The 57,671-nt window shown below is 45.4% G+C and carries 46 protein-coding genes (1 of these 46 cut by a window edge); 13 read left to right on the forward strand and 33 right to left on the reverse strand.

What is annotated here, in order from left to right:
- From NSS82_RS28670 to NSS82_RS28710, 9 genes are all read right to left on the reverse strand, one after another.
- On the reverse strand, positions 1-957 hold the 5' portion of the coding sequence (locus NSS82_RS28670; RefSeq protein ID WP_076272913.1) for an ABC1 kinase family protein. The gene continues 711 nt to the left of window position 1, outside the view; only the first 957 of its 1,668 coding nucleotides appear in the window; it begins with the start codon at positions 955-957; the stop codon falls past the left edge of the window.
- Positions 958-1,305: a phasin family protein gene (locus NSS82_RS28675; protein WP_036681962.1), complete on the reverse strand. Its 348-nt coding sequence runs from the start codon at positions 1,303-1,305 to the stop codon at positions 958-960. It lies immediately after the preceding gene.
- Between the two features lie 98 nt (positions 1,306-1,403).
- Positions 1,404-2,042 (reverse strand): ThuA domain-containing protein, encoded by a 639-nt coding sequence (locus NSS82_RS28680; RefSeq protein ID WP_036681964.1) that lies wholly within the window; start codon positions 2,040-2,042, stop codon positions 1,404-1,406.
- 206 nt (positions 2,043-2,248) lie between these two features.
- Positions 2,249-3,061 carry a uroporphyrinogen-III synthase gene (locus tag NSS82_RS28685; RefSeq protein WP_036681965.1) on the reverse strand — a complete coding sequence of 271 codons (813 nt, stop codon included), beginning with the start codon at positions 3,059-3,061 and terminating at the stop codon, positions 2,249-2,251.
- 102 nt (positions 3,062-3,163) lie between these two features.
- Entirely contained in the window at positions 3,164-5,167 is a 2,004-nt protein-coding gene (locus tag NSS82_RS28690) for a methyl-accepting chemotaxis protein (RefSeq protein WP_326047794.1), read from the reverse strand.
- A gap of 230 nt (positions 5,168-5,397) precedes the next feature.
- Positions 5,398-5,793 (reverse strand): Fur family transcriptional regulator, encoded by a 396-nt coding sequence (locus NSS82_RS28695; RefSeq protein ID WP_036681969.1) that lies wholly within the window; start codon positions 5,791-5,793, stop codon positions 5,398-5,400.
- Positions 5,794-5,883: 90 nt separating this feature from the next.
- Positions 5,884-6,981: a Ger(x)C family spore germination protein gene (locus NSS82_RS28700; protein WP_036681972.1), complete on the reverse strand. Its 1,098-nt coding sequence runs from the start codon at positions 6,979-6,981 to the stop codon at positions 5,884-5,886.
- The gene (locus NSS82_RS28705) at positions 6,978-8,078 is read right to left on the reverse strand and encodes a GerAB/ArcD/ProY family transporter (RefSeq protein WP_036681975.1); all 1,101 of its coding nucleotides are present in this window, start codon (positions 8,076-8,078) and stop codon (positions 6,978-6,980) included. Before NSS82_RS28705 ends, NSS82_RS28700 begins: the two co-directional genes overlap by 4 nt.
- The gene (locus NSS82_RS28710) at positions 8,078-9,436 is read right to left on the reverse strand and encodes a spore germination protein (RefSeq protein WP_036681977.1); all 1,359 of its coding nucleotides are present in this window, start codon (positions 9,434-9,436) and stop codon (positions 8,078-8,080) included. The genes NSS82_RS28705 and NSS82_RS28710 overlap by 1 nt, the downstream gene beginning before the upstream one ends.
- A gap of 159 nt (positions 9,437-9,595) precedes the next feature.
- Here NSS82_RS28710 and NSS82_RS28715 point away from each other — a divergent pair, with 159 nt between their 5' ends.
- The 3 genes from NSS82_RS28715 (at position 9,596) to NSS82_RS28725 (ending at position 13,281) form a co-directional block, all read left to right on the forward strand.
- Positions 9,596-11,143, forward strand: coding sequence for an FAD-dependent oxidoreductase (locus tag NSS82_RS28715; RefSeq protein WP_076272915.1), 1,548 nt, complete (start codon positions 9,596-9,598; stop codon positions 11,141-11,143).
- A gap of 147 nt (positions 11,144-11,290) precedes the next feature.
- Positions 11,291-12,010 (forward strand): 3-ketoacyl-ACP reductase, encoded by a 720-nt coding sequence (locus tag NSS82_RS28720; protein WP_036681981.1) that lies wholly within the window; start codon positions 11,291-11,293, stop codon positions 12,008-12,010.
- A 959-nt stretch (positions 12,011-12,969) separates the two neighbouring features.
- Positions 12,970-13,281, forward strand: a complete 312-nt coding sequence (locus tag NSS82_RS28725) for an antibiotic biosynthesis monooxygenase (RefSeq protein ID WP_036681985.1) — start codon at positions 12,970-12,972, stop codon at positions 13,279-13,281.
- A gap of 610 nt (positions 13,282-13,891) precedes the next feature.
- Here NSS82_RS28725 and NSS82_RS28730 read toward each other — a convergent pair.
- From NSS82_RS28730 to cidR, 7 genes are all read right to left on the reverse strand, one after another.
- Complete coding sequence (locus tag NSS82_RS28730; protein ID WP_076272916.1) at positions 13,892-16,117, reverse strand: MMPL family transporter; 2,226 nt, start codon at positions 16,115-16,117, stop codon at positions 13,892-13,894.
- A gap of 210 nt (positions 16,118-16,327) precedes the next feature.
- Positions 16,328-18,226 carry an ABC transporter ATP-binding protein gene (locus NSS82_RS28735; protein ID WP_076099696.1) on the reverse strand — a complete coding sequence of 633 codons (1,899 nt, stop codon included), beginning with the start codon at positions 18,224-18,226 and terminating at the stop codon, positions 16,328-16,330.
- The gene (locus NSS82_RS28740; protein WP_076272917.1) at positions 18,223-19,983 is read right to left on the reverse strand and encodes an ABC transporter ATP-binding protein; all 1,761 of its coding nucleotides are present in this window, start codon (positions 19,981-19,983) and stop codon (positions 18,223-18,225) included. The genes NSS82_RS28735 and NSS82_RS28740 overlap by 4 nt, the downstream gene beginning before the upstream one ends.
- Positions 19,976-20,497, reverse strand: a complete 522-nt coding sequence (locus NSS82_RS28745) for a MarR family winged helix-turn-helix transcriptional regulator (protein ID WP_051491214.1) — start codon at positions 20,495-20,497, stop codon at positions 19,976-19,978. The genes NSS82_RS28740 and NSS82_RS28745 overlap by 8 nt, the downstream gene beginning before the upstream one ends.
- A gap of 279 nt (positions 20,498-20,776) precedes the next feature.
- A complete protein-coding gene (locus tag NSS82_RS28750) occupies positions 20,777-22,177 on the reverse strand; it encodes a DNA-binding protein (RefSeq protein ID WP_076099697.1) in 1,401 nt (466 codons plus the stop codon).
- A 164-nt stretch (positions 22,178-22,341) separates the two neighbouring features.
- Positions 22,342-22,611, reverse strand: coding sequence for an aspartyl-phosphate phosphatase Spo0E family protein (locus NSS82_RS28755; RefSeq protein WP_076099698.1), 270 nt, complete (start codon positions 22,609-22,611; stop codon positions 22,342-22,344).
- Between the two features lie 114 nt (positions 22,612-22,725).
- Positions 22,726-23,655 (reverse strand): cidABC operon transcriptional activator CidR, encoded by a 930-nt coding sequence (gene cidR, locus NSS82_RS28760; RefSeq protein ID WP_076272918.1) that lies wholly within the window; start codon positions 23,653-23,655, stop codon positions 22,726-22,728.
- Positions 23,656-23,766: 111 nt separating this feature from the next.
- On the opposite strand from cidR, the gene NSS82_RS28765 reads away from it, so the two are divergent.
- Positions 23,767-24,141 carry a CidA/LrgA family protein gene (locus tag NSS82_RS28765; protein WP_036682017.1) on the forward strand — a complete coding sequence of 125 codons (375 nt, stop codon included), beginning with the start codon at positions 23,767-23,769 and terminating at the stop codon, positions 24,139-24,141.
- A complete protein-coding gene (locus NSS82_RS28770; RefSeq protein WP_036682019.1) occupies positions 24,135-24,818 on the forward strand; it encodes a CidB/LrgB family autolysis modulator in 684 nt (227 codons plus the stop codon). Before NSS82_RS28765 ends, NSS82_RS28770 begins: the two co-directional genes overlap by 7 nt.
- Positions 24,819-24,895: 77 nt before the next feature.
- Here NSS82_RS28770 and NSS82_RS28775 read toward each other — a convergent pair whose 3' ends face one another.
- Entirely contained in the window at positions 24,896-25,864 is a 969-nt protein-coding gene (locus tag NSS82_RS28775) for a Gfo/Idh/MocA family protein (protein ID WP_038573694.1), read from the reverse strand.
- 53 nt (positions 25,865-25,917) lie between these two features.
- Positions 25,918-28,230 (reverse strand): helicase C-terminal domain-containing protein, encoded by a 2,313-nt coding sequence (locus tag NSS82_RS28780; protein WP_076272919.1) that lies wholly within the window; start codon positions 28,228-28,230, stop codon positions 25,918-25,920.
- A 283-nt stretch (positions 28,231-28,513) separates the two neighbouring features.
- Here NSS82_RS28780 and NSS82_RS28785 point away from each other — a divergent pair, with 283 nt between their 5' ends.
- Positions 28,514-30,379 (forward strand): LTA synthase family protein, encoded by a 1,866-nt coding sequence (locus NSS82_RS28785; RefSeq protein WP_038573700.1) that lies wholly within the window; start codon positions 28,514-28,516, stop codon positions 30,377-30,379.
- A gap of 114 nt (positions 30,380-30,493) precedes the next feature.
- On the opposite strand, the gene NSS82_RS28790 is transcribed toward NSS82_RS28785, so the two are convergent.
- Complete coding sequence (locus NSS82_RS28790) at positions 30,494-30,925, reverse strand: MarR family winged helix-turn-helix transcriptional regulator (RefSeq protein WP_051491215.1); 432 nt, start codon at positions 30,923-30,925, stop codon at positions 30,494-30,496.
- 243 nt (positions 30,926-31,168) lie between these two features.
- On the opposite strand from NSS82_RS28790, the gene NSS82_RS28795 reads away from it, so the two are divergent.
- On the forward strand, positions 31,169-32,866 hold the full coding sequence (locus NSS82_RS28795; RefSeq protein ID WP_038573703.1) for a methyl-accepting chemotaxis protein: 1,698 nt from the start codon (positions 31,169-31,171) through the stop codon (positions 32,864-32,866).
- Positions 32,867-32,943: 77 nt separating this feature from the next.
- Here NSS82_RS28795 and NSS82_RS28800 read toward each other — a convergent pair whose 3' ends face one another.
- From NSS82_RS28800 to NSS82_RS28820, 5 genes are all read right to left on the reverse strand, one after another.
- Positions 32,944-34,959: a bifunctional diguanylate cyclase/phosphodiesterase gene (locus tag NSS82_RS28800; RefSeq protein WP_038573706.1), complete on the reverse strand. Its 2,016-nt coding sequence runs from the start codon at positions 34,957-34,959 to the stop codon at positions 32,944-32,946.
- Positions 34,960-35,192: 233 nt separating this feature from the next.
- The gene (locus NSS82_RS28805) at positions 35,193-36,851 is read right to left on the reverse strand and encodes a hypothetical protein (RefSeq protein ID WP_076105046.1); all 1,659 of its coding nucleotides are present in this window, start codon (positions 36,849-36,851) and stop codon (positions 35,193-35,195) included.
- Entirely contained in the window at positions 36,844-37,650 is an 807-nt protein-coding gene (locus tag NSS82_RS28810) for an ABC transporter ATP-binding protein (RefSeq protein WP_036682032.1), read from the reverse strand. The genes NSS82_RS28805 and NSS82_RS28810 overlap by 8 nt, the downstream gene beginning before the upstream one ends.
- 697 nt (positions 37,651-38,347) lie before the next feature.
- Positions 38,348-42,076, reverse strand: a complete 3,729-nt coding sequence (locus NSS82_RS28815; protein WP_076272920.1) for an S-layer homology domain-containing protein — start codon at positions 42,074-42,076, stop codon at positions 38,348-38,350.
- Positions 42,077-42,149: 73 nt separating this feature from the next.
- Positions 42,150-42,905 (reverse strand): hypothetical protein, encoded by a 756-nt coding sequence (locus NSS82_RS28820; protein ID WP_076272921.1) that lies wholly within the window; start codon positions 42,903-42,905, stop codon positions 42,150-42,152.
- A gap of 356 nt (positions 42,906-43,261) precedes the next feature.
- On the opposite strand from NSS82_RS28820, the gene NSS82_RS28825 reads away from it, so the two are divergent.
- On the forward strand, positions 43,262-44,617 hold the full coding sequence (locus NSS82_RS28825) for a dicarboxylate/amino acid:cation symporter (RefSeq protein WP_036682429.1): 1,356 nt from the start codon (positions 43,262-43,264) through the stop codon (positions 44,615-44,617).
- An 87-nt stretch (positions 44,618-44,704) separates the two neighbouring features.
- Here the strand turns inward: NSS82_RS28825 and NSS82_RS28830 are convergent, their stop codons facing one another.
- The 4 genes from NSS82_RS28830 to NSS82_RS28845 form a co-directional block, all read right to left on the reverse strand.
- Positions 44,705-45,700 carry a Gfo/Idh/MocA family protein gene (locus NSS82_RS28830; protein ID WP_076099703.1) on the reverse strand — a complete coding sequence of 332 codons (996 nt, stop codon included), beginning with the start codon at positions 45,698-45,700 and terminating at the stop codon, positions 44,705-44,707.
- 163 nt (positions 45,701-45,863) lie between these two features.
- A complete protein-coding gene (menA, locus tag NSS82_RS28835) occupies positions 45,864-46,817 on the reverse strand; it encodes a 1,4-dihydroxy-2-naphthoate polyprenyltransferase (protein WP_036682041.1) in 954 nt (317 codons plus the stop codon).
- Between the two features lie 38 nt (positions 46,818-46,855).
- Positions 46,856-47,632: a DUF6081 family protein gene (locus NSS82_RS28840; RefSeq protein WP_249267652.1), complete on the reverse strand. Its 777-nt coding sequence runs from the start codon at positions 47,630-47,632 to the stop codon at positions 46,856-46,858.
- Positions 47,633-47,667: 35 nt separating this feature from the next.
- Positions 47,668-48,585 carry a prenyltransferase gene (locus NSS82_RS28845; RefSeq protein WP_036682043.1) on the reverse strand — a complete coding sequence of 306 codons (918 nt, stop codon included), beginning with the start codon at positions 48,583-48,585 and terminating at the stop codon, positions 47,668-47,670.
- A gap of 335 nt (positions 48,586-48,920) precedes the next feature.
- Here NSS82_RS28845 and NSS82_RS28850 point away from each other — a divergent pair, with 335 nt between their 5' ends.
- The 4 genes from NSS82_RS28850 (at position 48,921) to NSS82_RS28865 (ending at position 52,151) form a co-directional block, all read left to right on the forward strand.
- Positions 48,921-49,544, forward strand: a complete 624-nt coding sequence (locus NSS82_RS28850; protein WP_036682044.1) for an acetate uptake transporter — start codon at positions 48,921-48,923, stop codon at positions 49,542-49,544.
- Between the two features lie 54 nt (positions 49,545-49,598).
- The gene (locus NSS82_RS28855; protein ID WP_051491217.1) at positions 49,599-49,916 is read left to right on the forward strand and encodes a hypothetical protein; all 318 of its coding nucleotides are present in this window, start codon (positions 49,599-49,601) and stop codon (positions 49,914-49,916) included.
- A gap of 121 nt (positions 49,917-50,037) precedes the next feature.
- A complete protein-coding gene (locus NSS82_RS28860; RefSeq protein ID WP_036682046.1) occupies positions 50,038-50,514 on the forward strand; it encodes a DsrE/DsrF/DrsH-like family protein in 477 nt (158 codons plus the stop codon).
- Between the two features lie 125 nt (positions 50,515-50,639).
- Positions 50,640-52,151 carry an aminotransferase class V-fold PLP-dependent enzyme gene (locus tag NSS82_RS28865; RefSeq protein WP_036682047.1) on the forward strand — a complete coding sequence of 504 codons (1,512 nt, stop codon included), beginning with the start codon at positions 50,640-50,642 and terminating at the stop codon, positions 52,149-52,151.
- A 12-nt stretch (positions 52,152-52,163) separates the two neighbouring features.
- Here the strand turns inward: NSS82_RS28865 and NSS82_RS28870 are convergent, their stop codons facing one another.
- On the reverse strand, positions 52,164-53,075 hold the full coding sequence (locus NSS82_RS28870) for an aldo/keto reductase (protein WP_076272922.1): 912 nt from the start codon (positions 53,073-53,075) through the stop codon (positions 52,164-52,166).
- A 59-nt stretch (positions 53,076-53,134) separates the two neighbouring features.
- A complete protein-coding gene (locus tag NSS82_RS28875; RefSeq protein ID WP_036682051.1) occupies positions 53,135-53,752 on the reverse strand; it encodes a TVP38/TMEM64 family protein in 618 nt (205 codons plus the stop codon).
- Between the two features lie 225 nt (positions 53,753-53,977).
- On the opposite strand from NSS82_RS28875, the gene NSS82_RS28880 reads away from it, so the two are divergent.
- Positions 53,978-54,364: a GNAT family N-acetyltransferase gene (locus NSS82_RS28880; RefSeq protein ID WP_340961267.1), complete on the forward strand. Its 387-nt coding sequence runs from the start codon at positions 53,978-53,980 to the stop codon at positions 54,362-54,364.
- A gap of 322 nt (positions 54,365-54,686) precedes the next feature.
- Here NSS82_RS28880 and NSS82_RS28885 read toward each other — a convergent pair whose 3' ends face one another.
- The 3 genes from NSS82_RS28885 to preA are packed head-to-tail and all read right to left on the reverse strand — an operon-like array spanning position 54,687 to position 57,657.
- Complete coding sequence (locus NSS82_RS28885; RefSeq protein WP_051491218.1) at positions 54,687-54,938, reverse strand: hypothetical protein; 252 nt, start codon at positions 54,936-54,938, stop codon at positions 54,687-54,689.
- Positions 54,938-56,365, reverse strand: a complete 1,428-nt coding sequence (hydA, locus tag NSS82_RS28890; protein WP_076272923.1) for a dihydropyrimidinase — start codon at positions 56,363-56,365, stop codon at positions 54,938-54,940. The genes NSS82_RS28885 and hydA overlap by 1 nt, the downstream gene beginning before the upstream one ends.
- 2 nt (positions 56,366-56,367) lie before the next feature.
- Positions 56,368-57,657: an NAD-dependent dihydropyrimidine dehydrogenase subunit PreA gene (gene preA, locus NSS82_RS28895; RefSeq protein WP_076099706.1), complete on the reverse strand. Its 1,290-nt coding sequence runs from the start codon at positions 57,655-57,657 to the stop codon at positions 56,368-56,370.
- Between the last annotated feature and the right edge of the window lie 14 nt (positions 57,658-57,671).

Consider the following 57,671-nt stretch of genomic DNA (forward strand, 5'->3'; position numbering starts at 1 on the left):
AGACAGCTGCTCCTTCATCTCCTCATTCAACCGACCCATCATGCCAAAATCAATCAAGGCCAGCTTTCCATCACCCATCCGTATAACATTGCCCGGATGAGGATCAGCATGGAAAAAACCATGAATGAAGATTTGTCTAAGCATCATCTCCACAAGTTGCTGTGCAATGGCTTTAAGCTTAACGCCTTTACTCAGCAACTCATCGCGACGACTCAGCGTTGTCCCTACCACATATTCCATCGTCAGCACTCGTGCTGACGTATAGTCCCAATAGATATCCGGGATGTACACTCCCTCATAATCCATCTGCTGATCGATTTTCTCTGCATTACGCCCCTCTTGGCTATAATCCAGCTCGCCAAGCAGCGATTTAGAGAACTCCTCTACCATACGGCACAGCTGATATTGCCTCGCCCAGCTGAGCCGCTTTTCAGCAAGCGTGCTTAAATCTTTGAGAATTTCCAAATCCCTGCTCATCGTTCGCAGAATACCAGGACGTTGAACTTTAACAGCTACGACTTGTCCACTGTGAAGTACAGCCCTATGCACCTGACCAATGGATGCCGCAGCAAGTGGCGTATCCTCAAAAGAGTTAAAGATTTCATCCATATGCTGATCCAGTTCCTGCTCAATGATCGCGCGCACGCGGTCGACAGGAAAAGGAGGCACATTATCCTGTAGTTTTACCAATTCCTGAATAATAGAATCAGGCAGCAGATCTGAACGGGTACTGGCGAGTTGTCCCAGCTTAATAAAGGTTGGACCCAAATCCTCCAGCACCAGCCGAATCCGCTCCCCGAGCGTAAGGCTTGTGTGTGCTTCCTGCGTTACAAGACGACGTGGAAGGGATAGTAAGTGATAGAGCCCCAGCTCTTCCACCATATAGCCAAAACCATGGCGCATAAGCGCCATGGCGATTGCCCGGTAACGTCCGGCATGTCTAATGCGTACTGCCATTTAGTCCGAACGCGTTTCCGCCGATGTTCCCTCTAGATGGGAAATTCCCTCTAGCTCGGCCAACCGGCGCTCCAATACTGCAATTCGCCCTTCCAGCTCGGCAATATCGTTTTGTACAGGCACATTCATTTCCTTTAGCACGCGTTGTACTTGCTCTTGTACAGCAGACTTGAACATGCCTCGTTCTTCCTCACCACGTTCAATCAACCGATCGACGAGAGCCCTAGATTCCGAAGGAGCAAGCTCCCCGCGTTTCACTAGTTCTTCAACAACCTTCTCTACTTTTTCCTTACTGACAATGGTGAGGCCCACTCCTAAAGAGATCGCTTTTTTAAACAAATCACTCATGGCACTTTCCTCCCAAAGATTCCGTTTCATTACATAACGGAGTTTATGATTAAAGTATACCCCACTGTGTACGTATTTCAAAAAAAACACAACATTCCTTAGTTAGTGACCGGAATACGGGCAGCCCAAGTAGCCGCCTGTAGAATTAGTTTACGTAGTGCCGGATGACGGAAGGAGGGTTCATGATGACCAGGCATTAGGAATACTACTCGTCCTAAACCGTAGCTATGGCACCATGCAGCTGGAATCCATTGACCCTCCGATTCATATTGAAGCAGAATAGTCCGCTCTGTGAACGGGTCAAATTCAAAATGATATGGCTCCTCATCCAATTGGAAATCTTCCACACCTTCGGTGATGTCATGCTCCAGCACCTTGAAGTTCATCGGTTCGTAAGCCGTGTGTCCGTTAAAACGACCCCCGATTAGCTGAGCAAGCTCGTTACGTTTCGTCAACGAAGCTCCCGTATGAAGAACAATGAGTCCTCCTCCTCCACTTACATAGCTGAGCAAACCAGCCGTTTGTTGAGGGGAGACTGTTTCGTTCCACAATTCATTGTAAGCGATACATAGGTCATAACTTGCTAAATGCTCAATGCGCATTAATTTTTTATTTTCTGAACATTGCACGGTTAATAAATCATTTAAGATCTCGCTAATTTGTTGGTCCACTCCTTGAAGTGGATGAAACCGGGGATGGGTGTAATCACCAAGTAATAGACATTTTCTCTTGTCCATGGGATCCTCCTCCTTATTCGTTGTTATTATTCGTCACATGTTGCCTATATTCTAAGGAAAACTGCCGCGAATGTCCATGCAGATGGCAGGTATATTGCTCTTTGGACTTATTTTTCCCGGGTAAAAAAGCATCCCCGGCCATGATAACAGGCGGGAATGCTTCTGTGTGATAACGTCATTCGTGTAAAGCTGACGCAACTTGTGACTTAGCGATTCGCCGCCACATATTTGCCTAGCTCTACAATCATGCTTCCCATCCGTTCATGCTCAGGCATAATGATACGCTGTACGCCCTCTTCTTTAAGAGCCTCAGAGGTAATCCGCCCTACAGAAACAGCAAGCACTTTATCCTCGAAAGACTTCAGCATTTCGTCCAGCTTTCCCTGTTCCCGGGCAAATTGACAGAGGAAACGAAACTGTGGTGCACTCGTAAAAGCCACGGCATCAATTTTGCCTGATATGATTTCTAGAAGCAATCTTTCCAGTTCGCCCGGCTCAGGTGGGGTATGGCGATAAGGCAACACTTGGCGGGTAGTAGCCCCAGCCTCCTGCAGCCATGCAAGCATATGAGGAGCTGGATCTCCGTGCAGCTGAAGAACGACTTCTTTCCCCTGCAAATTCAGGGATTGAAGCCCACGAATCAATCCGATTGTACTTCCGTCGTCGTCACGAACCTCCGGCGTAAGTCCTCTTTTTTTCAAAGCATTCACTGTCTTATAACCCCGTGCGGCAATAATAGAACCAGAAAGTACTTCTAAGAAACGTTCTTCGATCCCCATTCGCTCAGCCATATCGAAGAGAGCATCAAGTCCCATCCCTGTAGTCAGGATCGCCAAGTAGGGAGGCTGATTGATCCATGCATTCAAACCTTCCAGCAATGCCTCATCATCAAGAAATACAGTCCCTTGAGCAGGTCGGCATACTGCCGTCCCCCCCATATTCTGAACCAACTTGGCCATTTCTTCCGATTTGCGTGGACCCGCCAAGGCGACAGTGAACCCTTTTAATTGCTCTGCCATTTCCTATTATCTCTCCTCTCTCCATTGCCTAACCCAACATTATTGTTTATCAGTATACTTGCAAAGGAGTTGAAAAGGGAAGATAAAAAGCCGGTTCTCCTATCAGAAATCATTCTTATTGCCAGAAGCGTGTATCTTAAAGCGGCTCGCCAGCTTTTGCAGTTCTTCTGCAAGACGGCTAAGGTCGGTAGACGAAGATGCCATCTCCTCTACAGAAGCAAGCTGCTCTTGTGCGGCAGTTGCGATAGTTTCCGTATTCACAGCCGCCTCTTCCGATATGCCGCGAATTTCCCCAATAGCCTTCTCCATATGATTAGACTCCACCAATAAGGTCTGCACAACCCCGCCCATGGCTTCAATCTTCTCCGCGGCACTCTTTACTGCTCTTCGGATACGGGAGAAAGAACGGCCGGAAGTATCCACAGCCTCAATGCCTTCGGATACGCGCTGTCTGGTGTCTTCCATCGTATGAGTTACCAGCAGCATTTCACTATTAATAGCGGTAATCTGCTCGGCAATCAAATGTGCGGATCTCTCTGATTCCTCTGCCAGCTTACGTACCTCGGCAGCAACCACCGCAAATCCACGCCCTTGTTCCCCGGCTCTGGCTGCCTCAATGGAAGCATTGAGGGCCAGCAGATTGGTCTGGCGGGCAATCCCTGTGATAACGCCAACAATACCCTCTATTTGACTGGTTCTCTCATTCAGTTTGTCAATTACACTGCCAAGCTCTCCGACCGTTTCATGGATACCATTGATTTTGTCCACTACGCTGATAACCGAATCATTGCCTTCTGATGCTGAGAGTGAGGTCTTGTCCATCATTGTAGATACTTGCTCCATATATGTGGAAATCTGCTCGACCTCGCTGGCTGTAGCAGCAGTGCTCTCCATTCCTTTTCGTACACTAACCACCTGTCGCTCCGTCCCTGCTGCTACGTCCTGAATCGCTATGGTTACCTGCTCAATCGTTTGGGCAGTCTGATCCGCACTAGCCGTCAGTTCTTCCGCTGAGGAGGATACATTGCTTGTCATCTCCTGCACGCCAATAATCATCTCGCGCAAGCTAATCACCATTAATTGAAAATTCTCTGCCAGCAGCCCTATTTCATCTTTACGGAAAACACCCATGTCTTCCGACAGATCACCTTTGGCTATCACTGCAGTTGCTTTCCGCAGCCGGAAAAGCGGTCTCAAAATCGATTGAATATTAAAATAGATCACAACCAGCGCAAGCAGAACGGAAACTACAATAACAAGCAGAGCTGTATCGCGGATTCCACTAGTTGCTGAGTTAACCTCATCAATGCTGATCGTACCTCCGATTCTCCAACCCGTCAGTTCATTGACCATAAAGGTCATCTTTTTGGACGTATCCTTGAAAACATAATCGAAGACCCCTTGTTCTTTCTCGAACATTTTCTTTACAAAATCATCGGACGATTCCTGCCCGATAGCCTCTGTAGGGTGAACTAGAAACTTCTTGCTGTTATCAACGATGAGGATATAACCTTCCTTCCCTACCTTAATTGAGGTCAGCTCCCCTAAAGTAGACAGGTTGAGATTCATTGTGATCACCCCATCACCGCCCTTAAGAACCGTTGATATCGCAACCGCGGTTTCCTTATTTACGGTTTGAAAAGCAGGAGAAATCACAGCCCCTTTCCCTTGCTTCAGAGAATTAATATAGGCGCTTTCCTGCCTTGGATCATAACCCTCCGGCAGCTTAGCATCTAAAGCATGAATAGCCTTGCCATTGCTTGTACCCACATAAATGTCCAGTACATCCGGATGCAGCGCCACATATTCCTTCAGTCTGGCTTTTACAGCAGAGGAAGTCCCCCCAGATCCCTCACTGTTGATCCCCTCAGATGAAAATTCCGCGGCAAAATAAGAAATCGCATCTATTTTGGATTGAATATTAGAGTTAATGATTTCATTTACGGCCAGCACACTTTCGGTAGCATTGTTCACCAGTTGATCTTCCACTTCCTGGCTGGCAGCTTGATAGGTTCGCCAGCCTATTATAATACTGGGCAGCAGCAGTATTATTAGATATGTAAGAATTAACTTGGTACGGATAGTCATACCCGCATTTTTTTTCATAGATGTCATCATCTCTCTCTCATCTGAGTCTTAGGCAAGGATACATTTACCAGACTTAATATATAATTTTATATCTGTTTTAGGAACCGATTTTCCTCCTATCTTTCTTCGTTTTTCTCATTTTTTTTGAGAATTGTCATATAAATGCAACAAAAAAGGCCGCCTCAATGAAAGCGGTCTCTTCCGATATACTTATTATTGCCGCGGCACAGGGCTCCGGCACCTCTATCCTAATTATTCTTTTTGTTCTTACAGTTCGGGCAGACGCCCCCAAATACTACATGGGCATGACCAATGGTATAACCGGTATCCTTGGCCACTGTATCCATCCATTCACGCGGAACTTGATTCATAACCTCATCTACTGCTCCACAAACCTCACAAATGATATGCTGGTGATCATCCATACGTGCGTCATATCTGCTGGCAGCTTCACCAAGCTTAAGCTCACGAATCATTTGTTTATCTGAAAGATAACGCAGAGAGTTATATACAGTACCGTATGCTAAGCTATGTCCCTGCTCTACTAGCCGATTCATCACTTCCGCAGCAGTAGGATGGTCATGTGAATTAAGGACGATATCGTAAACGGCTTGACGTTGGGAGGTCAAATTTAGACTTTTCATTCCTATCATCCTCTAACTTATTTTTAGATCAAGTATAAATCTTGTGAATGGGGACGTCAATCCCATTTTTATCCACACATTCTTTCCCAGCTACTTGATCATCCCTGAATATTTAATATTCACGTCAGCTTTGATCTCAAATTTAAGATCTGAATAGAGCCCCTTCCACACTTTCATTTCCGTATCGTTATTAAAGTGTCTTGCTCCATAATGCAGCCCCCAACCAAAGGGATCTAGGCCACTTGCTTGAATTTTGGTCAGCAATGCTAAGATATCCTCTTCCAGTTCTTTTTCCCCGGCTTCCTGGATCTTCTTCAACATGTGATGTGTCACCAAATCCGGGCTACTGCTCTCTTCGAGAATACCTTTTATCTTAATACGATAACGAATAGTGGCTTTCCCATGCTCTGGTGTCAGGATTTTGTAGTCTGAAGATGATCTCTCTGTGTAGTATTGATACATAATACCTTCGGAATGAGCGGGTAAGTTGGTTCGCAGATTCGGGCGTGATAACAGATTATATAGCCGGGTTTCGTTGGGCGTAAGAACCATTTTGATTTTCTCGTTATTCAGCAGAGCAATTTTATCAATTAAAAACTCCTTATCCCCTTTGGCCTCGATAATCGGCAGGATCGGATCAATCCCCTCCTCAAAGATATTTCTCATCAGCTGAAAGGAATACACACTAGAAATAAATGGAGACTCCGTGCCTTGTCCACTCATAGCCAGAATAAGAGAATTCGATGGAATCCGCTCCGATTCAGGTCTTACCTTCAGCACTTGAAGTGCTTCCGGACGCCCTATTGCAAAGTTGACAATAAGTTGGATATCTCTACGTCGCACAGCCCAATCCATAACATGGAGAATATCTTTACGGGCAACCCCCTCCCCCAAAATAATTGATTTACAATGGGAATAATCAAGCTCCTTTTCCACTCTGGATTTCATTCTACGGAGGGCTTCCGAAATGCTTGGAGACTCCTCCGTCAAGATCTGCATCTTCTCATCAATCTTGGTAACATCCCCCTGAGGGATGGCAAGCTTTAAGCTAATCTTAAAATTCCCTTCTTCTGCACCTTGGTCAACGCCGATCGCTAACACGAAAATCCGCAAATCAATCTCCTTGAAGTCACAACCAGGAAGAAGAAGGAGTAATATAATCCCAATTCCAGCAAGTACTCTTCTCACAGCTTCCCCCTCCTAACTTTGCGATAACAATAAAACAGCAGAGCGATGATGAACATCTCACCAAACCAGCGAATTTGCAGAAACCAGGCACCAAACATATTAAGTTGATATTGATCCAGCCCCATTAAGGACAGAACCATCGCACTAAACAAGCCTAGAATGCCCCACTCTTTCCAGTGCTCTGCTTTTGGGGACTGTTTTTTTACAGATGAAAGGGCACCTTTAAAAAGCTCTAAACCTCCATGCCAATGAACAATTACACTCACCAGAGATAAACTTAAATAGGTAAAATAAAAAATAAACAGCATCCGTTCAATAATAAAGGATTCCATCCGAATACTGTCGGCCGTCGAGAACCATGTATACACATGCCTATCAATAGCAACGGTTCCGAAATATCCGATGGGAACTAAGAAAGTCAAGAGCAGTACGAAAAGACCCTCCACCCCTAAAATCCAGGCATGCTTCAGCTTCAGCCCATGAAATACCCGATTAAATATGGCCAGGTTTAAGTAACCGCTAAACGAAAAGGTAGCCGCCGCAAGGCTCATTAGGTCCGGCTTATGCCAGAAGTATGTAGTGACCTGCAAAACAGAATCCCAATTGAAGTCCGGATTGGTCAACGCTTTTACGAGGCCATAAATAATTAACGGTAAGGATACGCTGAGAATGATTTCAAGCCCATACAAGAGTGATAAAGAATCGAAGCGACAGCAGATGCAGACCAAGACTAAAAAACTGATCACAACCGTATAAGGACTCGAATCGGGACTGATAAACCGCAGCGTGATATCTACAAAAGAAAGCAATGTAACTCCCCCGGCCACACACCATAAGCCAGCAAAAAGGACCAATAAGATTCTGGCTAACTTCTTAGGAAGCAAGGAGTCAAATATTTCCGGAAACCCCTTGCCGGGGAATTTAGCAATCAGTACAGTAAATATATAGACAAACAAAGTGCCCAAGATCGTTCCGATTAGGATGGACATCAAAGCACCACCAAAACGTCTGTCTATTAGTTCCCTTGGAACAAAATTAATGATGTTGATCAGGCTGTTCATCAGAAAAAGACAGTAGAAATAACGGCTTTTGGCCATCAATGCTCTCCACCCTTCTTCTTGCCGAGATTATCGAGAAAAAACAATCTGAAATAAGGTCGTCCGAAGCTGCGCTGTTTGCATAAATACATGGCGAATCCCACAACACAGACCACTACCCCAACCAATCCTAAAAAAGCTGCGGCAATAAGAAAAATATACTTCAGCACTCGTATGGACAAGCTCATCATATTCAGCGGAATTAGAAAATTGGATATCGCAACAGCAGAAACCAATATGATCATGATATTCCCTACAAGTCCTGCTGCCGTCGCTGCCTGCCCCAAGATAAGCCCTCCTACCGTCGTTGCCGTTGGACCAATTGCCTTGGGGAGCCGTAAGCTCGCTTCAGTCAGAAACTCCATCATCATGAGCATTAAAAGCACTTCCACAAAAGATGGATAAGGCACAGTCGCACGACTGCCCGCAATAAGCAAGGCAATCTGCACACGAATAATCTCTGGGTTATACGAGGTGAGTGTTACGTAGAGCGCAGGCAGCCACAACGTCATGCACACACCGATAATCCGAAGCAGCTTTAGAAAACGCCCCACGATAGGAAACTGTATTTTATCATCCATGGATGTAAAGAAGTCATTAAAAATAGAAGGCAGCACTATCGCATAACCGGTTGTATCCAGCACTATCGCTACTTTACCTTCAGACAAATTAAACACCACTCTATCCGGTCTTTCGGTGATGATGGACTTAGGGAGTATTCTTAATTTGTCACTGCTTATAAACTTCTCAAGTTCTCCTGCAGCCTGCAAAATATCAACCTTTAGCGTCCCCATCTTCTCCCTTAATTCTTTTAAAACGTTATAGTCAACACGACTGTCATCGTATAAAATAGCTATCTTTGTTTTAGAGACATCGCCGATGACCATGGTCTCCATTTTGAGATTAGTGGATTGATAACGCCGCCGAATCATGTTCAAATTAATCGCTATATCCTCTGTCAGTGCATCTGACGGCCCCTGTGAAATACTTTCGGCAGACGTTTCACTAACACCGCTGCTCTCCGTACTCATAGCATCGAAGAAATAAATCACATCTTTTATACCCAGAAGCACATAACCACTGAGCAAAAGGTCGATCGCCTTCTCTCTCGTAGTCGCCTCTTCAGTGCCCGGATAAGTCATAATGTAATCCTGATAAGCGCTAATACTCTCCATTTCATAAAACGGCGCAATCACGTGGCGGCTGAGTGTCTGCGCATCTGTAACGCTTTTGATATAGAGCAGGTTGATTTGCCCAAAAGGGGCAACGCTCGTTTTATCGATTAAATCCGCGAACCCGTTCAGCTGGTCTTTGATCCATTCCAGAGAAATATTGTCCTTATCCTGTTGAACTGACATGGAACATCATCCCTCCTATTTGTCCTTTACGTCCCGGATCCCCCCTTATTTTGGCACTGTTTCTTTGAATTCATGCACTGCACAATTGAACGGGGAGTTTCTTTTCACAGGACTGTGGTAATAAATGAGATGAGGATTGTACAGATGGAGGGATAATAGATGGACCCAAACCGTAAGATAACGCAAAGTCTTCCACAATTTCCGGAATCATTATGGAGAGATACCACGGATTTACCGACTTTTCCAAAGCTGGCTGAAGATATTTCTACAGATGTGGCAGTGGTAGGCGGTGGAATTACAGGCATTACAACAGCCTATCTCCTCAGCAAAGCAGGCTACAAAGTCACGCTCTTGGAAGCAGGGGAAATTCTAAGTGGCACTACGGGTTTTACCAGTGCAAAAATCTCAGCACAGCACGGGTTAATCTATCATCATTTGATAAAGCATTTTGGGCATGAGCAAGCCCGGCTCTATTATCGTTCAAACAGCGAGGCTATGAATTGGATCCAGAATACGGCTGAGGAACTTGAAGTATCCTGCGGCATGAAACATGAGGCAGCTTTTCTGTACGCGGATGCTGAAGATCATAAGACGCTTAAACAACTGGAGGAAGAGTATAAAGCCTATGAACAATTGGGTCTGCCCGGAGAGTGGCTAGATAACGTCTCTATCCCTCTGATGGCCAGTGGTGCCATTAAATTACCAGGACAAGCCCGCTTTCACCCGCTGCAATATCTGAAGGGCCTGCTGAAGGTCATTCAGGATAAAGGTGGCGTAATCTATGAGCATACGATGATGGCAGATAAGGTGGAGAAGAACGATAAGCTTACGCTTTTTACTGAAAAGGACGGGTATCGGATCACCTGCCGCTACGCCGTTTCAGCTTCTCATTTCCCCTTCTACGATGGAGGAGCATTATATTTCTCGCGGCTGCATGCTGAACGTTCCTACTGTCTGGCGATCCAGCCTGAAACGGATTTTGAGGGTGGAATGTATCTAAGCGCAAGCGAACCCACCCGTTCTCTGCGTGCAGTAGAGTGGGAAGGCATGAATCTGGTCATTGTCGGGGGAGACAATCATAAGACAGGCCAGGGCATCTGTACGATAGGACATTATGAGAATTTGGAGCTATTCGCAGGAAATCTGCTCGGCATCAAAACAATCCCTTACCGCTGGGCAGCACAGGATTTAATCACCCTAGACAGGGTGCCCTACATCGGCAAGATTTCAGACGATGAAGAGATTTATATCGCCACAGGTTTTGGAAAATGGGGCATGACAAGCGGTACGCTGGCCGCACAGATCATCTCGGATCAGATTCAGCGCAAAGATAATCCGTATACCGAATTGTACGATCCGTCCCGCTTCAAAGCTGGCACCAGCCTAAAAAACTTCATCGTGCAAAATGCCAATGTGGCAAAAGAGCTCGTGGCGGGCAAAGTGGAAATCGTCCATAAAAAGACAACTGATTTAGAAGCTGACGAAGGGGCCGTTGTGTTCCATGATGGCAAACGTGTGGGAGCTTATAAGGATCCAGAAGGTAAACTTCATCTGGTGGATAGAACCTGTACCCATATGGGCTGTGAATGCGAATGGAACAACGGGGATCGCTCTTGGGATTGCCCTTGCCATGGTTCCCGCTTCTCCTACGATGGCGAGGTTTTAGAGGGCCCAGCTTCGGTACCGCTGACGAAACTCCATGAATAATACTTTTCATGAAAAAGGCGTTCGGTTTCATGAAATTCGCAACCCGTTTTCTTAGGGGCGATTGTAATTGCCCTATAGCATTCAGGTATAATAAGACTTGAATGAAGCAGCTGCTTCAAAAAAGTTTGAAGGAGAGTGACGATAGAGATGGATTTGAGAGGAAAGAGTGTTGTAATTACTGGTGCAGGCAAAGGGATCGGAAAAGCCTTGGCTATGGCACTGGCTAAGGAAGGTGCTAATTTAGGCCTGATCTCCAGAACTTCAGGTGATCTCGAAGCGTTAAAATCAGCCTTAACGGAAGTATATGATGTTAAAGTCAGCATTGCCGTGGCCGATATCGCCGTACGTGAAGAAGCTGAACGTGCTGTTGCTTCCCTGCAAAATGAGCTTGGAGCATTTGATGCATTAATCAACAATGCCGGGATTGCAAAATTCGGCACTTTAGTAGAAATGGACCCTGCAGACTGGGAGCGCCACATCCAAGTTAATCTTTACGGTACTTATTACGTAACCCGTGCTGCACTGCCTGCGATGATTGAGAAAAATGGCGGAAATATCATCAATATTTCATCCACAGCCGGAGAACGCGGCTTCGCGACAGGCTCTGCTTACTGCGCATCCAAGTTCGCTCTCATGGGCATGACCGAAGCCCTCGCACAAGAAGTGCGCAAACACAATATCCGCGTCGTAGCCTTGACTCCAAGCACCGTGAACACTGGCCTAGCTTCCAATGCTGGACTTAAAATCGGTGACGAAGACCGCATGATGCAACCTGAAGATGTTGCTGAATTGGCACTGACAGCTTTGAAGCTGCCGGATCGCGTCTTCCTAAAAACAGCAGGACTATGGACCACCAATCCGCAATAAAATTGCACTGGACGCGTAGGGAGCCGGATGATCTGGGGTGATTGCACTTTGTGCAATAGAATCGCTCTAGACGAGGATGAGGCCTTGGGTGATTGCACTTTGTGCAATCAATTTAGTGGCTCCCCTCCTTTTAGGCGATTGGGGCTTGATTCTATTGTACAGAATGCAACAGACTGCATTATTCAGACAACATTCAGGCTATTCTGTTGCACATTCTGCAATGTAACTTCATTTGTGGGCTATATTAGGTAACCGGGACTGCAATTAGGTGCTAGCTGGAATGGTGGTTTTGAGTAAACACTTTGGAGTTGAGTTGCACTTTGGCTTAGAGTAACGTTACGGTTGAGGTGGCACTTTACTTGCAGTAGTTACTTTCTCTTGCGATAGACACTTTACTTGCTGTAGCCACTTTACTTGCAGTAGACACTTTGATTTTTGGCAGGTACCTGAGTTTGCACAATACTTAACGTTTAAATAGATAATAGTTGCACTTTGTACATCTATTCAGCGCAATTAGAGGAGAAATCATACTTTAGTTGCACTCTATACAGTTAAAAGAAGGCTATTCTCGTCGATTCACCAGATTCGCACAAATTAGTTGCAGAGAATACACTTATTCGATCGTTTCTGGTGTGACGGATAATTTAAGTGTACAAAGTGCAATTAAGCGCCCGCGTTCTTGTGTCTTTTGGGGTGGTCTTTTATTTTGTTAGTTGGTTTGTGGTTTGTGTATTGTGTTCTGTGCCTTGTACCTTGTACCTTGTACCTTGCGCCTTGTCCTTGTGTCTTGTGCCTTGTGTCATATACCATTGCTCCGTACTTTCGGGTGTAATGTGCTTTTGAGAATCACGATGTTACCTTGAGGTCTTGATGTTAATTTCCAAGGTTCTCATGTTATATTATTTCGATTCACAATGTCCTGAGAATATACTAACTTTCTGATCGGAGGTTTATCTATCATGCTGGTAGTAACTAATACTATTAAAGTAAAAGAAGGTCATGGCGAAGCTATTGCTCAACGTTTCGGAGGAAATAATGGTGTACAGGATATGCCTGGGTTTGTACGTATGGAGGTATGGCGCGGAAATGCCAAAGAAGGTATCGAGGAATTAAAAATCTGCACCGTATGGGAGAATGAGGATGCGTTCAAAGGCTGGACCTCCAGCGAGTCCTTCCGTCAGTCGCACCGTGGTGCTGGTGGTAATGACGCAATCCTGGGTGCTTCCATCGATAAATATGAGCTAATGATCAGCCGCACGCCTGGTAACTAAGTATTAGGACTAACCAATCGGAGTTGTAGCTAGATTGGACCAGCAGTGTGTACGGGATTGTTGCCCGATAAGCACAGTAACTAATTAACTATTACTGCTAGGTTAACCGATGCAACGAGCTAATTGGCTTTACCTCCTGGCTAACCAATGCAGCGCGCTAGTTAACTCTTACCGCCGGGCTAGCCAATACAGCGCGCTAATTGGCTATTACCACTAGATTAACTGATGTAGCAGACGAATTGGCTTTACCTCTTGGTTAACCAATGCAGCGCGCTAGTTAACTCTTACCGCCGGGCTAACCAATGCAGCGCGCTAGTTAACTCTTACCGCCGGGCTAGCCAATACAGCGGGCTAATTATCTTTACCTCTTGGCTAACCAATGCAGCGGGCTAATTAACACAGTTATCGCTTCTAAATGCTAATTGCTACAGTAAAAACTTAGAGTGATTATCGTCCAGCAGACTTATTGATTAGCCTATTAGATACAGGTCAGTTAGTTGGTACAAGCAGCACTATTACCCAGCGATGTCCTGGACCTAAGACTAAACAAACAGGGATGTCCGGAGCCAATATGGCTCTGGGACATCCCTGTTTGTTGTTTATAAACTCATTATTCACTTACATCTGGCTGAGGAGTCTCCACCTCTTGATGTTTACCCGGCCAGAACGACCAACGACCAAAGAGCGTCGTAATAGCTGGTACAAGGAACGGACGCACCACGAAGGTATCCAACAGAACACCAAGAGCGGTGATGATACCGAACTGCACAAGCACCTGAATCGGCAAGCTTGCCAATACAGCAAATGTACCTGCCAGAATGAGGCCGGCAGAGGTAATTACCGAGCTGGTCTCATTCACACCTTCCGCGATAGCCTGCTTAAGCGGCATGGTTTTACGCTTTTTCCAGATATTCGAGATCATGAAGATGTTGTAGTCTTCTCCAAGTGCCACCAAGAAAACAAAGGAATACAGTGGGATCGCTCCCTGAATGGCATCAGCTCCCATCACATAGTGAATGATAATCCAGCCTAAGCCAAGCGCTGAGAAGAAGGAGAGAATAACGGTGCCGACCAGATAGATGGTGGCCACTATTGAACGCAGATATATCAACAACAGTAAGGTGATCATTCCGATGACCACGGGGATAATCAGATCGGTATCCCGATCTCCAATCTCTTTAGTGTCGTGCTGTGTTGCCGTCTGTCCGCTTACCCACACATGATCCGCAGGGTTCGCAACGTCTACATCGATTAATGCCTGCTCTGCGGTAGCAAGAAGGGTGGGAATATGCCCCATCGCTTCTAGTGAGTAAGGATTGCTTTTAAATTCAATATCAAAACCAACAATATCTTTGTTTACTGCCCCCTGCTGCGGATCGGAAACCGTGTCCACATAGGTGAGTCCGCCAAGAATGACCTTTAGATCCTCTCCGCTCGCTTTTCCTTGGGTATCAATAATCAGCTTCGCTGGAGCCAATTCTCCGGGGGAGAACTGTTTGCCAATAAGGTCGAACCCTTCGCGGGACTCCATATTTTTAGGAAAAGAGGATAGGATATCATACGTGAATTTGATGCCACTGGAGAATGAAGCCAGAATCCCCAGGCCGATAACGGTCACACCTACGATAGCCCAAGGCCGGGTTACTACCAAGCCGCCAATGCCCTTTTTACGGGAAACCTTGGGTTCAGGAACAGGTTTGCCTTTAGCCTTAGCCCGTTCTACCTCCATTTGCGGTGTGCGCGGAATGAATGGGAAGAACGAGGTCCGTCCGAAGATCGCCAGCAGTGCTGGTACGAGGGTTAGACTGGCAATTCCCATGATGAAGATCGACACGCTAAATGGAATGGCAAAACGATGATAAGCTCCATACTTAGCCAGCAATAATGCGAACAGCGCGAGCACGACGGTGAAGCCGCTCATAGCAATTGCACCTGAAGATTCGGTAATGGAGCGAAGAAGGGCACGACTCTTGCTCTCCTCTACCTTCAACAACTGCCGGAACCGTGAAATCAGGAACAGACAATAGTCCGTACCAGCTCCGAATAACAAAACGGTCATAATCGAGATCGCCTGTGAATCCACTGTGATCCAGCCTTCTTGCGCCATTTTTCCAAGAATCGGGCTAGTTACGCCATAAGCGAACCCAACCGCAATAAGCGGAATAAACGCCAATATCGGCGAACGATAGATCACCAATAAGAACACCAGCACAAGCATAACCGTAGCAATTAACAAGGAAACGTCTGCGTTTTTGAACAGCCCTGTAGCATCTATGGAGATGCCCACTGGACCCGTAACACGTAAACTCAGGTCTTTTCCATCTACCTTAGCAGCAGAGGGGTCTCCGCCCGTCTCCGTGTTTATGATCTTCTTCATTTCTGTCACAGCTTCGCCGAGCTGATCACTATCTGCCGTTTTATCAAAAAGCACTGGGGTTACCAGCGTACTAAGATCCTCAGATAACGAGGCTTGTAATGCTTGTGGCGGCAGTTGTCCTAATGGTGGAACAAAATTCTGATGGGGCAATGGTTGCTGCTCCAACTTCTTGTACACAGCAGTGATATGTACTAAATCATCTTGTGAAAGCCCGCCTTCTCTATGCCATACGAGCAGCGCAGGCACTCCACTTCCACTAGGGAATTCTTGCTCTGCAATAGCTGCTGCCTGTACCGATTGTGAATCATCTGGGAGGTTAGGCGCATTATTAGCAACCTGAGAATTCACTGCAGGCCATAACAGGGTAAGTGCACCTACAAGCACTATCCATACGAGAAGAGTAATCCACTTCGTCTTTTTTCCTGCCACCCATTTTCCGTAGCCTGACATTCCCTTCATCCTCTCCTTTACCTTGCAGCCTTAAAAATGAGCCGCGGGTCATTTTTTATTCTATCATATATATGCTTTAATTTTTAATCAAACTTTTTTTATTTTTCAGAAAAATTAAAGCACCTCATCACATATAAAATACCCCTCTCTTCACATAAAAATCAGCATCATGTGAAAAGAGGGGTTTATGATTAACTATACTTTTTTCTTCACTTCAATTTAGCCTACGTCCAAATCCCCTTCAGAGAACTGACTGTTATAGAGATCCGCATAGAATCCGCCTTGTGCCAGCAGTTCTTCGTGGTTGCCTTTCTCGATTACACTACCTTGGTTCATGACAAGGATGAGATCCGCATCACGAATCGTCGAGAGACGGTGGGCAATAACGAAGCTTGTTCTGTTTTGCATCAGCGCATTCATCGCTTTTTGAATCAGCAATTCAGTCCGTGTGTCGACACTGCTCGTTGCTTCATCAAGAATGAGGATCGATGGATCAGCAAGAATAGCGCGAGCAATAGTAATCAACTGCTTCTGTCCTTGTGAAATATTAGAAGCTTCTTCATTTAACACCGTATTGTAGCCAAGCGGAAGTGTGCGGATAAAGTGATCAGCATGCGCAGCCTTGGCCGCCCGCACCACATCAGCTTCTGATGCACCTTCACGACCGTAAGCAATGTTATCACGAATCGTACCGTTGAAGAGCCAGGTATCCTGAAGCACCATACCAAATTTACTGCGTAGGTCACTCCGTTTCATATCGGTAATGTTGACGCCATCAATGATAATTTCCCCGTCGTTAAGCTCGTAGAAGCGCATCAACAGGTTAATCAAAGTGGTTTTACCAGCACCAGTAGGACCGACAATAGCTATAGTCTGACCTGGACTAACCTCAATATTCATGTCCTCAATCAGAATAGCATCCTCTTTATAGCCGAATTTCACATGACGGAACTCAACGGAGCCTTCCGGAGCACCTTCATCAAGCTTCACAAGTGTAGTATTAACTTCTTTGACTTCCTCTTCTTCATCCAGAAGTTCAAATACACGTTCTGCGGAAGCAATGGTGGATTGAATAATGTTAGCAATATTAGCCGTTTGTGCAATCGGCTGGGTGAACTGACGTGAATATTGAATGAAGGCTTGGATATCCCCGACATCAATCATTTTTTTAGTAACAAAAATACCACCCACAACACAGATAAGCACATAACCCAAGTTACCGATAAACATCATAAGCGGCATAATCATACCCGACATAAATTGGGAGCGCCAGCCAGAATCATATAGCTTATCGTTTATTTCATCAAAATCTTTAAGCGACTGCGGTTCGCGGCCGAAAGCTTTAATAATCCGGTGCCCTGTATACATTTCCTCTACATGACCATTCAACTGACCAAGCGATTTCTGCTGTCTCACAAAATAAGTCTGCGAACGTTTGGAGATCGCCATAATCACAATAAAGCTGAGTGGCAACGTAGTAATCGTGATTAAAGTCAGCCATGGGCTGATGGTAAGCATCATCACAATAACACCAATAATAGTGACGATTGAGGTAATCAGCTGCGTTAAACTTTGCTGCAACGTGGTACTGATGTTATCCACGTCATTCGTAGCACGGCTGAGAATTTCCCCGTGTGTGCGGGAGTCAAAATATTTTAAAGGTAAACGCTCCAGCTTGCTGTTGATCTGCTCACGCATGTCATAAACTACCTTCTGCGCTACTCCAGCCATTACATATTGCTGAATGTAACTAAACAAAGCACTAAGCAGATACAATCCCGCGAGCAGGATCAGAATATCATTAATATATCCAAAATCAATGGAGGCACCCTCTACACCCATCAATTTGCCGTAAGCACCTTCGAACAGTTTGGTTGTAGCTTTACCCATAACCTTCGGACTGAAGATACTGAACACCGTACTGGCAATCGCCATAATTAGTACAATAATCAATTGAACCATACGTGGGCGTAAATATTTGATCAAGCGACGAAGTGTACCTTTAAAATCTTTAGCCTTTTCTGCCGGCATCCTCATTCCAGGACCGCCACCCGGTCCACCCGGACCTTTATGGCCGCGGGGAGCTGCAGGCTTATGTTCTCTGTTTTGTTCGCTCATGCTATTTCCTCCTCTGACAGCTGCGAGGATACGATCTCGCGGTACACATCACTGCTCTCGAGCAGTTCACGGTGAGTGCCCATTCCAGCAATTTCACCCTCATCAATTACAATAATCCGGTCCGCATCCATAACGGTGCTAACCCGCTGAGCTACGATCAATACGGTGGATTCCGTAGTTTCAGCTTTGAGAGCTGCGCGAAGTTTGGCATCTGTCTTGAAATCAAGAGCTGAGAAGCTATCGTCGAACAGATACACCTCAGGTTTTCTCACAAGCGCCCGAGCAATGGACAACCGCTGTTTCTGACCACCAGAGACGTTATTCCCGCCTTGGGCAATTTCCGAGTCAAACCCTTCCTTCATCGCGGATACGAAATCGTAGGCTTGAGCCACCTTGGATGCATGAATGATTTCTTCATCCGTAGCATCCTCTTTACCGTAGCGGATGTTCTCATTAATCGTACCCGAGAACAATACTGCTTTTTGAGGGATGTAACCGATTTTGCTCCGCAGCTCTTCCTGTGTCATCTCACGCACATCCACTCCGTCTACACGTACAGCACCTTCATTAACATCATAGAACCTTGGAATCAAGCTGAGCAGCGTAGATTTACCCGATCCGGTACCCCCGATAATTGCGGTAACTTCACCCGGACGAGCACTAAAGCTAATTTTCGAAAGTGCAGGCTGTTCTGCCCCTGGATAGGAAAAAGATACATTCTCAAACTCAACAAAACCACGTAAAGAATCGCGTCCGTCTTTTTTAGTAGCTTGAGCTGTTGTATGCAGTTCACTCTCAGTAGGATCTGTAAATTCAGGCTGCATATCCAGTACCTCATTGATACGCACGGCTGAAGCTGAAGCACGCGGAATTAACACGAACATCATCGATACCATAATCAGAGAGAACATAATTTGCATCGCATATTGGATAAATGCCATCAGGGACCCAACTTGCAGATCGCCGTCACCAATTCGAATTCCACCAAAATAAAGAATAGCAATCATAGAAAAGTTCATTACAATCATCATCAGCGGCATCAGGCCGGCCATGATTTTGTTGACCTTGATAGCTGTATCCGTAAGATCACGGTTAGCTTCGGTGAAACGTCTATTCTCATGATCAATCCGGTTAAAAGAACGAATAACACGAATACCTGTCAGATGCTCACGCAGCACCAGGTTTAATTTATCAAGCTTAATCTGAATGGCTTTAAACAGTGGCAGACCCTTCATCCCAATAAAGAAGATCGCCCCAACAAGTACAGGAATAACGACTACAAAAATCAATGATAATTTAGCATCTTCAGATACTGCCATGATGATACCACCAATCATCATCATCGGTGCCCCGATCATCATGCGCAACATCATAGTAAGTACGGTTTGAACTTGTGTAATATCATTTGTTGTACGTGTAATCAAAGACGCTGTACCTAACTTATCGAATTCATGCAGAGTGAAATTCTCTACATGATTAAAGACTCGAGCACGCGTGATTTTACCAAACCCAGCCGCCACTTTTGCCGATAAGTAACTGGCAATTACCGAACATAAAGCACCGCCACCTGCAACCATGAGCATGAAACTACCTATTTTCCAAATATAAGCGCGATCTCCTTGAACGATCCCTTTGTCGACGATGTCAGACATTAGAGTAGGAAGGTATAAATCACCCATGGACTGCAAAAATACAAGGATTAATACAGCACCAATAGCTACCCTAAAAGGCTTCAGTTGTTTAAATAATTTAATCAAGCTTCTCATCTCCGTTCATTTGTAGCCTATCCCAATCAGGTGGTGGATTATCCTCAACGTATTCATGTACCTTAAGCAATAGCTCAGTGAGCTGTTTAGTGTCTTTTTCGCCTAAGTGTTGTACAAGCTTATCAAGCATCACATCACGATAATGTTCCGCTTTTCGTGTGAGTTCTTTTCCACGTTCCGTCAATTTTACGCGTACAACTCTTCGGTCCGAAGGATCCGCGTGTCTTTCCACCATCTGTTTCGCTTCAAGACTGTTAATCAGCTGCGTGATGGTAGGAGGAGTGAATCCAAGTAGTCGGCTGATTTCAGACACCTTAAGACCCTCTTCATCAGAATGATTCCATTTTTCAATGCATATCATTAAAGTCATCTCACTTGGCTTGTGGCCCTCAACGCCCTTTTGCCATTGAGCTTTATGCAGGCGTTTCATCGCCGCAAAAAGCCCGTGTGCGACTGAATTTTCAGTATTTTCTGTATTTCCTCCGTTTATCCCAATTTCCTTCACCTCTATTTTAGTTAGGTCAACTAATTATTAAACACTATATTATTTAGGCTACCTAATTATATTTTCACCGGATTGCTTTGTCAAATTATGAATACGCTATCAATTATTACGAAAAAGAAAACTCCCCAGCACGAGTGCAAGGGAGTAGTTATCGGTTTATGTATTGCTCTGTATTTTAAGGATTGAATAGATGTTTTCATCCCTTAGAACCAAGCTCCGTGCTCATAGGTTGTAATGCCTCCATTACTTCCAGAGCCCACAGGTCCAATGATAATGAAGCTAAACAATGCTAACACGCTTACCATCATCAACAGTGATTTTTTCATTTTTTCTCACCCCCTTTACTAGTTCTCTATATTTATCCTGTTGAGAAGCAGTAGCGTAATCCCTGCTCGTCTCAAATAAAGTTATACAATTAATGAAATCTTTTCCGTTGTTTTGCTTTATAGATAACTCCAAAGATTTCAGAAGATAATCTACACCAGTGCTATAACATTGCTTATTTATTTCATAGATTGCTACTTGATAGTACAAACGAAATACACGATCTACATTATTAGGCTCCTGGAACCCTTCAAACCTCAACATTTCTCGTGAGAATCGTGTAAGTACACTGTCAGCAGAGAACCCGTAACGATTAGCAGCATCCATAATAGTTATAAGTCCAGCTAAGATTTCACCTGGGTGATCTGCTAAAAAGGCCGCGTAGGAAGATAGAACATCCACATTACCCATCAACAACTCAATTGTGAAACCATTGCCCATTGCGAATAACCGAAATTGTTCTACCGCCTGACGACCTTCTTCATTCATCATTTCAAACCAGCCAAGATCTGCGTAGCCTGCAGTATACTTTTTGGCTTCTTCATATTTACCTTGCTTGGTCAGCGAAATTGCTTTAAGCAAATACCCATGACCGTAATAAACCACTAGTGGACGTTCCGTATGAAGAACTTCCTTACGTTTATCCACATTACTTCGCAGTTGCTCGCGGTAAACAGCATTAGCCAGCGTTCTTAGCTCATCAGCGAACGACTCCATTTTATTCCACCGACGAAGATCGAAACATAACTGTGTCAAAGTTAAGAGACCATCCAATTGCATATTTTCTGGTAGACGATTCCTGAAAGGTTCAAAAGTAATAACTGCATGTAACTTCTCGTCTGAATCGACGATGGATAAAATTGCTCTAAAAATACGATAATGACTTATTGCGAGCCGCTCCGAGTAACTGTCGGACTCATTCTCAGCTACAATTTTATAAAAAAATATCGATTCATCTATTTTACCTTTTTTAAACAATTTATCAGCTACCGAATAAACGATATCCAGAGACTTCGGATATTCCAGTAATCTGCTTAAAGTGTCCTCAATACAAGGCTGTTTGCCCAATTCAGCACAACGAATCAAAAAAGGCTCCACTCTACGGCGTGAGACCTTCTCATCATTGAAGCATTCATCAACATATAGAGGATATAACCAACCTTCTGGAAAACCAAAGGCTTTTATAATTGCATCTACTTGTCCCAAGGACATAGGCTTCGGCGGATTTCCATGCAGAATTGCACTGAGGCTGCCTCGATTCAGGCCACAAATTTTTGAAAATGAGGCGAGATTATGGCCGGAGCGGGACAAATTTTTCTCAATTTCTGAGCGTATAGTTGTTAACTTTCCCTCCACTCGGCACCCCCAAAGTTTGACTTGAAAAGATTCTATTAATTGACATTATAGGTGAAAGTTATGGATTGTACAACAAATAGATTGTACGACAAATAGAGGAGCCTAATACGCTCCTCTAGATCAGTAACATCTTCATAGTATTATAATTCTATGTTGTTGGTAGTTTAGCTAACAGTGATGGCGGTTTTGGAACTTCTACTATAGGATGTAATGCCGGCTTTCCGGTTGCGCAAATTTTCCATCATCTTATTTTGTGCCAGCAAAATATAGCTGTCTAATCGCTCACTGAGCTCTAAAACAGCACGGTCACTAAGACTCCGTTGCTCTGCAACCTCCAGCAATTCACATCTAAGACTCTCTATAGTTACAAGTAGCTCATCTTCTTTATAATCTTTTCTATGATTATTCTTGGAGGAATTTGGATTTTGTGTCACATCTCTCTCCTTCTCTCTATCAACATCTTCTCCTATCATAAGTCATGATACCAAAAAACATATTTTCAAAAAAAAGAAAAATTGTAGAGCTTCTAACAAAAACGGAATTACTATTTATTCAGAGTCCTCCGCATGCGCGTCAGGGAGCTCATTGGGATACTGTTCTCGCAAAAGTCCCTTTGCAAAAGCAATCCATTCGCGTGCCGCAAAAGATAAATAACGATCTCTTCGCCACGCCATAGCAAGCTGCCACGGAATTACCGGATCTGTCAAAGGCACAACAACTAACCGTGATCGATCCATATCCCGGCATATGGTCTCTGGCAGCAATGCGATTCCCATACCGGCAGCCACCATGCGGCTAATTAAGTCCCATTGGGAGCTCTCATAGATTACCTTAGGCTGAAATCCCGCCTTCAGACATTCCGTAATAATCCGATCATGCAGCGTAAAATCCTCCCGGAACAGCACAAACTCCTCTTCGGCCAGTTCACTTAACGGAACAAGGTCTGCACCGGCCAGCCGATGTCCTACAGGTAAAATAAGATTCAGCTTCTCTTCAACAAAAGTGAAACAATGAAGTTTGGCTGTATTTACAGGCAGCACAACCATTCCGATATCCAGCAAGCCCGTTTCTACATCTTCCTCCACTTTTTTCGCGCCATCCTCATGCAGACGAATAGTAACCTGCGGATAACGTTTATGAAATTGACCAATCACCGAAGGGAAAAAGCTCGCCCCTACCATTGGAGGCAGACCGATGCGGATGTGGCCCTGCTCCAAATTTCGTAAGCTATCCAGCTCAGAAGACAAGCTGGCGAACGACTCCACGATATTTTGCGCTTTGGTGAACAGAATTTCCCCCGCATCTGTAAGCCGGACACTTTTCCCTTCACGGTAAAACAAATCCGCCTCCAGCTCGATCTCCATATTCCGGATCATTTTACTGATCGTTGGCTGAGAAATATATAAGGATTCGGCAGCCCGAGTAAAGCTTTTCATTCGTGCTGCTTGGACGAAATATTCTAATTGTCGGATATCCATCTTCCAACCTCCGATCCATAGATAAAAGGAATGTCATTTATTCAATCTATTCATTTTACCTATGAAAACAATTGATGTAAACTTTCATTATCATGAAAGGAGCGAAGCCTTATGAAAAAGATTGTTATAGGCTTGCTGCAGGTAGCGGGACTTACCCTATTCTCATTACTAATCAATGCTGTAACCCCATTATTGCATATCCCTATTCCCGGAAGCATACTCGGAATGATTATATTGTTTCTTTTGCTTGAGTTTGGTGTCATTCATCTGAATTGGGTTGAAGTTGGTGCTTCTTGGCTACTGGCTGAGCTCCTGCTGTTCTTTATTCCATCTGCTATTGGCGTAATGAAATACGCGAATATTCTGGAAACTGATGGTTTACGAATCCTCGCGGTGGTCATTTTGGGTACGATTGTTGTAATGGCCAGTTCCGGATTACTTACCAGTAGAATTTACAAAGCAAAGGAGCGGAAAGGATCATGTTAAACGCTCTGTTATTCTTCGGTCTTACGGTTGCTGTGTATCTACTGGCGAAACGCATTTATGCTTCTAGTGGCAAAGTGTACACCTCTCCATTGATCATTACACCAGTGCTTATGATTATCTTCTTACTCATCACAGGCATTACTTATGATTCTTACAATGCGGGAGGCAAATGGCTGACGGATTTGCTGCAACCGGCAACTATGGCCTTTGCAATCCCTTTGCATAAAAACTTCAAGGTGCTCAAAAAGCACGCCGCCGAAATTGCGGCAGGCGTGCTGTCAGGGACGATAACAGCGGTGATCTCTTCTATTCTGCTCGCCAAATGGCTGCATGTCAGCGGCGATCTGGCAGCCAGTCTGGTTCCACGTTCGGTGACTACGCCGATCGCTATGAGCATCTCGCAAAGTATCGGCGGTGTACCGAGTATTACTGCAGTCTTCGTCATCATTACCGGGATACTCGGTACAATGATGGGCCCTACAGTGCTCCGCATCTTCCGCATTGACAATGAAATCGCGCGTGGTGTATCGCTGGGAACCGCTGCGCATGGTACAGGAACATCCAAGGCCTTCGAGCTTAGTTCACTGACCGGAACCATCTCCAGTATTGCGATGATTCTGTCCGCGCTGTTATCCATAGGTGTGGCGCCAGCTTTACTCGCGGTATTCCTCCACTAGGCTAACCCAGCTTGAGCCAAGGACATGTCTCTTTAGCACATCTAAGGCGACATGTCCTTTTTTTAAGAGATCTAAACCTAGAATTTAACCGGAAGTCCACTTTGTGCTGAATCGTAAGCCGCGCAGGTTACTTTAAGCGTCTTGAATCCATCCTCATAGTCACTGAGAATACGTGAACGATCACCTGTCCGTACAGCATGCAGAAAAGCTTCACTTTCCACTAAATATGGATTTCCTGTGTTTTCAAATTCGGTGCTATTGCCACTTCGCACTTCCAAGAGACGATCCGGGTTCCAATCCAGCAATCCCCGATCATTATAGAAACTAAGTCCTACACTTCCCACCGGATCAGGCAGTACACATGTATTTGAAATATTAGCTATGATTCCATTCTCAAGCTTCAGAGATACGGTACCTACATCGGCTACGCTCACACCTTCATGCTGCTCATGCATAATTCGGTTTCCGAACATGCCGTATACTTCTTTTACCTCTCCTGCCAGATAACGCACTAAATCGACGATATGAGTAGTCTGCTCGGTGAACTGTCCTCCGGATTGCTCCTGATCACGCCACCAAGCTACGCCCGGCATGCCGCCCATCCACTGGCCCATAACCATACCGATCTTATCACCACGTAGTGTTTCCTTGAGCCGTCTGACATTCTCTTGATAACGGAAATGGTAACCTACCGAGGTCAATAAATTATGTTCTTTAATATCTTGCAGCAAGCTCGCAGGAATTTCAGTAGTCATACTAAGCGGCTTCTCTATAAAAAAAGGAATATCCCTCTTGATTAATGAACGTTCAATCGCACCATGAGATTGTGGAGGCACACAGATATAAACAGCATCAAGCGTCTCTGCATCCAACATCTCTGTAATATCACCATATCCAGCAGCTCCGTATGGACGTGCCATATCTTCGCCTTTGGCTTTACTGCTTCCACAGACTGCCTGCAACTGGACATCATCCATCCCTGCCAGCAAATCAGCATGTACCTTAGAGAACCAACCCGTACCCACAATACCCACTTTTAATGTCATATTATTTCCCCCTGCCGATTGATTATGAATACCCTTTCGTAGATTATAACCTCTTACGAGCGGATAAGATAATCTCTCCATTCTTCGGGGAGCAAATGCATATATGGACTCTGCAAAAAACGGTCATCAGCCAACACGATAATGCCCGTATCCGTCTCGCTGCGAATCAACCGGCCTCCGGCTTGCAGTACCTTGCACATTCCCGGATAGACATAGGCATAATCAAAGCCATTTTTTCCTCTGGCATTAAAATATTGACGCAGCAGATTGCGTTCAAGACCAAGCTGTGGCAGGCCAACGCCAACAACCATAACCCCATTGAGGCGATCCCCTGGCAGATCCACACCTTCTGAAAAAATTCCTCCAAGTACAGCAAATCCCAATAACGTCTCGTCATTGTCTGGACTAAATGCAGCTAAAAAACTTTCTCTAGCTTGCTCACTCATGCCCGTATCCTGCATCAATGTCCGGATTTCAGGGTAATTCTCCGTAAAGGCCTGATATACGTTTTGTAAATAGAGGTACGAAGGAAAAAACACCAGATAATTGCCCTTCTTGGAGACCATTTGGCTTAGTGCTTTAGTCAACGGAACTAGGGAAGCTTCCCGGTCATGATAACGTGTGGAGACAGGTAAGACGGTTACTTCCCACTGCTCCTTCTGAAAAGGAGAAGAAACAGTTAAACTGTAATCTTCCTCCACCGCACCAATCATATCCCGGTAGTAAGATAATGGAGAAAGTGTAGCTGAGAACAGGATCTGACTGCGAAAGCTCTTGGACATCTGCCGAAGCAGATGCGAGGGATCCAAATTGAATAACTTGAGATAGACATCCCCTCTACGAACCTCAGCATAGGTAATGTAGCGTTCATCATAGGTCTTAAAGGTGCGGAGCATTCCCTGAACTGCAAAATATGTATCCAAGAGGACATTTTCCCCTTCATCTTCTCCATTCAGAGAGACAATGCTGGAGCTGGGGTGAATAAGTTCCTGTTCCGCCTCCAAAGAAAATATCTCAAGCAAAGCTGGCAGCTCCTCCGGGAACGAGTCCCACTGCCCTTGCCCCTCTTCATTGCAAATTTTGCGAAGGGAGATGAAAAAAGCATTCACCGATTTAGCGGCTTTACTCAAACTCCGGTTCATTTCTTTATATTGGCGCTGGATCTCCAGGAAAGGGGCTTTCAGCAAAGAGGCGGAGAACATTTCCCGTCCCCGGTCTACCAGATTGTGTGCTTCATCTACTAGAAGTACCGTTTCTCTCTTTCTTTCCTCTGTTAGCCGTTTCAGACTGATGCGAGGATCATATATATAATTGTAATCGCAGATCACAGCATCACAGGCATAGGCCGCATCCAATGAGAACTCAAATGGGCACACTTTGTGTTTGTGAGCATACAGTGCAATGGTGTCTCTGCTCATGAGCGTCTCGTGATCTAACAGATCCATCAACGCCTCGTTGATCCGGTCATAATAACCATCCGTATAAGGACAGGAATCCTTACCGCAAACCCCCTCTTCGCGAAAACAGGCCTTCTCTTTAGCGGTAATAGTGATGACATGCAGCTGAAGTCCCTGCGTTAGCAACAGCGAGATGGCTTCCTGCGCGGCAAAACGGGTAACCGTCTTTGCCGTTAAATAGAACAATCCCTTAGCTTGTCCTTCGCCCATCGCTTTAAGGACAGGAAACAACGTCGACATTGTTTTCCCAATACCTGTGGGTGCTTGAGCGAACAGACTGACCTTTTCCACGACGGACTTATATACGGCTCCTGCAAAATGACGTTGTCCCTTTCGATAAGAGGAGAACGGAAAGCTCAACTCCCGAAGACTCTGCTCCTTCTTAGCCTCATGATGAACCATCATCTCGGCGTACGGAGCATATCTAGCTACTGTGTCATTCACAAATGAAATCAGCTCTTCAAAAGACAACGTTCGGTACAAGCTTTTTTGCTCATCAGTGGCCCGGTGGACATAGGTAAGCTTAACCTGAATAGAAGAAAGCTCTTGCTCCAGAGCTATCATATATGCGTACATCAGCGCCTGTGCCCAGTGAACCTCATGTCCCTCATCCAGTAAATCCAGCAGTCCGGAGGTTGACTTGATTTCTTCGACCGTAAAGCTCCCATCCTCCGAGACAAGCAATCCATCACAACGCCCATCTACAACATAAAGCAGGTTTCCATAAGGAATTTCCGTTTTCAAATAAACCTCTTTGCGGTCACCTTCCTTATATTGCTTTTGGATTTTCTGATGAATTCTTGTGCCTTCGACCATAGCGCCCGTTCCATGAAAGCCAGGCTCAATGCTTCCGCTGCGAAAAACATATTCAACGAGAGTTCTAACTGATAAAGCTACTGTAGAGCCCATCCGGCATCACATCCTTTAATTTTCCATATATTCTTTTTGCTCCCAATCGCCATTTTAGTCCTGAATTCGTTGTATAACCCTGCATGAGAGCAGGAGCGTCAGCTTCAACCCTATGTGTTTAACTTTACGCACTCCGCTAAGCTTATACTTAGGTTCTCGATTTTTGACATTCTATAGCTAGCCCTGCATAATAAATTTTATTACTATGGAATTATTTTGTCTGGGGCGCTGTTTCTTCCTAGCCGGGAAATAGCGTTTTATCATGTAGAAAGAAGGCGAAGCTGTGTCATCCTTTAACTTTAAACAGTGGATCGTTAAACCTTTTGTGTTTTTCACAATAATTTTTATTCTAAAAGCTTTCTTGGCATGGGGCGTAATCTTTGACGATATATTGCCCTGGAAATCATTATTAACTGAAATCCCCTTTGCTTGGGCGCTCTTCTGTATCATTGAACGTTTTGGTTCCAAGCGCAAGCTCGGATATTACATGACCGTAAATTTATTAGTGACAGCCATTTTCTTCGCAGCCATTATGTATTTTAAATATTATGGTGTTATTGTGACTTACCATGCAGCGGAGCAGGTGAATCAAGTCACCGCCGTCAGCAACAGCGTATTCTCACTAATGGATCCATACTACCTGCTGATTTTTACAGACATCATTATTCTCGGAGTTTATTTCTTCTTTAATAAAAAAGGCCGGGTCTATAAGAAAGAGAATATCAACCGCCGCCGTGGCGGAAAACTTAAGTACAGCGTTCTGTTTGCAGTCTCACTTGCTTTATGCCTGTTCAACATCTTGCCTAATAAGGCCAGCATGAACGAAATTAAGAAAGCCCAGGAAATGGGAATTCTTAATTATGAAGCCTATACGATCTTCGCTAAAGAAGAGCCTGAGCTAGTCAATTCAAGTGACATTACACAAGATGCCATCAACAAATTGAAGGGGATTAATACTACGGCTAGTTCTCCACTTCAAGGCATCGCGAAAGATAAGAACCTTATTATTATTCAAATGGAATCTTTCCAGAATTTTTTGCTAGGACTTAAATTAGACGGTCAAGAAATTACACCGAACCTGAACAAGGTGATGAAGGACAGTCTTTACTTCCCTAATTTTTATCAAATGGTTGGTCAAGGGAATACGTCGGATGCAGAGTTCGTAGTTAATACTTCCTTCTACATCCCTCCACGTGGAGCGGCAACGATGTCCTATGTAGATAAGGTACTGCCGAGTCTGCCACGTGTGCTTAAAGAAAATGGTTATCAGACTGCAACCTTCCACACCAATGTCGTAGAATTCTGGAACCGCGGCGAGCTGTATGACTCCCTGGGCTTCGATCATTATTATGATCGCAAATTTTTTGGTGAAGATGATGTCTTTTTCTTTGGCGCTTCTGATGATACGCTCTACAGTAAGACAGCCGACAAACTAAAAGAAATGGACCAACAGGAGCAGCCTTTTTACGCTCAAGTCATTTCAATGTCAGCGCATCACCCTTTTACTATTCCGGAAGAAAAATACCGTATGGAGCTGCCAGAGCGTTATGAAGGTACTTTTGTTGGTGACTATATCCGTTCCCAGAACTATGCGGATGATGCTTTTGGACATTTTGTAGAAGAGCTTAAAGCGAAAGGTGTCTGGGACAATAGTGTAATCATGATTTATGGAGATCATATGGGATTGCCGATTTATTCCCTCGATCATGATGATAAAGAATTGATGACTGAAATCTATGGTCATGAATACAGTTATGCGGATATGATGAACATCCCTCTGCTTATTCATGCAGGTGATGGCGTAGCGCCGCAGACCATTGATGAAGTAGGCGGAGAAGTGGATATCATGCCAACCGCTGCAAGTCTGCTTGGGATTTCATTAGAGAATAACGTATATTTTGGTCAAGATCTACTCAGTCAGACTTATAATTTGCTGCCAGAACGATATTATTTACCTTCTGGTTCATTCATTGCCAGCTCAGGATTGCTTATTCCTGGTAACAGCTTTGAAGACAACACTCAGTACTCTATTTATAACGATGGAACAACACCAAGTGCCACTGAGGACGAATATAACCGTGCCTTGAGGCTTTTACAGCTTTCCCACAGCTATATCACTCAGTTGCCCGACAAACAACCTAAACAATAAATTACAGGGCGTAGGCAACCAACGAACAAAAACAGCAGAGCAGCGATTCCCCAATAATGGAGAACCGCTGCTCTGCTGTTTTTTATAAAGATATCCATTCCGAAGCTTAGCTGACTAACGCTCCTGATCCTCGATCATACGGTAATACTCTGCAAAGTTGCGTAGTTCTTCGGGCTTCAGTATGGACAAATGCTCCGCCAGCAGTTCTTTGGACCGGAAATGTCCTTCTTCCAGCACCTGCTGACCCTTCTCGGTGATCGTTACTACAACCGCTCTCCGATCCTTCCCATCCGGCTCACGCTTGATATAACCCAGCACCTCCAAACGGTCCAGCATCACCGTCACTGCACTGGATTTGACCTCCATACTTTCTGCCAGCTGTACCACCCGCGACTTCTTTTCTTTCGCTATCATATTTAACAGACCCATCTGAGGCACCGTAAGTCCGAGTTCTTTGTGCAAAGACATTTGAGACATAATCTTACGCTGTACTCTCCACATGGATAGTCCAAGACGATCAATTAACGGATCTATTTGATGTGGCATATTTGTTCAACCCCAATCCGTTTTTAATAACTCAAGCGTACCACTAGAACTGGTAATGATTCAATGGTTTTGTCTACTAAACCATTGAAAGCATGCTGGAAAGCGCAAACTTCCACGAATCTCCAATTTCCGACACAGAAATACTATATTCCATGTAAGGTTATGAGCATATCAATGCGATATAATCGTAGAGGTGAGAGCTATTATCACTGAGAACATAATTTGTCAAGGTTGGTGCGAAGAATGAAATTAGCAACTAAATTAACTTGGATGATGTTCATCGTCTTACTTCTTGTAGGATCATCCATCGGGTTCTTCGGATACCGTACAGCTTATAAGCAAGTAGACGAAGCCGCAGGTATCGAATTGGTAGGATGCGCTAATATTACAACCGGCCTGATTGACCCCGCAGATATTTCCGCATTGTTGGCAGGCGATCAAAGTAAACTGGAGGCTGTAGAGGATCGAATCGGTTGGATTGTGGCACATAAGGCTATTTTTAAAGAGGCATTCATCTTATCCTTAGACGGAAAAGTACTTGCCGCAGATTCAAGCTTCCAGGCTAGAGGTTATAAAGCAGGCGATACTTTTTATTTTTCAGATGAAGATAAGCAAATGATTACTGAGCATAAGCATTCCTCCTACTCCAAGGTTTATACATACGAAGGTACCTCACTTAAGACAGGTTACGGCCCCATCTATCAGGATCATGATCCATCCAAACCTATAGTTGCGCTGATGGCCATTAATTTCGATGGCTCCATAATTCAAGAAAGAACCCAAGATATCATAGTTCAGCCCTTTATTATCGGAGCTTCCATTCTGGTTATAGCTATCGTAGCAGCTTATCTGTTAATCCGCCGAATGATAAGTCCGTTAACGAAGCTGTCTAAAGGGGTCAATCTTGTTGCACAAGGCGACCTTACTCATAATCCTATTTTATTCAACAGCAAGGATGAGATTGGTACATTAGCCCGTAATTTTAATGACATGACCCAAAGCCTGCGCTTGCTTATTACCGAGGTCAATGAGACTTCCATGCAGGTAGCTTCCTCGTCCGAAGAGCTCTCTGCCAGTGCACAGGAAACCAACCGGGCCGGTGAGTACAGCGTCAATGTTACAATTGAGCTTGCCGATAGCGCGAATTCACAGCTGCAGAATATGGAGGGCGAATATAAGTCTGTACAAGACCTGTCTCGCTTCATCACAGAGATTGCAGGCAATGCAGATAACGCGATGAATAATGCGGTCAGCAACGCTAATAAAGCCCGTACAGGCCGTGAAGCAATGGATTCCACCACACAGCAGATGAGAGTCGTAAGTGACAGCATTACCGACCTAGCAATCATTATTGAAACCTTGGGTGGTTATTCCAAAGAAATCGAAAATATCGTGGGTACTATTGCCAGCATCGCAGAGGAAACCAATCTCCTGTCCCTAAATGCAGCGATTGAAGCCGCAAGAGCTGGAGAAGAAGGAAGAGGGTTTGCGGTCGTTGCCCATTCCGTGCGTAAGCTTGCTGAGCGCTCAGCCCATTCCGCTGCGCAAATTGGCCAGCTGGTAAACATCATCGTGAATCAGATGGATCAAGCAGGAGAAACAATGAAACGCTCTACAGAAGAGATGGAGCACGGCAGAGAAATGATTGCCACGGCAGGCCAGTCCTTCTCGGAGATAGAAATGTCTGTCTCGGGAATGGCCTCACAAAGTCAGCAGATCTCCGGAACAGTTCGACAGCTTTCGCTAATTTCCGACCGTCTCGTTACAACCCTTCAGAATATCGTAAATGTCGCTAATCAGACAGCCAGCAGTGCAGAGACATTGTCCGCTTCCTCAGAAGAACAGCTTGCCGCGATGGAAGAAGTTGAGTCTGCAGCAGCTTTCCTGTCCTCACTAGCTGAGAAGCTGCAAATTCTGATTGAACGATTTAAGGTTTCTTAATAGCAAAGGGGCTAGCGTCCAAGCAGAGAAATTCTGCTTGGACGCTAGCCCCTTGTTCTATGTATTGAGATCATCTGCTACGATACTGCTGTATTCGCTATAAACCACTGGCCCAGCTCATGCACCGGCATTGGCCGCCCATAATAATAACCCTGCATCACTCTGCAGCCTAAGGATTGCAGCAGCTCAATCTGCTCTGGTGTCTCCACACCTTCCGCCACGACCTCCATATTAAGATTGGTGGCAATCGCAATGATATTACTGATAATAGCTTTCTTGGAATGCATCTTGCTCTTACGAATAAATACCTGATCAATTTTGAGTGTGTTGACTGGAATCTCATCTAAATTACCAAGGGACGAAAAGCCTGTCCCAAAGTCATCCAGTGATACCCTTACCCCAAGTGCCCGAAGTCTGGATAGCTGCGCAACCGTCTCTTCCATGTTATTCATCGCAATGGACTCTGTAATCTCCAGTTCAAGGAAATGTGGTTCTAGGCCTGAACGTGTGAGTGCTTCTTCTACAACATCGTATAAGCCCCCACCCTCAAACATCCGCGCTGACATATTAATAGAGACTGCGACATTTGCTATCTCTTCCTTATGCCAAAGCATGTTCTGGCTGCATACATCATGCAGCATCCAATAGGTAATGGGGACAATTAGTCCCGTTTCCTCTGCGATGGGAATGAATTCCGCGGGAGAAATTATCCCATGTTCAGGGTGCCGCCAACGCAGCAGTGCTTCAAGACCCACGGTAACGTTCATATACGAATCCCATTTCGGCTGGTAAACAACCATAAACTCGGAGCGTGCCAGCGCTTTACGAAGATCCTTCTCCAGCGACATCCGTCGCAGCTGATGGCGGTTCATCTCCTGATCGAACACACTGAATTTATTCTTACCCGAATCCTTAGAGGTATAAAGAGCTGTATCGGCTGCCTTCATTAACGCTGAGCGGTCAGTTCCATGCATAGGGGTCATACTGATCCCCACGCTTGCAGTAACATATAGCTCATTACCCTGAATGCTGTAGTATTTCTTAAGCTCATATAAAATGTGCTCTGCTTCCTCTTGCGCATCCTCCACAGTACAATCTGGAAGAGCGATCAGGAATTCATCTCCGCCCAAACGAAAGACCTTGCCTTTACTTCCTACAGAGCGTCTTAATCTTATAGCGACCTCTCGCAGTAACAAGTCCCCTATATCATGTCCAAGCGTATCATTAATCGACTTAAACCGATCCAGATCCACAAAAAATACGGCGCCAGATCTACTCCCGAAAAATTCATCTTTAAAATAACGTACCAGGCCATGTCTGTTCGGAAGATCAGTTAGTGGATCATAATAAGCCATCCGTTCCAGCACATGCCGGTCCAGAAATACAGCACCACCAGAAATCGCAAGCATAAATAGCGTTACCAAGGATACTCCCATTAAAAGAATAACATCAGTCTCCATAAAAAAAGTTGTATTGCCTAGCAGACCGTTATATTCAAAATGAGTCGCCCTTACACTCGTATAATGCAATCCAGTCACCGAAAATCCGATAAAGAGAGCAGAGTATAACTTCCAGCGGTTAAAACCCACATAGTCTTTAAACTTGTGAAATAGAAATAATCCGATAAAAGACGAGAGCATAACGAGGATTACAGCACATGTCTGAGTCCATATCTCATAATGAATCTCCGCTGCGATCTTCATGGAGGACATCCCGATATAATGCATAGCAGAGATCCCGCTGCCCAGAAGAACACCACTAACTATTAAACAACTTTTTCTTAAACGTGGCACAAACGTAATCCGGAATGCCGAATAGCAGCACAATACACCAACCAATAACGATAATACAGCCCTGCCTGGATAATAATTCACGCTAAAAGGAAAACGGCTCGCCATAATCCCTACATAATGTATCGACCATATGCCACTGCCGAGTACACATGCCCCCGATATTAACCATAAGCGACGAACTTTCCCAAACGAGCGAGGGACTTGCGAGATCAGATTCAGCGCGGAATAAGCTGCAGTCGCCGCTAGCGCAAATGATAGTAAAACAATCCAAACGTTATAGTGGATTCCCATTTTATCCATTAGTTAACCTCTTCACCGGTTTTGAATACCGTAATCGCTGCAGCGTATTTCTCAAGTAAAAAATCAGTACACGAATATCAGATAAATGGAAGAGTGCGTAAAGATTATAGGTTATCCCTGAAAAGCAACTTTAGATGTATTCTACCTTGTATTCAGCCGATTGTCTAAGAAAATACTGGAATTTATACCCTTTTTTTATGTCGGCAAAAAATGTCCATATTTGACGCATTCACTCACCCCGGAAAGTTGGATATGTGACCTGTGGTTGATGGGGTTTTGGGGAAGGTCTTTCGCCATAACCATTGATTCAAAACTACCAGAACTAACAGATAGATGTAAATTCCTCCGGTAAATAAAGTGAAGACATAGTGAATACCCGCCATCCCCATCAGCAAAAACATAAGCATGAAGGCGACTCCAGTGTAATCCTTTTGTTTGGCTGCCTCATAACGCTCTGAAAAAGGTAAGCTCCGCGGATAAACACGAAAGCAGATGACTGAGAAAATCAGCATGGCGAATAATACCACTACTAAATCAGGTACAATGTGCACACCGAACAACAGAATGAACAATACCGCATCTACTGCAAATAAAGGCAAGACTAGCCGCAGCAGCGCCGCCTTAAGCATCCCACGGTAAATAGGCGTGCTATCGGGTAAAGGAATCAGCCTATAAATCCAAGCTCCTTTATAACTTGTAGAGTAGCGTAGCATCTGTATTACAGTCTGCATTAACATCGTGCAGAAATAGATTAACAAGTACACTTTTGAACCTTTAAGGGAACCATCATAACTATTCTGCAATATACCAAATATAAAAATAAACGGGAATGCGATAGAAAAGCCAAGTGCAGGATAGACCTTCAGCTTAAAATCGCGCTCATTCTTCATCATGGACCAAGTAAACCGAAAGAAAATCCCCTCTGCCGGTTCCTTGCATACTCTGCGCGAGAGCCACTCTGCGAGCTGGCCCTTGTCTTTTCCACCGGAGCCTTGCTCCGCCAGCTTTTGCAAATTCCGCTCAAACTGTGGCATCAGCTTAATATAAGCTACGATCAGTACAAGTGGGGTTATCAAAGCCAGCAATGAGAGAATGAAGTAATAGGGTTCTCTCGCTCCACCAAGCAACAGTTCAAACGGAGCCGCGAACCAAACCGGAAAAATAAAGTACTGCCACCAAGCAGGATGATAAGCAGCACCAAGCTCAGTGAGGTTGAACAACCTGGAGATGAATTGATAGCCCACCATTATTCCGATCGTTAGAAGGATTTGCGTATAATTTATAATATCCTTGAGCTTCTCCCCATCAAAAAACCGCATGATCATCAGGTAGAGCAGTGCAGTTATTACGAGGATAAAACAGTCTAACAAGACAATTGTCACCGCATACATCAGAAAAAAAGCGATCCCCTGCTTAAATAGGCTAAATACCAAAGATGGACCAGTGATCGACAATGTAACTGTCCCTAAGTAGAGAAGAACGTGGATACTTTTGGCCATATTTAAGGTGGTTCGGTTGACGGGTTTGGAAAAAAGAATATTTTTATCACGTAAATCAAGCATTACTGAAGAAAAATCAGAGATCAGGGTTGTGGAGACAAAAAACATAATGATCCCAAAGGTTAAGCTCATTTGCAGCATATAGTGATCATTGGATAGCGTTAGCGGAATTAATATTAAACCAAACAGTAAGTAAATCCACTGCAATCGCAAAGGCGAACCTTCTTTAACGTTCTCCTTTTTCTGCATACCTGCAAGCGCTGTAGGCATTCTTCTTCCGTCCATGGTCAGTTTGATCTGCAGAATACTCCGCATGGTGTCATAATCGACTCCAAATCTTATAAATGCACCCCGCAGCTTATCCAACAGCCTCAGCACGAAGAAATCAGTCATAAGAGGATACCTCTTGCTCTTGCATGACCGCAACAAATTCACCAGCGATATCACGGTATTTATCAAATCCGGTTAATTGATTGAAAATATCTTCAAGCGTCCCTTCGCGGCCTTTCTCCTTCAGCTCCGCAAAACTTCCGTCCGCCACAATATCCCCGCCATCAATCAAAATGATCCGGCTACTGATTTTCTCAACCACATCCATGATATGTGAGGAGTAAAAAATGGTCTTCCCCCGTGCCGCCAGCGATGCAAAAATCTCCTTCACTATCATCACGCTATTAGCATCCAAACCACTCAGCGGTTCATCCAGGAATAAAATATCGGGGTCATGCAGCATGCTGGAGATAAGCAGCACCTTTTGCTTCATCCCTTTTGAGAACGAAGAAATCCGCATATCGTAAGACTTCTCCAAACCTAGCAGTGTGGTTAATTTTTTGGCCTTGTAGTCCGCCTCCGCACGACCTAGCCCATACAGCTCGCCAACAAAGGTTAGATACTCTCTTGCAGTGAGGCTATCATATAATTCGGCTACCTCCGGCACATAACCTATACGTTTCTTGTAAGAAACATCTCCATCAGCAATATCCTTACCGAAAATCTCCACTTTACCGTTATATCCTTCTACCAAACCGAGCATAATCTTCACCGTTGTACTCTTACCTGCCCCGTTAGGGCCGATATAACCAATAATTTGTCCTCTATATACCTTAAGATCAATTCCCTTTAGCACCATTCGGTCTGTATAGTTCATCCATAAACCTGAAATCGCTATGACCGGATCGTCAGCTAAACCCATATCTCAGTCCCCTTTCTAGTAACTAATCAATAATGTGAAATATTACTACTTTATGTAATTACAATAATTGTATCATTTAGTAGAATCCTCTTCCATGATTTAGTCTGCTATTCTTATGTCTAGTTAAAAAAAGAGTGGCCATTAGGCCACCCCCTAGAGATTTATAGCGAAAGGCAGCGCCACCGATGCCACGAAATGGCTGTAGGCACTCCCTTTATTTTAGTAAACCGGGCTAAGATCAGAGTCCGTTTGGTGGGGTAGCATTTTTGCGTAAGAGAGCGAGCACGCTATCGGACACAGCTGACCTTATACGTGGATTTTTACCACATTTGGAGTGCTAAAGGACCCCATAGTCGCTATCAGCATGAAAAACACCATAAACGCACCTTTTTCTAAGCGATAGCGTCGCTGGAGTCCGAAACTATGCCCCAAAGGCTGGAATGTGGAAAATAACGTCATCTGGGTCCGAAAGCCGCGCCGATAATGAATGAGCTGCTGAATCAAGCGGGCAAGAGGGCAAGAGGGCAAGCGTGCAAGCGGACAGGGCAAGGGCAACCAGCCAGCTAACAAACAAAAAAACAGAGCAGCGATACTCCAATAAAAGAGGAATCGCTGCTCTGCTGTCTTAGCCAAACCGAGTCGCCGCACTCATAGTTGAACGCTACTTACGTGACGTCCGCTATGTCTTAGTCGCTGATTATTTGGATAGCAAATTGTAAATAACCTGTGCTGCTTCTGCTCTTGTAGTGACTTCCTTCGGATTGAGTTTACCGTTCGCTCCGGTCACTACACCTCTCTCTACCAGCGCTTGAAGGGCTTCTTGTGCATAACCAGCGATCTGTCCAGCATCACTAAAGCCGGAAAGCGTGGCCGTTGTTTTCTCAGATGGCAGTTCACCTAGCGCTACAAGCGAGCGGTACAAGAGTGTAAATAGCTCCTGCCTAGTGATCTGAACCTCTGGCTGGAATAGATTATCTCCCGAACCCGTTGCTACCCCAAGGCGCTTAGCTGCAGCAAGATAATTCGTATAATACGTATTGCCCGCATCTGCAAAATTATCTGCGGCAACCTCATCTGGTGCGATGTCATATGCCTTAAGCAACAGGACAATGAACTGTCCTCTGGTTATTGCGGCATTAGGACTGTAATGCTCAGCATCCGTACCAGATGTGATACTGCGTGCTGCCAAGAAACCTACTGCATGGCTATACCATGAGGCATCTGGAACATCTGCAAAGCTCACTTGATTATATCCAATAATATATTGGGAGAAATGTGTGGTTACGAAATCTACAGTTCCCTTAGCGGCATTGTAATTTCCACGTACATTGTCCAAACTTCCAGTGCTGTTAATGTGATACACAATAACCGCATCTGACCGTTCTCCCGCTTGCAGCACGTACGGTACGCTGACACGAACACTGCCCCCACCGAAGGTGGAAATCGTGCTTTCACCCGCTATAACCGACAAGTCATAAACTGGTCTGTCTCCGAGAACAGCCTTGCCTTCTGCCGTTAATGACACCTTCGCGATTCTAATAATGATGTCTCCGGCATCTGAAGCTGCACTAATGCTTGCCAATGATTTGGCATCAAACGTAATCGTACCCACATTCTCATAATCAATGGTAATCTCCGCCTTCGTTCCGGCGGCTAACTCATTAATTATGCTTCTTGGAAGAGTAAGTTCAGCGGTTTGAGTATCTGAAGTAGCTGCAACACTAATTTCAAGAACAGCTTTCTTCCCATCAGCTTCTGCCTTCTTAGCGAGACTCACGAATTCAGCAGCAGTTTCTTTTGTGATCGTTGCAGTAGTCACTCCTGTGGTTTTATCCGTTTTAGTTGCTGCTGTTGCTGATAGGTTCACGGTACTCCCTGCTGTTGCCGTAGCAACCAGTTGAGGGCTTGCTGATGGTGTTGGTGTAGTCGTGCTCGGTGTAGAATTGCCACCCGATCCACCTGTTCCACCTGTTCCAGGATCTGAAATAGGCACATAGGCCGGAACAACAATGTCAGTCGCTGGACTTGCCTTATAACCTTCTTTGGCTGCGTATCTCACTTGATACGTGCCCGGTATTAATCCTGTGATTTCTTTATCTGGTGCATACACATAATTAGTTACACTCGACAGCTTATATTCTAAGGCTGTCGTGGTTCCCGTAATTCTTCCATCATTGTTCGCTGCTGAGGTAGGAGCAACTCCCTGTAACCCAGTTGGAGCTGCTTGTTCCGCAGTGAATGCTGGAACGATTACATCTGCTGCTCTACCCGCGTTAAATCCTTCTTTAGCTGCGTATCTTACCTGATAGATACCCGGCACCAGTCCAACGATCTCTACATCTGATGCGTAGACATAATCGGTAACCGTAGACAGCTTATATTCCAGCGCTTTCGTAGTTCCTATAATTTTACCGTCGTCATTGGCTGCACTGGTTGGTGCTATACCTACTAATCCTGTAGGTGCCGCTTGCTCACCATATGCCGGGACTTCAACTGTAGCGTCTTTACCTACGCTGTATCCCTCTTTTGCCGCATATCGCACATTATAGAAGCCCGGAGTAAGACCAGTGATAGCTGTACCTGTTACAGGCTTATAATCAGCTTCTCCAACGCCTTTATACTCCTGTCCTTCAGCAGAACCCGTAATTTGCCCATCATCATTAGCTTCAGAAGTAGGTGCTACGCCTACCAGTCCTGTCGGGGCTGCTTGTTGATGGGTGTAAGCAGGAACTTCCACACTTACGTCTTCGCCAGCATTATAAGGAATGATTGTGGGTCCAGCTGCGGAAGTTGGCCCTTGATAGCCCGATGTAGCGGCATATCTTACCTTATAAACACCAGGTGCAAGCCCTGTAATGGCTGATCCCGAAGCTGGGGTGTAAGCCTCGTCTCCAGCAAGCTTAAATTCCAATGCTGCACTGGTGCCTACAATTTGCCCATCCTTATTGCCGGCCGCTGTTGGTGCTACACCGGTAAGTCCTGCCGGCACAGCTTCGAGTCTGGAGAATATTTTATCCAGCGCTGTTGTAGTGTTATTGTATCTGGCTCCGATTGGGTAATTAGCCTGCACGTAATCCGGTTGGATATTCGTCCAGCTGTACATAAGTTCAACATGCCCTAGAATCGGTGAGTTTTTGCCTCCTGCATCCTTGTTGTCCTTGTTATAAGTGAACAGATATGGAACTTGAAGTCTGTCTCCGCTCACGGTGTTTCCAAGTCCATCTACATAACTAATTACAGTTGGTTTGGCAGCTGAATTGTTTTCGGTCTTGATATTGGTCAGATAAGTACGAACCAGATCAACATAAAGCTGCGCATACGGATGATTAGTGGTTCTAATCTGAAGCTCATTATTATTATGCGGATTTGCACTGCCCTTAGTGCCGCTGTTGTTATTAGGCTCAGCAACGGTCACACCAGCATCCAACTTAGTGTCGAAGAAGTAGATCTTATTGATATTATGTTTTTTGGCATATTCGTTGATATATTTAATCACCGCTTGCGTGTTAGGGCACCACGACCCGCCTAACAAAATCGCATAGTTTCCCTCACTCGCTAAAATTTGCTTCAGCTGATGATAGGTCACATGTTCATAAACAAGCGTGCCATCCGCTTCGTTGAAGATCGTAGGTTTTCCCTCATTTTCCCCTTCATAGTTCTTATTAAATGCAGCCTTGATATAAGCCGACTCGTCGATAGTGTCATATCGGGAAGCGGCACCCAGCACCTCACTTACTGATGTTTTATACGCATTAACCTTCGCCGCATCAAGTGTTCCGTTCGTCAGGAACTCATTCCACGAATAGCTCTTATCCAGGTAGGATACGACAGGAGCACTATTTCCCTGTGCATCCTTGTGATCCTTGTTGTATACCAATAAGAATGGAGACTCGAGCTTGTTAGCAGTCACAACTTCCCCGTTTTTATTGGTATAGCTGACATTGCGTTCTGGATCATCTTTGGAAGACAGATTTAAATTCTTCAAATACTTGTTGACCAGATCAACATATTTATAGGCAAATTTATTATTGCTGTCTGCAATCTGAAGGGTGTCCCCGTCCAGCTTAGTATCAAAGTTATAAATCGTAGAGATGCCATATTCCTTGGCTGCCTCGTTGATAAAGCCGATATCGGCCTGTGTATTCTCGCTCCAAGCGCCGCCAACCAGAACAGCGTATGTGCCTTCACTCTCAAAAAGATGAACGATATCTTCATACGTCGCTGTTTTAAATACATGGTTAGCATCATTTAGACGGTCATAGACATGACTGAAATAGTCAAACTGGTTAACGCCGCCTTGGGAAGAGGTTATCGCTTCTGCGGTATCCGGATTAGCATAAGCTCTTCCTGCCTGAGTAGGCAGGATTAGCAGGGAGGCTGCCAGCAGCAGCGTTACAATTTTTTTGAAGGTTAATGGTCGTATCATTATGTGCACCTCGCCTTAAATAGGTTTATGGGATGAATGGGCTGAAAGGAATCCTGAATGAGCCTGCTGCTCATCAAGGACAAACCTCTTCCTCAGCGGCTGGTGCCGGTGCGGGTGCCTGAACCGTTTCCGCTGGAGCAGCTGCTGGTGCGCTGACCGTGGATGCAGGTGCAGAAGACGATGTTTTCGGTTGAGAAGACTCAACTACCGGAGCCGGGGTCGCTTTAACTACCTCTGTTGTAGAGAAGGTTATAGCTTTTTTGGAAGGTGTCTCCGTTGCTTTTGCTACAGGAGCGGCGGTTTCCTTAGGCTGTTCAGATACAACAGGAGCTGCGGTCGGCTGAACGGCTTTAGCGGTTACGTTTGCTTTTGGAGCAGTCGTAGGCGCAGGCGTTGCCGCGCTGGTTTGCGGTTTAACAGATGCAGATACCGTTGTTGCAGCTGTTGCCGTCTTAGCGGTGTCCGCAGCCGGGGATGCGGTTGCTTTAGGCTGAGCTGCGCCCGCTTCTGGAGCTGCTGAAGCAACAACCTTCGCCGCAGAATCAACAGCTGCTGGGGCCGCAGTAGCTTCTGCCGTGACTGTCTCTGCTGCTGGAGCCGAAGCTTCCGGCTGGACAGCTTCTGTTACAGGAGCTGCAGTAGCTTCTGCCTGAACAACAACTGCTGCCGCAGAAGTAGCTACTGGTAAAGCTGCTGCGGTTACTGCTGTATTACTACTCTCTTGAATGGGTGCTGCCTCTGCTGTTTTTTTGTTAGCGGATACCGCGGCATACGTCAATGCGGAGAAGACGATAGCGGCGGCAACCAAAGAGATCGAAAGCTTTTTCATATGTGTACCATCCTTTTCAAATAAAATAAGAGACCACTTCATTACATTCTTGTACCTTAAATCCGTAACTCTCCCTTCTCTAAAGTTAAAAAAAAGAGACTCAACGGGACGCAATTTACGCGTCTTTCGTTGAATCTCCGGCTGTCCAGTCGATTCCAATTGGCTTGTGATTAAGTTCCATATTATTCATGCCATAGTGCCTTGTCAATCAATTTTTATTTTTCACATGGTTTTTATCGGAATTAATTATTTTTAACATATAATTACATTGACTTTACTATAAATTCTATATAGATTGATCTCAATAGGATTAATCACATTAAAAAACTAGGTTTAAGGGGGTATTGGTAGTGAACATAGATAACAACTTATTATCCGCCATCGAAACGAACTGGTATGGATTTGTCGCTTCCATATTTGTGTTTGCAATTTTGTTTCTACTGGCACGTAAACGAATTGGATTTGGCACCCGGGTACTCATCGGACTTGGCATCGGACTTATTGCCGGTATATTCTTTCAATACTTCGATTTAGAGACCAAAGCTATTAGCACATTCGGCAGCATTTATGTCAGCTTGATCCGCATGCTCGTCATTCCTTTAGTATTCGTACTCGTATTAAACAGTATTTCTTCCTTAACCAATCTGGAGTATCTACGCAAAATCGGGATCAAAACCTTCGCCTGGTTCCTCGGAACAACTGGCATCGCTTCTATTATCGGCCTATCGGTTGCGCTGCTGTTCAATCCCGGCCAAGGTATACAACAAGATGTACCCGCAGATTTTGCAGCCCGGGAAATCCCGACCTTCTCCCAGGTTATCCTCGATCTTGTTCCATCTAACCCTGTTAATGAAGCAGCTACGGGTAAGGTTGTGCCTCTACTCATTTTCGCCATCTTCTTAGCAGTAGCTATAATCAAGATTGGCTCCAAGAAACCCGAAGCAGTCAAACCTGTACGTGATCTTATTGAATCCCTAACACTGATACTGCATCAGGTTGTGAAATTCATTATTCGCCTGACCCCTTATGGCGTATTCGCACTGATTGCCGGAATCACCGCACGTTATGGCTGGGAGACGTTGCAGGAGCTAGGCAGTGTAATTATAACCTCGTACGTAGCAATGATTATACATTTTGTACTTATCTTTGGCGGATTGGTTCTATTAGTAGCGAAGGTGAATCCAATTCGTTTCTTCCGCAAAGTGTATCCAACCATTACTGTTGCCTTCACAACCAGAAGCAGCTATGCAACACTTCCGGTCAATCTCGAAGTTATTACGAAGCGGCTTCATGTCTCCCCACGGATCGCGAGCTTTATCGCACCGTTAGGGGCATCTGTGAACTTTAATGCGTGCGGTGGGATTTGGCCAGCTATTGTGGCTGTATTTACCGCTCAAGTATTCGGTATTGATCTGAACTGGACCGACTATATTACACTGGTATTAGTAAGTATAATTTCTTCCATTGGTGTAGCTGGCGTACCTGGACCTGCCGTAATCTCCACCACGGTAGTCTTAACTGCTCTCGGCCTGCCGCTTGAAGGAATCGCTATCGTTGCAGGTGTTGAAGCGCTCATCGATATGGGCCGTACCGCTGTAAACGCAACTGGAACAGCTGTAACAGCTCTGTTAGTAGCTAATTCCGAAGGTGAATTTGACCGCGAAGCGTTTAATAGCAATGATGACGATGATATTCTCTTGAGCACCGTTTAAAAGCTGAGACTGTAAAAACCTCCGGAAGCTGCGTATAGCAGAGCGCCCGGAGGTTTTTTTGCATAGATTCATATTGGATTCATCTTCTTATAGCATACTAATTCTTTCCCGCTTTTTAGCAGAAGCTAGACAAGTCTCGATCAATTGTATGCCCAGCACTGCATCCTCAGGTGCAAATAATTTTTTTCCTGTAAATACTGCGGCGGCAAAATCATCGACCTCCCGTGTATAGGGATTCGCCCCGGTGGCATCAACCCGTCTTACCCCTTCTCCCGTATGCACAAAAAATTCGGCATCCTCATCTCTAGCATTAAAAGGCATAGGCACTTCAATCATTCCATCCGTCCCCAGAATCTCTAACAGCTGGCGGTTATATGCCCACATCCCGCAATCAAAAATCAGGCTTAGCCCCTTCGGAAACTCTACCAGCCCTGAAGCCATCATATCTACATTGTCATGCTCCGGAGAGAACATAGCCTGTACTGTCACGGCTTCCGGCTCAGCTCCGAACAGCAGTCGTGCTGCACTTAGCGGATAACAGCCGATATCATAAAGCGAGCCGCCGCCCCAAGCGGATTTAAAGCGAATATTAGAGGTATCTGTAGCGTCATTATAAGTAAAAGTGCCTCGAATGGAGCGTAATTCGCCAATTTCACCGCTAGAGATAATCTCTTGCAATTCCGCAATCCGAGGATGATGCCGATACATATAAGCTTCTGCCAAATGGACTCCAGCATCATTACAAGCTTTTACCATCTCAGCCGCTTCTTCACTGTTCAGCGCGATCGGTTTCTCACATAAGATATGTTTGCCAGCTTCCGCCGCACGGATTACCCATTCCCGATGGAGGTGATTTGGCAGTGGAATATACACTGCATCAATATCCTTATCCGCCAGTAATTCCTCATAGCTGCCGTAAGCTTTATCTATTCCGAACTCTGCGGCTACAGCGCTGCTTTTTTCTAAACCGCGACTGGCTACCGCTGTAATCATTCCCGTCTGCGAATCCATTATAGCCGGCATCACTGAACCTGTCGCAATCTGCGCGCAGCCCATGATTCCCCAGCGAAGTTTTTGCACCATCGTTGCTAACCTTCTTCCTTATAGATTACTTACTATACTTAAAGCCACCTTATCATAGAATGAAACGTTTCTCTAACAGAAAGAAACCTGCAAATTGCAAAAAAACAGTGCCAAAAGGAGCTCCAACCCCGATAGACACTGCTTTTTTATAAAATATGAATGTTTATATTAGTGCATTTAACAGCACAGCCGCACCCAGCACAACTATACGTGCAAGGTTCATCAATACGAAGTTTTTGACGGCAAGAATAAAGGTACTCGCCTTCTCCTGTTTCTCTGTGAACAAGGCAATATTTCGGCGCAGCGGGATCAGCGTAAGTAGAATCAACAGAACCAGAATAGGGTTAATCCCTAAGATCAGCAGCACTACAAGATCCAGATAAGAGACATAGTAGAGATATTTAAAAAGCACAAGCGCATTGCGGCGGCCAATGTACACCGGAAGCGTATACCTTCGATTCTCCACATCCTCATCAATATCACAAATATTATTAGCGAGCATAATCCCTGCGATCCCCAAAATAGCGGGCACGGAAAACCAGAAAAGGTACAGCACTTCCACGATGTTGATATTCAAGCTGACCCAGCCGTTCTGGAGCAGCAGTGAAACCACATGCTCATCCGTATGGATATAGGCAGAGATAAAAATAATAACAAAGCCCATAAACAAACCGGAGAACAGCTCACCTAACGGCATCCGCGAGATGGGAATCGGCCCGAACGAATAAAGTATACCGATCAAGAACGACAGTCCACCCAGCAAAAAGACCAGCAAACCCGTCTGAGTGACAAGCGCAATCCCGCCCCCTGCTGCCAGCGCCAGCAAAATCACAATCGTCGCCACGACGGTGCGCTCTTTTAGCTTAAAATGAACAATCGCATTATGCGTCTCGTAGCCGTAGCCGTGGGTTTTAGAAGCTTTTTTGAAATCGTAATAGTTGTTAATCGCCGTCGTCGCCATATCGAAGCTAAGCAAAGACACGAACATCAATCCAAAACGCAGTACGTAAAAATCCTCAAACCGGTACAGGGCGTACAACGTTCCCATTAGAAACGGAATAATACTGGCTACCTTCGTCGGCAGCTCCACAAATCTTAGAAAGCTTTTAATATTCACACCATACACCCTTATCTGTCAAATGAGCCTGCAAGGCATTACTGTTCAGTTGTTGTAACCGTCACTGGGGACCATTCTGCAATAACTGTTTGTCCATGTACAGACACACTGCCTTCAGGACTCAGATCCTTCTCTGTCATAATTCCGAGCGCTACAGTGAAGTTATTGAATTTAAGCGGAATATTTTTCTCGCGGCGTACTTCCTTGCCGTTCAAATAGAATACAGCCTCATCATTGCCACGGTGATAGGTAATACGGTACGTATTGAATTCCCGTGGTTTGAAATCCGTATCTTCTTTAAAGATGCAGAAGTATTTCGTTCCAGTGCTTTCTGGTACTTGTACACCCGGGAACGGCAAAATACCATATACACTAGCGTATTTATCATTTCCCGCGAAGAAATCAAGCGCAGCGCCTGTCGTGAAATCCAGCAGGTTTAGCGATACATATCCATCATACAGATCTCCAGGTGCAGTTCCTTGTGTACGGCAACGAATTTGCAGCTCAATGCTAATCTCTCCTGCTTCCGGAATCTCCACTGGCTTGGCTGAATAATACATGTGCTTGGCATTGTCCAGAATTTGCACTTGATGATTCTCGCGAGATAACTTCGCACGCACATACAGGGTGTCATTACGAACGATAACTACAGCCTCCGGCTCACGGTAAGCCCAAAATGATCCGTCAGGCAGTGTAAATCCACCCGTCTTCCAGACCTTTCCTTCTTCTAAAATGGAGTGGAAATCCCCAAGAACCATGCGATTGCCTTTAACTTGTTGTTCTTCTGCCATCAATACCTTGTCCTTCTTTTCCATGAAAGCTCACTCCTTCTGTAGTCCATCTATTAGTATCAGATCAAGCCTTGAATTAATAAAGTTATTGCCATTACTACTCCGCAGCGTACGGAGGCCTTTTGTGAAGCACCCATCAGCGGGATATAAGCCGGCGAAGCATTATGTTGCTTGAGACTACTGTAAATGCGCAGCGGCCAGAAAGCTGTAACCAGCGCCAGCAGTGCGTAAACAGGAAGTACACCCAACAGCACACAGACTATCACCGAAGCGTAGCCAGTGAAAAGAAGTACACGTGAGAATACAAGTGCCTTTTGTTCTCCCCATACTACAACAAGCGTAAGCTTACCCGCCTGCTCATCTGCTTTCCAATGTAGAAAATGGTGATTAAACAACAATAATGTAGTTAAAAATCCGACAGGCAGCGAGAGAATTACAGGCTTCATGCTAAACTGACCGGTTTGTACGAAATAGGAGCCTAATACAGGCATAATCCCAAAAGCAATAAAAATGGCCATCTCACTATAGCCTTTACCGCGATAGCCATAACGCAGTGGCGGAGCCACATAGAAATAAGCGATTAAAGCACCAACAAGTACAAACCAGAGGATATTCCAACCGCTATATATACTAAGAATCCCACCACAGATAAGGGCAATCGCCAGCATACTCCAGGTCATCCTTGCATAAAAAGACTCCGAGAGGATCCCACCTGTCAGTAGCCCGGAGTTTGTGCTGATTTCACCAGCGGAATTCTTTGCTTCTGTATCGGTTCCGTTGCGGAAGTCCCACAGATCATTCACCATATTGGAGAACAAATGCGCCGAAATCGCCCCTATTAATGTAAGAATAAATAAAACCGGATGGAATGTCCCTTCCCATACATATGCCCCAACGGTCCCCAAAACAATCGGGATGAGCATAACAGAAAAACTCCAAAACCGGGTCGCCTTGGTAAATAATGTCCATTTGTTCACTTCAAGCTTACCGCCTTTTTCATATGATTTGATAATAATTATCACTGACTATTATACATCAATTTTCGATAGATTGTGAAGATTATCACTGCATATAATGTCTATTCTTGACATAATACTTCCGTTTGTTTGGTCAAGTAACTTGATAATGGAAGATAAAAATGTAAACAATTCCTTATTTCACGCAGGACCCCTATTTTACGACAAAAAATGAGTGTTGTTTTATAGGCAAGCACATACCGATATGATATGATAGGCAAGCCTATGAACAGCGCCCCTTACGGGCTGTTTTTAAGAGCGTAAAACTATATATAATAATGGAGGCTTTTACTGTCATGTCAGCGCAATCCCCTAACACCCAATCTGTCAAAATCGTCACTGCCGACCCTAGCGCCATCGGGCTATTCGGACTGGCTATTGTCACATTGGTCGCTTCTTCACAGAAGCTTGAATTTACAACAGGACTTAGCTATGTTATTCCTTGGGCTATCTTCCTGGGAGCATTCGCGCAGCTATTCGCCGCCATTCAGGATGCTAAGCACAACAATACCTTTGGTATGACCGCCTTTGGCGCCTACGCTTTCTTTTGGTTCGGCATGGCTAGCAGCTGGCTGATCAAGCTTGGCGTATTTGGTCCAACGCTTGCGGAGGCTGTAGATCCTAAGCAGCTCGGATTTGTATTTTTGGGTTACTTGATCTTCACACTCTTTATGACGATTGGTGCCGTTGAGGCAAATAGAGTTCTGCTTATCATTTTTGTATTGATAGATTTTCTTTTTATCGGACTAACCTTTGATTCCTTTGGGATCGCTCCAGAATTCTTCCATAAGCTTGCTGCTTGTGCTGAGCTTGGTATTGGTATTGTGTCCCTTTACGGATGTGGAGCATCCGTGCTAAACGCTCATTTCGGCCGCAGCTTCTTACCGATTGGAGCTCCGCTGGGCATCTTCAAAAAATAGAAATTGTTCTGATCTGAAACTAATACTTTTGCAAGCCGAAAGGATGCTGAGACTATGCATGTCCTGTCCTCTTCTGAATTAGCGGTAACTGCTATTTTCGCCCTTATTCTCGCAGTTATTGCCTATCTGATCATTCGGAATATCCCGAAGATGGTTGGCGATATTGCGGCTTTTCGCAAAAGAACACTGGTTTGGACCCAAGTTTCACTGGTACTAACGGTGCTTCAATTAAATTTCAAGGCAGGCGATTGGCGCTTTTCTATCGTCCTTGGACTCATCGTGTTATTTACCGGAGCTATTTGGCTGTCCGCCCGTTATTACGACATCAGTCGCAATGCAGATCCAGAATCTAAAGATCCTGAAGTACATTAGTAAATCTCAAGCTCCCGAAAGGGGGCTTTTTTTTATAATTTCAGAAAGCTTCTTCGCATAGTTCTCCCCACCACAACCATACTAATGACATTCTAATAAAAGTAACGGGAGGATTATCAGGGTGAGCAAAAAAATCAATCTGCTAATGTTCAGTGGGGAATACGACAAAGCGATGGCTGGACTGATCCTAGCGAATGCCGCAAGAGATATCGATGTCGAGGTTACTATGTTTTTTTCATTCTGGGGTCTATTTTTGGTGCGTGATCCGGAGAAAATGACCCTTGAGGACAAGAGTATCTACGAGAAGCTGATGGATGTTATTACACCGAAGGGCCCTGGGCAGCTGCCGCTCTCTCATCTGAACTTTAGCGGGCTGGGACGAATGATGCTGGAGGAAATGATGGAGGAACAAGGCGCACCGAAGCTGATTCATTTTCTAAAAGGGGCTCGTAAAAAAAACATCAAATTCTATGCCTGCAAGCTTTCTGTGGAGATCATGGGCTTTAAGCCCGAGGAACTGCTGCCAGAGGTCGAAATCATCGATGCTGCGGCATATTTAAAAGATGCTTTAGAAAGTGATGTACAGTTATTTATTTAAAGTCTGACTAGGCTTTAACCCAATCCCCCATGCAGGCATATACTGTTGCCATAGAAACTACTGGCACGCCGAAAATACACCCCATTAACTTAGCACTGACGGCGTACGGGCTGGAGGGAATATCCGTGCTAAACATCATCCACGCCTCTTCTGCAGAGACGCCCGCTTCATTACAAGACCATTTTGATACTTTTCGTGGTCACACCATCGGCATTCGGCATCAGATCACCACCCCATATGGCAGACAACCGCTTCTGTATGCCGATTGGACCGCAAGCGGACGCCTATATGAACCGATCGAACGCAAGTTGCAGGAAGCCTTCGGTCCCTACGTCAGCAATCCACATACAGATTCCAACACCACCGGACTAATCATGACGCAGGCTTATAATGAAGCTCGCCAAATCATTAAGAACCATGTAAATGCCGGCCCTCAGGATGTACTGCTCTTCTGCGGCAATGGAACAACAGGAGCCGTGAACAAGCTGCAACGTATCATGGGATTAAGGCTCCCGGAATGGCTACAGGAACATAATAACCGCGCGCTGGAAGATCGCCCCGTTATCTTCACCAGCCATATGGAGCATCATTCCAATATTCTTCCTTGGCAGGAGGGGCTTGGTGACGTCGTTACCATTCCCGCCGGAAAGGACGGAAATATTGACCCCCAGCAGCTTGAAGACCAGCTGCGATTATACCCCAATCGCCGTTTCAAGATTGGTTCATTTACAGCTTGTTCTAATGTGACTGGAATTCAGACGCCTTACGCAAAGCTAGCGGCTGCTATGCATCGTCATGGGGGCGTGTGTTTTGTGGATTTTGCCGCCAGTGCTCCCTACGTGCCTATCAATATGCACCCACCATCCCCATTGGAGAAGCTTGATGCGATCTTTTTTTCTCCGCATAAATTTCTGGGTGGGCCGGGCACAAACGGCGTTCTAATCTTTGATGAAGCGCTGAACAATGGACGTATTCCTGACGAACCGGGTGGAGGTACAGTAGCCTGGGTCAACCCTTGGGGAGGACGCCGCTACACTAATGCGATTGAGATGCGGGAAGACGGGGGAACACCGGGGTTTTTACAGGCTTTTCGCACGGCACTTTGCGTGAAGCTGAAGGAGCAGATGAATGGAAACGGTCAATATATGGTGATGAGAGAGCACGAGCTGTGTCAGCAATTATTGGCAGGACTCAGCGACATACCGGAGTGCTCACTGCTGGCCGGAGATCATACAGAACGTCATGGAATCGTCTCTTTTACACTGCGCGATATTCATTACAACCTTGCTGTCCAGCTGTTGAATGACCGTTTCGGCATACAAGCTCGAGGCGGCTGCTCTTGTGCAGGTCCATACGGACATTACCTGCTCGGATTAGGGTGGACGCAATCCGCTCAGATTGCCGGAGCAATCATGAGCGGCGACCAATCCTTCAGACCAGGGTGGATTCGCATCTCTCTACATCCCATTATGACTAATCAGGAAGTAGAGAGAATTGTATCCGCTGTAAGGAGTATTGCGACCCATGTCCAGCAATGGAAGCAGGACTATCTTTACGATACTTCCACGAACAGCTGGAATCATATCTACGTGAAGCATTCACCCGAGATGAAGCTCCAAGAACTCTTCACCGTGTAACATTCTAACTTATCACACGTTGCCCTTCACCATGTCCAAATCGGCAGCACTGGCATTGGAGATGACTTGTTCTACATTTTTGCAGCCCGGAATTACACTGGTTACTGCGGAATGCTGGAGGCACCAAGCCAAAGCCCACTGCGCCATATCCAGACCTGATGGCACTTCATTGGCAGCAATTTCTGCTACTGCGCGCAGCTGCTTTTGTCTCACATCCTCTTTATGGTTCGCTCGCACATCACCCTGAGCAAAAATCGCATCTGGCTTATACTTGCCGCTCAAATAACCACTGGCTAACGGAACGCGAGCTAACACACCTAATTGATGCTCGATGCACAGCGGAAGAATCTCTTCTTCAGGTTGACGATCCAGCCGATTATATACTACTTGTATGGCCTCTGCCTGCACATCCGCTGCCGCAGAGGTCTGATGCACCCCCGAGCCCGATGCACTGATCGACACGCCTAAATGACGGATTTTACCGGCTTGCTTCTGTCTGTCGAGCATACTCCACAGCTTATCATTATCGAACTGCTCATCCGTTCCGGAATGGAATTGATAGAGGTCGACATACTCTGTTTGGAGTGCGCGTAGGGAGTCGTCCAGCTGCTTAAGCACATCCTCAGCACGCCATAGCTGTTCCCGCTGCAAATGCCCTTGAAAATGATGGCCAAATTTCGTAGCTACAACCCAGTTCTCGCGTTTGCGGCGCGCCAGATAATCCCCGATGAACTTCTCCGACAAGTGATCTCCGTAACATTCTGCCGTATCAATCAGGTTAATCCCCAGCTCCCCAGCCTTATCCAGCATGGCATCGACTTCAGCCTGAGTGAAATCCTTGCCCCACTCTCCGCCAAACTGCCAAGTCCCTAGGCCAATCACCGAGACATTCATTCCTGTACTGCCAAGCTTACGATATTTCATCATCATTTCCTCCTTTATTCTATTTAGATTTAGGAATTCAAGTTAATTCTGACACTATACTAAGCTATCTTGTTCCCATCCTGTGCTGTTCTAGCAAAACGCGCTTCGATGGCTTTGACTCCCCATAACGACAGCCCGATAAACAACAGAACATAGATAATCTCCCACGGTTGGCGAATGAAACGTTCCAGATCGTTGCCAATGTATGAAACTGCGAATACCATAATCGCTTTGCCCACCGTGAGCGCAAGAAGATACGAACGGAACCTCATCCCGGCAAGCCCCGCTGCCATATTAATCACAACAAAAGGCCCTACCGGAAATATACTAAGCAGAAAAACATAGCTAAATCCGCTTTGCCGTACCCATGTCATGCTTTTGGCTACTTTGGGCCGCGCTGCCCATTTTCGTAAATAACGATGGGAGGCTACTTTGCGGATAATCCAAAAGGTAGTCACACAACCTGCAACCAGACCGATCCAAGAATACAAAAAACCTAACCATAAACCATATACGGCCCCATTTAGCCCTACGATCGCAATAGTTGGTAGCGGTGGTATAAATGATTTCATAAACGTTAACGCAATGCCCGGAAAGGGCCCAAACGAACGATATTGTTCCAGCAGATGCCGCAGATTATCCTCTGTCAGCCAAGACATAATATCAAGAAAATACATAACCAGCTGATCTCCTCATCCGATTGGAATTCTTAACACTTGGTCTCAATTATACACGAAGTTGCGTTCATTCCTACAGTGCATAAGGTTATGATCATTCATTCAGAAACGTTGGATCTATAAACTACCACCGAGCAGGACTTAGCGTTCGTTCTAGCCATTGAACAAAGTGAGCTTAATCGTGCCTATATCGGACAATGGAGTAAAGAGGAGCACTCTACGGCTATCCATGATCCAGATATCCTGCACCTTACAAATTGGGAGGGCTCCGGGAAAAGAGTCGGCTATATCATCGTAACAGGACTTCAAGATACTCATCTTACCGTTCGTATCAAAAGAATCGTGATCCATTCCAAGGGCTTTGGTTATAGCAAACTGTCGCTTCATCTCGTGAGCGACTGGATCTTCCAGCACACCGAGACGCATCGGCTATGGTTGGATGTTAGAGATCACAACCACAGGGCTCGCCATGTCTATGAAAGCTGCGGCTCTACACTGGAAGGGACTCTTCGTGATTGTGTAAAGGTTGAGGGACATTTTGAATCTCTGCATATCATGTCCATATTACGGCATGAGTATATAGAGCGTGAGCAGCAGCAGCAGAAGAAATAGATTAGGGAAATCCTCCCTGATTTTTGGACTGTCAGGTGCCTATAACTGCAAATCAGGGAAAACTTCCCTAATATTCAGCGAATTTGAGCAAAATCGGCATATTTCACTGATTTTTAGGGATATTTTCCCTAAAACGTCTATTTTGGGACCCTAATCAGCTACTTTTTAGGGAGGATTTCCCCAAAAAGTATATTCCGAGACGATAATCGGCTATTTTCAGGTAGGTTATCTCCTCGCACCCTTTCATGGGCACAATAAAAAGCCGAGCGGCAAGTTCCCTATCCTACGTGGGCTCACTACTCAGCTTTCAATTCCATTCCCTTCAAACCTCTCCACTGTAACAACCCGCCTGCTCACCTTCCGCCCTCAACCCCGCAACCACAAGGGTTGTCACGTACTTACGGGCATCCGCTGTGAGCAGTAACAGCTCTACCGAGCTTTTAGCCGGCTCCCCTCTGACAAACTTTATTCGGGCACCGTCCAAATCCTCTTGGATGCCGGCAATCGTATACCCTTTAAAAAGCAGCCCATCAATCTCCTGCTGTTCTTTGGCATATTCCGCAAAAGCAGACATTAGACTACACCTCCGCTGATTTCTGCCTTAGAAGGAAGAGGAGCCTCCGCTGCAAAACGTTTGCGTTTCAAATATTTTCCCGAACCTGCTTTGCCGACAAATTGTTTGTCACGAATAACAAATTCACCTCGACTGAGAACAGAAACAGGCTCTCCCTTCACTTCAAAGCCCTCAAACGCATTATAATCTACGTTCATATGGTGCGTGTCCGCAGAAAGGGTTCTTTCTACAGAAGGATCAAAAATGACCAGATCAGCGTCACTACCTACTGCGACCGTGCCTTTTTGCGGATACAAGCCAAACAGCTTGGCGCTAGAGGTAGCAATAATGTCTACGAATTTGTTCAATGAGATCCGGCCTTTCTGCACACCTTCCGAATATAGAATCGTAAACCGGTCCTCGATGGTCGGCCCACCGTTCGGGATTTTGGAGAAATCGCCAAGCCCCAGATCCTTTTGTCCTTTGAAATCAAACGAGCACTGGTCGGAGCCAATCGTCTGCAAGCTGCCGCTCCATAGCGCATCCCACAGAACATCCTGATTCCACTGCTCACGCAGGGGCGGAGACCACACGTATTTGGCACCTTCGAAATTAGGCTTTTCCAGCGCCGTCTGATCCAGCACTAAATACTGTGGACAAGTCTCACCGTATACGCGCAGTCCCTTTTTACGCGCTTCAGCAATCTTCCAAGCGGCTTCCGCACAGGTCACGTGTACAACATACAGCTGAGAATCTGTCAGTTCGGTTAGATAAGCTGCGCGTCCCGTAGCTTCACCCTCCAGCTCCGGCGGGCGGGTCAGCGCATGAAAGATCGGATCAGTGTTGCCTGCGGCCAAGGCCTGCTCAACAAGATATTCAATGACATCTCCATTCTCCGCATGCACCATAACGAGCGCACCTTCTTTTTTCGCGGCTTGAAGGGTCTTAAAAAGTGTGCCGTCATCCGCCTGAAAAGTATTCTTATAAGCCATAAATACTTTGAGCGAGGTAATGCCTTCATTCTCAATTATCTCCGGAAGCTCACCCAGTACTTTATCGTTTAATTCTGAGACCATAAGGTGGAAGCTGTAATCAATCACCGCTTTATCCTGCGACTTATGATGCCATCTATCTACGGCTTGCTGTAGCGGTTGTCCTTTGGTGGTTAAGCAAAAATCAATGACAGTGGTCGTTCCGCCATATGCAGCTGCAATGGTTCCCGTCTCAAAATCATCAGCTGTAACCGTGCCGCCAAAAGGCATATCCAGATGCGTATGTGGATCAATGCCTCCAGGAAAAACATAACACCCCGAGGCATCTATAATTTCTGCACCAGGGACATCCAAATGAAGGCCAATCTCCGTAATAACCCCGTTTTCAATCGCCACATCGCCTGTATAAGTATCTGCTGCGGTAACGATGATGCCATTTTTAATAATCTTTTTCATCCTTACACCACCTCCACTTCCGAATAGGTGCCATTCAAACTCCCGATCACTTTCTGCCGCTGGTTCCAGGTCAGTGGGGCTGCCCCGGTATCGACTGGAACCATATCGATCGCGCCGTCTGCTGGACAGACAATAGAACAAAGATTACAACCTACACAATCTTCCTCGCGGACCTGTAGAATAGCTTTCCCATCTGCATTAGTTAACATATCAATACATTGATGCGAAGCATCTTCGCAGGCAATATGGCATTTATTACAGTTAATGCAGTTGTTCTCATTAATACGGGCAACGACCTTATAGTTGAGATCCAGATCACCCCAGTTGGAGTAACGGGATACCGATTTACCGATTAACTCTGTTACGGAAGCCAAACCTTTGTCATCCAAATAGTTGTTCAGGCCATCGATCATTTCCTCCACAATCCGGAAGCCATGATGCATGACCGCTGTACATACTTGAATGCCCGTAGCACCCATCAGCATGAATTCAACAACATCCTGCCAGGTCGAAATCCCTCCAATACCGGAGATAGGAATGCCGACTCCCCGGTCACGGGCACACTCGGCCACCATACTAAGCGCAATTGGTTTCACAGCCGGCCCGCAGTAACCGCCATGCGCACCCTGACCTCCAACATTCGGAATGGTGTTCCAGCTATGAATATCTACACCAGCAAGACTGTTGATCGTGTTGATCATACTAATCGCGTCCGCTCCACCCTTAACCGCATGGCGGGCAACGACGGTGATATCCGTAATATTAGGCGTCAGCTTCACAATCACCGGGGTCGTCGCAACTTCTTTTACCCAGGTGGTCTGTGCCTGCACCAGATCAGGCTGCTGCCCCGAAGCAGCGCCCATTCCACGCTCAGCCATCCCGTGCGGACAGCCAAAGTTAAGCTCCAGACCGTCTACACCCACATCCTCTACCCGCTTAACAATCTCATGCCATTTATGCTGCGTTGGTTCTACCATCAGGGAGGCTATAATCGCATGATTCGGGAATCTTTTTTTCGTTTCATAGATTTCCTTCAGATTAACTTCAAGCGGACGGTCGGTGATCAGTTCAATATTGTTAAAGCCCGCAACCCGTTGCCCATTGAAATTTACTGCCGCAAAACGCGATGAGGTATTAATGATCGGATCGCCGAGCGTCTTCCACACCGCCCCGCCCCAACCTGCTTCAAAGGCCCGCTGCACTTGATAACCTGTATTCGTAGGCGGCGCGGAGGCCAGCCAGAACGGATTCGGTGATTTGATTCCTGCGAGATTAATACTTAAATCTGCCATTGATGTTCCCTCCC

Origin of the sequence: Paenibacillus sp. FSL H7-0735 (assembly GCF_038008505.1) — a bacterium.
Taxonomy (GTDB): Bacteria; Bacillota; Bacilli; order Paenibacillales; family Paenibacillaceae; genus Paenibacillus_AQ; species Paenibacillus_AQ odorifer.

What these genes read in the sequence shown, in the direction of transcription:
- hydA (WP_076272923.1), bottom strand. Translation starts at nt 56,365, where the DNA reads ATGAAAAAGATTATTAAAAATGGCATCATCGTTACCGCAGCAGATACT.
- cidR (WP_076272918.1), bottom strand. Translation starts at nt 23,655, where the DNA reads ATGGATATCCGACAATTAGAATATTTCGTCCAAGCAGCACGAATGAAA.
- NSS82_RS28775 (WP_038573694.1), bottom strand. Translation starts at nt 25,864, where the DNA reads ATGACATTAAAAGTGGGTATTGTGGGTACGGGTTGGTTCTCTAAGGTA.
- NSS82_RS28800 (WP_038573706.1), bottom strand. Translation starts at nt 34,959, where the DNA reads ATGGATAAAATGGGAATCCACTATAACGTTTGGATTGTTTTACTATCA.
- NSS82_RS28720 (WP_036681981.1), top strand. Translation starts at nt 11,291, where the DNA reads ATGGATTTGAGAGGAAAGAGTGTTGTAATTACTGGTGCAGGCAAAGGG.
- NSS82_RS28730 (WP_076272916.1), bottom strand. Translation starts at nt 16,117, where the DNA reads ATGAAGGGAATGTCAGGCTACGGAAAATGGGTGGCAGGAAAAAAGACG.
- NSS82_RS28855 (WP_051491217.1), top strand. Translation starts at nt 49,599, where the DNA reads ATGCATGTCCTGTCCTCTTCTGAATTAGCGGTAACTGCTATTTTCGCC.
- NSS82_RS28830 (WP_076099703.1), bottom strand. Translation starts at nt 45,700, where the DNA reads ATGGTGCAAAAACTTCGCTGGGGAATCATGGGCTGCGCGCAGATTGCG.
- NSS82_RS28765 (WP_036682017.1), top strand. Translation starts at nt 23,767, where the DNA reads ATGAAAAAGATTGTTATAGGCTTGCTGCAGGTAGCGGGACTTACCCTA.
- NSS82_RS28715 (WP_076272915.1), top strand. Translation starts at nt 9,596, where the DNA reads ATGGACCCAAACCGTAAGATAACGCAAAGTCTTCCACAATTTCCGGAA.
- NSS82_RS28850 (WP_036682044.1), top strand. Translation starts at nt 48,921, where the DNA reads ATGTCAGCGCAATCCCCTAACACCCAATCTGTCAAAATCGTCACTGCC.
- NSS82_RS28885 (WP_051491218.1), bottom strand. Translation starts at nt 54,938, where the DNA reads ATGTCTGCTTTTGCGGAATATGCCAAAGAACAGCAGGAGATTGATGGG.
- NSS82_RS28815 (WP_076272920.1), bottom strand. Translation starts at nt 42,076, where the DNA reads ATGATACGACCATTAACCTTCAAAAAAATTGTAACGCTGCTGCTGGCA.
- NSS82_RS28680 (WP_036681964.1), bottom strand. Translation starts at nt 2,042, where the DNA reads ATGGACAAGAGAAAATGTCTATTACTTGGTGATTACACCCATCCCCGG.
- NSS82_RS28820 (WP_076272921.1), bottom strand. Translation starts at nt 42,905, where the DNA reads ATGAAAAAGCTTTCGATCTCTTTGGTTGCCGCCGCTATCGTCTTCTCC.
- NSS82_RS28870 (WP_076272922.1), bottom strand. Translation starts at nt 53,075, where the DNA reads ATGAAATATCGTAAGCTTGGCAGTACAGGAATGAATGTCTCGGTGATT.
- preA (WP_076099706.1), bottom strand. Translation starts at nt 57,657, where the DNA reads ATGGCAGATTTAAGTATTAATCTCGCAGGAATCAAATCACCGAATCCG.
- NSS82_RS28795 (WP_038573703.1), top strand. Translation starts at nt 31,169, where the DNA reads ATGAAATTAGCAACTAAATTAACTTGGATGATGTTCATCGTCTTACTT.
- NSS82_RS28735 (WP_076099696.1), bottom strand. Translation starts at nt 18,226, where the DNA reads ATGAGCGAACAAAACAGAGAACATAAGCCTGCAGCTCCCCGCGGCCAT.
- NSS82_RS28790 (WP_051491215.1), bottom strand. Translation starts at nt 30,925, where the DNA reads ATGCCACATCAAATAGATCCGTTAATTGATCGTCTTGGACTATCCATG.
- NSS82_RS28840 (WP_249267652.1), bottom strand. Translation starts at nt 47,632, where the DNA reads ATGGAAAAGAAGGACAAGGTATTGATGGCAGAAGAACAACAAGTTAAA.
- NSS82_RS28675 (WP_036681962.1), bottom strand. Translation starts at nt 1,305, where the DNA reads ATGAGTGATTTGTTTAAAAAAGCGATCTCTTTAGGAGTGGGCCTCACC.
- NSS82_RS28805 (WP_076105046.1), bottom strand. Translation starts at nt 36,851, where the DNA reads ATGACTGATTTCTTCGTGCTGAGGCTGTTGGATAAGCTGCGGGGTGCA.
- NSS82_RS28695 (WP_036681969.1), bottom strand. Translation starts at nt 5,793, where the DNA reads ATGAAAAGTCTAAATTTGACCTCCCAACGTCAAGCCGTTTACGATATC.
- NSS82_RS28780 (WP_076272919.1), bottom strand. Translation starts at nt 28,230, where the DNA reads ATGGGCTCTACAGTAGCTTTATCAGTTAGAACTCTCGTTGAATATGTT.
- NSS82_RS28710 (WP_036681977.1), bottom strand. Translation starts at nt 9,436, where the DNA reads ATGTCAGTTCAACAGGATAAGGACAATATTTCTCTGGAATGGATCAAA.
- NSS82_RS28685 (WP_036681965.1), bottom strand. Translation starts at nt 3,061, where the DNA reads ATGGCAGAGCAATTAAAAGGGTTCACTGTCGCCTTGGCGGGTCCACGC.
- NSS82_RS28875 (WP_036682051.1), bottom strand. Translation starts at nt 53,752, where the DNA reads ATGTATTTTCTTGATATTATGTCTTGGCTGACAGAGGATAATCTGCGG.
- NSS82_RS28690 (WP_326047794.1), bottom strand. Translation starts at nt 5,167, where the DNA reads ATGAAAAAAAATGCGGGTATGACTATCCGTACCAAGTTAATTCTTACA.
- NSS82_RS28725 (WP_036681985.1), top strand. Translation starts at nt 12,970, where the DNA reads ATGCTGGTAGTAACTAATACTATTAAAGTAAAAGAAGGTCATGGCGAA.
- NSS82_RS28705 (WP_036681975.1), bottom strand. Translation starts at nt 8,078, where the DNA reads ATGGCCAAAAGCCGTTATTTCTACTGTCTTTTTCTGATGAACAGCCTG.
- NSS82_RS28770 (WP_036682019.1), top strand. Translation starts at nt 24,135, where the DNA reads ATGTTAAACGCTCTGTTATTCTTCGGTCTTACGGTTGCTGTGTATCTA.
- NSS82_RS28810 (WP_036682032.1), bottom strand. Translation starts at nt 37,650, where the DNA reads ATGGGTTTAGCTGACGATCCGGTCATAGCGATTTCAGGTTTATGGATG.